General features: G+C 65.1%; 56 protein-coding genes and 1 tRNA gene (2 of these 57 running past the window's edge). 45 read left to right on the forward strand and 12 right to left on the reverse strand.

Translation table 11 applies throughout. The features are described from left to right. Together VSR71_RS11670 and VSR71_RS11675 are read left to right on the forward strand one after the other, a co-directional pair. On the forward strand, positions 1-169 hold the final stretch of the coding sequence (locus VSR71_RS11670) for a group II truncated hemoglobin (protein WP_342914009.1). It extends 260 nt beyond the left edge of the window; the window shows 169 of its 429 coding nt (coding positions 261-429); its start codon lies off the left edge, out of view; the stop codon is at positions 167-169. Positions 170-213: 44 nt separating this feature from the next. Further along, positions 214-810: a DUF924 family protein gene (locus VSR71_RS11675; protein ID WP_342914010.1), complete on the forward strand. Its 597-nt coding sequence runs from the start codon at positions 214-216 to the stop codon at positions 808-810. Positions 811-846: 36 nt separating this feature from the next. Here the strand turns inward: VSR71_RS11675 and VSR71_RS11680 are convergent, their stop codons facing one another. The 10 genes from VSR71_RS11680 to VSR71_RS11725 all read right to left on the reverse strand — a co-directional run bounded on the left by VSR71_RS11680 (position 847) and on the right by VSR71_RS11725 (position 8,331). Next, complete coding sequence (locus VSR71_RS11680; protein WP_342914011.1) at positions 847-1,431, reverse strand: TIGR00730 family Rossman fold protein; 585 nt, start codon at positions 1,429-1,431, stop codon at positions 847-849. Next, complete coding sequence (locus VSR71_RS11685) at positions 1,428-2,129, reverse strand: TetR/AcrR family transcriptional regulator (protein WP_342914012.1); 702 nt, start codon at positions 2,127-2,129, stop codon at positions 1,428-1,430. Before VSR71_RS11685 ends, VSR71_RS11680 begins: the two co-directional genes overlap by 4 nt. Positions 2,130-2,238: 109 nt before the next feature. Then, entirely contained in the window at positions 2,239-2,721 is a 483-nt protein-coding gene (locus tag VSR71_RS11690) for a diacylglycerol kinase (RefSeq protein ID WP_342914013.1), read from the reverse strand. Then, positions 2,651-3,763: a glycosyltransferase family 1 protein gene (locus VSR71_RS11695; protein WP_342914014.1), complete on the reverse strand. Its 1,113-nt coding sequence runs from the start codon at positions 3,761-3,763 to the stop codon at positions 2,651-2,653. The genes VSR71_RS11690 and VSR71_RS11695 overlap by 71 nt, the downstream gene beginning before the upstream one ends. 57 nt (positions 3,764-3,820) lie before the next feature. Continuing rightward, positions 3,821-4,804: a UDP-2,3-diacylglucosamine diphosphatase gene (locus VSR71_RS11700; RefSeq protein ID WP_342914015.1), complete on the reverse strand. Its 984-nt coding sequence runs from the start codon at positions 4,802-4,804 to the stop codon at positions 3,821-3,823. Between the two features lie 132 nt (positions 4,805-4,936). After that, the gene (locus tag VSR71_RS11705) at positions 4,937-5,917 is read right to left on the reverse strand and encodes a lipase family alpha/beta hydrolase (RefSeq protein WP_342914016.1); all 981 of its coding nucleotides are present in this window, start codon (positions 5,915-5,917) and stop codon (positions 4,937-4,939) included. Further along, complete coding sequence (locus VSR71_RS11710) at positions 5,914-6,453, reverse strand: RDD family protein (protein ID WP_342914017.1); 540 nt, start codon at positions 6,451-6,453, stop codon at positions 5,914-5,916. The genes VSR71_RS11705 and VSR71_RS11710 overlap by 4 nt, the downstream gene beginning before the upstream one ends. A 96-nt stretch (positions 6,454-6,549) precedes the next feature. Further along, positions 6,550-7,332: a DUF3106 domain-containing protein gene (locus VSR71_RS11715; RefSeq protein WP_342914018.1), complete on the reverse strand. Its 783-nt coding sequence runs from the start codon at positions 7,330-7,332 to the stop codon at positions 6,550-6,552. 1 nt (position 7,333) lies between these two features. Continuing rightward, positions 7,334-7,765, reverse strand: coding sequence for a DUF3619 family protein (locus VSR71_RS11720; protein WP_342914019.1), 432 nt, complete (start codon positions 7,763-7,765; stop codon positions 7,334-7,336). Continuing rightward, a complete protein-coding gene (locus tag VSR71_RS11725; protein ID WP_342914020.1) occupies positions 7,762-8,331 on the reverse strand; it encodes an RNA polymerase sigma factor in 570 nt (189 codons plus the stop codon). The genes VSR71_RS11720 and VSR71_RS11725 overlap by 4 nt, the downstream gene beginning before the upstream one ends. Positions 8,332-8,721: 390 nt before the next feature. On the opposite strand from VSR71_RS11725, the gene VSR71_RS11730 reads away from it, so the two are divergent. The 7 genes from VSR71_RS11730 (at position 8,722) to VSR71_RS11760 (ending at position 16,484) form a co-directional block, all read left to right on the forward strand. Then, positions 8,722-10,485 carry an acetolactate synthase 3 catalytic subunit gene (locus tag VSR71_RS11730; protein ID WP_342914021.1) on the forward strand — a complete coding sequence of 588 codons (1,764 nt, stop codon included), beginning with the start codon at positions 8,722-8,724 and terminating at the stop codon, positions 10,483-10,485. After that, complete coding sequence (ilvN, locus tag VSR71_RS11735) at positions 10,485-10,976, forward strand: acetolactate synthase small subunit (RefSeq protein ID WP_116308864.1); 492 nt, start codon at positions 10,485-10,487, stop codon at positions 10,974-10,976. Before VSR71_RS11730 ends, ilvN begins: the two co-directional genes overlap by 1 nt. Positions 10,977-11,094: 118 nt before the next feature. After that, positions 11,095-12,111 (forward strand): ketol-acid reductoisomerase, encoded by a 1,017-nt coding sequence (gene ilvC / locus VSR71_RS11740; protein ID WP_092314074.1) that lies wholly within the window; start codon positions 11,095-11,097, stop codon positions 12,109-12,111. Positions 12,112-12,377: 266 nt separating this feature from the next. Further along, on the forward strand, positions 12,378-13,028 hold the full coding sequence (locus VSR71_RS11745) for a phosphatidylserine decarboxylase (RefSeq protein ID WP_342914022.1): 651 nt from the start codon (positions 12,378-12,380) through the stop codon (positions 13,026-13,028). 42 nt (positions 13,029-13,070) lie between these two features. Next, positions 13,071-13,985 (forward strand): CDP-diacylglycerol--serine O-phosphatidyltransferase, encoded by a 915-nt coding sequence (pssA, locus tag VSR71_RS11750; protein ID WP_342914023.1) that lies wholly within the window; start codon positions 13,071-13,073, stop codon positions 13,983-13,985. Positions 13,986-14,110: 125 nt separating this feature from the next. Next, the gene (lysM, locus tag VSR71_RS11755) at positions 14,111-14,614 is read left to right on the forward strand and encodes a peptidoglycan-binding protein LysM (protein ID WP_133094155.1); all 504 of its coding nucleotides are present in this window, start codon (positions 14,111-14,113) and stop codon (positions 14,612-14,614) included. A gap of 328 nt (positions 14,615-14,942) precedes the next feature. After that, positions 14,943-16,484: a 2-isopropylmalate synthase gene (locus tag VSR71_RS11760; RefSeq protein ID WP_342914024.1), complete on the forward strand. Its 1,542-nt coding sequence runs from the start codon at positions 14,943-14,945 to the stop codon at positions 16,482-16,484. 101 nt (positions 16,485-16,585) lie between these two features. Here the strand turns inward: VSR71_RS11760 and VSR71_RS11765 are convergent, their stop codons facing one another. Then, on the reverse strand, positions 16,586-17,119 hold the full coding sequence (locus VSR71_RS11765) for a hypothetical protein (RefSeq protein ID WP_342914025.1): 534 nt from the start codon (positions 17,117-17,119) through the stop codon (positions 16,586-16,588). Positions 17,120-17,318: 199 nt separating this feature from the next. Between VSR71_RS11765 and VSR71_RS11770 the strand changes: the two genes are divergently transcribed. The 32 genes from VSR71_RS11770 (at position 17,319) to cyoD (ending at position 49,368) form a co-directional block, all read left to right on the forward strand. Then, a complete protein-coding gene (locus VSR71_RS11770; RefSeq protein WP_342914026.1) occupies positions 17,319-18,596 on the forward strand; it encodes a branched-chain amino acid ABC transporter substrate-binding protein in 1,278 nt (425 codons plus the stop codon). A gap of 162 nt (positions 18,597-18,758) precedes the next feature. Beyond that, on the forward strand, positions 18,759-19,028 hold the full coding sequence (gene rpsO / locus VSR71_RS11775; protein WP_010809136.1) for a 30S ribosomal protein S15: 270 nt from the start codon (positions 18,759-18,761) through the stop codon (positions 19,026-19,028). A 456-nt stretch (positions 19,029-19,484) separates the two neighbouring features. Then, on the forward strand, positions 19,485-21,659 hold the full coding sequence (gene pnp / locus VSR71_RS11780; protein ID WP_342914027.1) for a polyribonucleotide nucleotidyltransferase: 2,175 nt from the start codon (positions 19,485-19,487) through the stop codon (positions 21,657-21,659). Between the two features lie 145 nt (positions 21,660-21,804). Further along, the gene (locus VSR71_RS11785) at positions 21,805-22,809 is read left to right on the forward strand and encodes an NAD(P)H-quinone oxidoreductase (RefSeq protein ID WP_342914028.1); all 1,005 of its coding nucleotides are present in this window, start codon (positions 21,805-21,807) and stop codon (positions 22,807-22,809) included. Between the two features lie 143 nt (positions 22,810-22,952). Next, positions 22,953-23,690 (forward strand): triose-phosphate isomerase, encoded by a 738-nt coding sequence (gene tpiA, locus VSR71_RS11790; protein ID WP_342914029.1) that lies wholly within the window; start codon positions 22,953-22,955, stop codon positions 23,688-23,690. An 82-nt stretch (positions 23,691-23,772) separates the two neighbouring features. Next, a complete protein-coding gene (gene secG / locus VSR71_RS11795; RefSeq protein WP_133094161.1) occupies positions 23,773-24,147 on the forward strand; it encodes a preprotein translocase subunit SecG in 375 nt (124 codons plus the stop codon). Positions 24,148-24,333: 186 nt separating this feature from the next. Next, positions 24,334-24,418, forward strand: a tRNA-Leu gene (locus VSR71_RS11800). Positions 24,419-24,584: 166 nt separating this feature from the next. Further along, positions 24,585-24,944, forward strand: a complete 360-nt coding sequence (locus VSR71_RS11805) for an NADH-quinone oxidoreductase subunit A (RefSeq protein WP_010809131.1) — start codon at positions 24,585-24,587, stop codon at positions 24,942-24,944. A 6-nt stretch (positions 24,945-24,950) separates the two neighbouring features. After that, positions 24,951-25,433: a NuoB/complex I 20 kDa subunit family protein gene (locus VSR71_RS11810; protein WP_011297145.1), complete on the forward strand. Its 483-nt coding sequence runs from the start codon at positions 24,951-24,953 to the stop codon at positions 25,431-25,433. Position 25,434: 1 nt separating this feature from the next. Further along, positions 25,435-26,034 carry an NADH-quinone oxidoreductase subunit C gene (locus VSR71_RS11815; RefSeq protein ID WP_342914030.1) on the forward strand — a complete coding sequence of 200 codons (600 nt, stop codon included), beginning with the start codon at positions 25,435-25,437 and terminating at the stop codon, positions 26,032-26,034. A 9-nt stretch (positions 26,035-26,043) separates the two neighbouring features. Beyond that, the gene (locus VSR71_RS11820) at positions 26,044-27,297 is read left to right on the forward strand and encodes an NADH-quinone oxidoreductase subunit D (RefSeq protein WP_342914031.1); all 1,254 of its coding nucleotides are present in this window, start codon (positions 26,044-26,046) and stop codon (positions 27,295-27,297) included. A 184-nt stretch (positions 27,298-27,481) separates the two neighbouring features. Then, positions 27,482-27,979 (forward strand): NADH-quinone oxidoreductase subunit NuoE, encoded by a 498-nt coding sequence (gene nuoE / locus VSR71_RS11825; protein WP_029044768.1) that lies wholly within the window; start codon positions 27,482-27,484, stop codon positions 27,977-27,979. Position 27,980: 1 nt separating this feature from the next. Further along, positions 27,981-29,276, forward strand: a complete 1,296-nt coding sequence (gene nuoF, locus VSR71_RS11830; protein ID WP_092314050.1) for an NADH-quinone oxidoreductase subunit NuoF — start codon at positions 27,981-27,983, stop codon at positions 29,274-29,276. A 12-nt stretch (positions 29,277-29,288) separates the two neighbouring features. After that, entirely contained in the window at positions 29,289-31,655 is a 2,367-nt protein-coding gene (gene nuoG, locus VSR71_RS11835; RefSeq protein ID WP_342914032.1) for an NADH-quinone oxidoreductase subunit NuoG, read from the forward strand. Positions 31,656-31,676: 21 nt separating this feature from the next. After that, on the forward strand, positions 31,677-32,741 hold the full coding sequence (gene nuoH / locus VSR71_RS11840; protein ID WP_342914033.1) for an NADH-quinone oxidoreductase subunit NuoH: 1,065 nt from the start codon (positions 31,677-31,679) through the stop codon (positions 32,739-32,741). Between the two features lie 62 nt (positions 32,742-32,803). Continuing rightward, positions 32,804-33,295 (forward strand): NADH-quinone oxidoreductase subunit NuoI, encoded by a 492-nt coding sequence (gene nuoI, locus VSR71_RS11845; protein WP_022534067.1) that lies wholly within the window; start codon positions 32,804-32,806, stop codon positions 33,293-33,295. Positions 33,296-33,470: 175 nt separating this feature from the next. Further along, positions 33,471-34,115, forward strand: coding sequence for an NADH-quinone oxidoreductase subunit J (locus tag VSR71_RS11850; protein ID WP_342914034.1), 645 nt, complete (start codon positions 33,471-33,473; stop codon positions 34,113-34,115). Between the two features lie 16 nt (positions 34,116-34,131). Then, entirely contained in the window at positions 34,132-34,437 is a 306-nt protein-coding gene (gene nuoK, locus VSR71_RS11855) for an NADH-quinone oxidoreductase subunit NuoK (protein WP_029044763.1), read from the forward strand. A gap of 58 nt (positions 34,438-34,495) precedes the next feature. Next, positions 34,496-36,583 (forward strand): NADH-quinone oxidoreductase subunit L, encoded by a 2,088-nt coding sequence (gene nuoL, locus VSR71_RS11860; RefSeq protein WP_342914035.1) that lies wholly within the window; start codon positions 34,496-34,498, stop codon positions 36,581-36,583. Positions 36,584-36,610: 27 nt separating this feature from the next. Next, on the forward strand, positions 36,611-38,077 hold the full coding sequence (locus VSR71_RS11865; protein WP_342914036.1) for an NADH-quinone oxidoreductase subunit M: 1,467 nt from the start codon (positions 36,611-36,613) through the stop codon (positions 38,075-38,077). 18 nt (positions 38,078-38,095) lie between these two features. Beyond that, complete coding sequence (gene nuoN / locus VSR71_RS11870) at positions 38,096-39,571, forward strand: NADH-quinone oxidoreductase subunit NuoN (protein ID WP_342914037.1); 1,476 nt, start codon at positions 38,096-38,098, stop codon at positions 39,569-39,571. A gap of 13 nt (positions 39,572-39,584) precedes the next feature. Beyond that, entirely contained in the window at positions 39,585-39,893 is a 309-nt protein-coding gene (locus VSR71_RS11875) for a DUF2818 family protein (RefSeq protein ID WP_342914038.1), read from the forward strand. A 43-nt stretch (positions 39,894-39,936) separates the two neighbouring features. Continuing rightward, entirely contained in the window at positions 39,937-40,572 is a 636-nt protein-coding gene (locus VSR71_RS11880) for an NUDIX hydrolase (protein WP_342914039.1), read from the forward strand. A gap of 170 nt (positions 40,573-40,742) precedes the next feature. Next, the gene (locus VSR71_RS11885; RefSeq protein ID WP_342914040.1) at positions 40,743-41,198 is read left to right on the forward strand and encodes a DUF1178 family protein; all 456 of its coding nucleotides are present in this window, start codon (positions 40,743-40,745) and stop codon (positions 41,196-41,198) included. Positions 41,199-41,295: 97 nt separating this feature from the next. After that, a complete protein-coding gene (locus VSR71_RS11890) occupies positions 41,296-42,498 on the forward strand; it encodes an acyl-CoA dehydrogenase family protein (RefSeq protein WP_342914041.1) in 1,203 nt (400 codons plus the stop codon). Positions 42,499-42,511: 13 nt separating this feature from the next. Next, positions 42,512-43,630, forward strand: a complete 1,119-nt coding sequence (locus VSR71_RS11895; RefSeq protein ID WP_342914042.1) for an acyl-CoA dehydrogenase — start codon at positions 42,512-42,514, stop codon at positions 43,628-43,630. Between the two features lie 175 nt (positions 43,631-43,805). After that, positions 43,806-44,249, forward strand: coding sequence for a MaoC family dehydratase (locus VSR71_RS11900; RefSeq protein WP_342914043.1), 444 nt, complete (start codon positions 43,806-43,808; stop codon positions 44,247-44,249). 36 nt (positions 44,250-44,285) lie between these two features. After that, positions 44,286-44,762 (forward strand): MaoC family dehydratase, encoded by a 477-nt coding sequence (locus VSR71_RS11905; protein WP_342914044.1) that lies wholly within the window; start codon positions 44,286-44,288, stop codon positions 44,760-44,762. 640 nt (positions 44,763-45,402) lie between these two features. Further along, a complete protein-coding gene (gene cyoA, locus VSR71_RS11910; protein WP_342914045.1) occupies positions 45,403-46,362 on the forward strand; it encodes a ubiquinol oxidase subunit II in 960 nt (319 codons plus the stop codon). A gap of 14 nt (positions 46,363-46,376) precedes the next feature. After that, positions 46,377-48,350, forward strand: a complete 1,974-nt coding sequence (gene cyoB, locus VSR71_RS11915; RefSeq protein WP_342914046.1) for a cytochrome o ubiquinol oxidase subunit I — start codon at positions 46,377-46,379, stop codon at positions 48,348-48,350. Positions 48,351-48,355: 5 nt separating this feature from the next. After that, positions 48,356-48,997: a cytochrome o ubiquinol oxidase subunit III gene (cyoC, locus tag VSR71_RS11920; protein WP_151071395.1), complete on the forward strand. Its 642-nt coding sequence runs from the start codon at positions 48,356-48,358 to the stop codon at positions 48,995-48,997. After that, positions 48,997-49,368, forward strand: coding sequence for a cytochrome o ubiquinol oxidase subunit IV (gene cyoD, locus VSR71_RS11925; protein ID WP_342914047.1), 372 nt, complete (start codon positions 48,997-48,999; stop codon positions 49,366-49,368). Before cyoC ends, cyoD begins: the two co-directional genes overlap by 1 nt. A gap of 80 nt (positions 49,369-49,448) precedes the next feature. Here the strand turns inward: cyoD and VSR71_RS11930 are convergent, their stop codons facing one another. Next, a complete protein-coding gene (locus VSR71_RS11930) occupies positions 49,449-51,503 on the reverse strand; it encodes a gamma-glutamyltransferase family protein (protein WP_342914048.1) in 2,055 nt (684 codons plus the stop codon). Between the two features lie 527 nt (positions 51,504-52,030). Between VSR71_RS11930 and urtA the strand changes: the two genes are divergently transcribed. From urtA to urtD, 4 genes are all read left to right on the forward strand, one after another. Continuing rightward, positions 52,031-53,287 carry an urea ABC transporter substrate-binding protein gene (gene urtA / locus VSR71_RS11935; RefSeq protein ID WP_342914049.1) on the forward strand — a complete coding sequence of 419 codons (1,257 nt, stop codon included), beginning with the start codon at positions 52,031-52,033 and terminating at the stop codon, positions 53,285-53,287. A gap of 195 nt (positions 53,288-53,482) precedes the next feature. Further along, a complete protein-coding gene (urtB, locus tag VSR71_RS11940; RefSeq protein WP_428979384.1) occupies positions 53,483-55,129 on the forward strand; it encodes an urea ABC transporter permease subunit UrtB in 1,647 nt (548 codons plus the stop codon). Continuing rightward, entirely contained in the window at positions 55,129-56,337 is a 1,209-nt protein-coding gene (urtC, locus tag VSR71_RS11945; RefSeq protein WP_342914083.1) for an urea ABC transporter permease subunit UrtC, read from the forward strand. The genes urtB and urtC overlap by 1 nt, the downstream gene beginning before the upstream one ends. After that, positions 56,334-56,388, forward strand: the beginning of a protein-coding gene (gene urtD / locus VSR71_RS11950; RefSeq protein ID WP_342914051.1) for an urea ABC transporter ATP-binding protein UrtD. The gene runs 794 nt beyond the window's last position; 55 of the gene's 849 nt are visible here — the first part of the coding sequence; it begins with the start codon at positions 56,334-56,336; the stop codon falls past the right edge of the window. The genes urtC and urtD overlap by 4 nt, the downstream gene beginning before the upstream one ends.

The following is a 56,388-nucleotide window of genomic DNA, read 5'->3' on the forward strand; positions in this document are numbered from 1 at the left end:
CCTGCGCGCGCGCCACATGCCGTTCGAGATCGGCATCAGCGAGCGCGACCAGTGGATGCGCTGCATGGCACTGGCGATGCAGGACATCGGCCTGCCAGAGGACCTGCAGCTGCGCCTGATGCAGGCGTTCTTCCAGACTGCCGACTGGATGCGCAACGTGGCGCGCTGAGGCGCCTCAATCCCCCTTTCTACTGTCAAAAAATCAATCCGCCCATGTCCGTGCAACTGCCTGAAGCTGCCTGCCGCGTGCTTGATTTCTGGTTCGACCAGCCTGGTTCAGCGGCCTGGAATACCGAGCGCCGGGCATGGTTCACCAAGTCGGATGACTTCGACGCCCGGATCCGCGCGCATTTCCTGTCTGACTGGCAGATCGCCAGCGAGGGCGCGCCGGACGACTGGTCGGTCACGCCCGAGGGCGCCTGCGCACGCGTGGTGCTGCTGGACCAGTTCCCGCGCAACATGTTCCGCAACGACCCGCGCAGCTTCGGTACCGATGCGCAGGCGCTGGCGCTGGCAAAACGCATCGTCGCTACCGGCATGGATCGCGCGCTGCCAACGGACTACCACCGCATGTTCTGCTACATGCCGTTCGAGCATTCGGAAGCGCTGGAAGACCAGCACGAGGCGGTGCGGCTGATGACGCAGCTGCGCGAGTCCAGTGGCGGGAAGGTGGATGTGGCGGAGTGGGCCGACAAGCACCGCGAGATCATCGCGCGCTTTGGCCGCTTCCCGCACCGCAACGCGGTGCTGGGCAGGCCGAGCACGGCGGAGGAACTGGCGTTCCTGCAGCGGCCGGGCTCGTCGTTCTAGGCGCGGCGGAATCCGCGCCGGGCGTCAGGTCAGGTATCAGGTCTTGTCGCGGGCCTGCTGCCACTTGTCGACGCGCACGCGCGGCGCGGCGGCCAGCTGGTCCAGCAGCGCGCCGGGCAGGTCGGCCACGTGCAGCAGGTCGGCATGCACCTGCTTCAGGAAGCCTTCCTGTACGGCATGGCCGAGGAAACCCAGCATGCCGTCATAGAAGCCGCCGACGTTGAGCAGTCCCACCGGCTTGTCGTGGTAGCCCAGCTGCAGCCAGGTGAAGGTCTCGAACAGCTCTTCGAAGGTGCCCACGCCGCCGGGCATGGCGATAAAGGCATCGGCACGGTCGGCCATCATCTGCTTGCGCTCGTGCATGTTGCGCACCACGTGCAGCTCGGTCAGGCCGCGGTGGCCCACTTCCTTCTGCATCAGCGCTTCCGGGATGATGCCGATGACGGTGCCGCCGTGTTCCAGCACCGCGTCGGCCACGGTGCCCATCAGGCCGACCTTGCCGCCGCCGTAGACCAGCGCCAGGCCGCGCTCGGCCAGCGTGCGGCCGAGCAGGCGCGCGCATTCGGCATATTCGGGGCGGTTGCCGGGGCTGGAGCCGCAATAGACGCAGACGGATTTCACTTCTTTTCCTTTGCCGCCTCGGCGGCTGCCTTGGACGCCGCGTAGTCGCGGGCCAGCTGATCGAAGGCCTCGCGCGCGCGGCCGCGCAGGTAGGGCGCGAGGATCGAGAAGATGTGGTAGCTCGAGCCGTGCAGGTAGCCGCGGATCTGCTCGGGATCGTTGTACTGGCGCGGATGCTGCACGAACTGGAACGACAGCCAGTAGGTGGCGATCACCACCATGTTGGTGCAGATCGCCTCGACCTGCTCGGGCGTGGCTTCCATCTCGCCGTCTTCCAGAAACTGCCGGCAGATCTCGTGCGCGAAGCGCTGCTTCTGCTCGACGATGCGCTTGAAGTTGGTCTCCAGCATCCGGTTGCGCGCCAGCAGGTCGTTGATGTCGCGATACAGGAAGCGGTAGTTCCACAGGAACTCGGACATGTACTGCAGGTAGCCCCAGCTTTCGTTCAGGGTCGCCTTGTGGTCGTCCGGCATCTTCAGGCGGCGCTCCATCTCCTGCTCGAAGCGCACGAAGATGGAGTTGATGATGTCGTCCTTGTTGCGGAAGTGGTAGTAGAGATTGCCGGGGCTGATCTCCATCGCTTCCGCGATCGTCGTCGTGGTGACGTTCGGTTCGCCGACTTCATTGAACAGGCGCAGCGAGACGTCGAGGATGCGGTCCCTGGTGCGGCGGGGGCCGGTTTGCGGTTTCGGTTCCATGGGCGTCCGGGCGATGGGTCGATCGGTGAATCGTGGCAGGGTAGCGATTATAAGCAATCGGCCCGGGCCACGGCCCGGCGGGCCCCCGGCTCGTACCTCGCCCGGAAAATCAGCCCGCCAGCGCCCGCACCCAGTGCACCACGTGGGGACCGGCAATGGCCAGCCAGGTGCCGCCGCACAGCACCAGTGCCAGCATCACCGCGGCGCTGCCGAAATCCTTGGCGCGCTTGGACAGGCTGTGGCGTTCCAGCGAGATCCGGTCGATGGCCGCCTCGACGCTGGAGTTGAGCAGCTCCACGATCAGTACCACCAGCAGCGTGCCGAGCAGCAGGATGCGTTCGACCACCCCCACGGGCAGCAGGAAGGCGCATGGCGCCAGGATCGCCACCAGCGTCAGCTCCTGGCGGAACGCGCTTTCCTCCAGCACCGCGTAGCGCAGGCCGGACAGCGAGTTGATGGCGGCGTGCCAGGCGCGTGCCAGGCCGCGGTTGCCTTTGTGGGGGTTCTGCTCGATCGTGTAGTCAGCGCTCTGGACTGCCGGCGGCCTCTGCAGGGGCGGATCGGACGGCAGTTCCGGATGGGGTTTCGGCATGGCTTTGCGATGCGGGTTGGGCCGCCGCGCCGCCGGGCTTGCCGGCAGCGAACGGCCGCAAGTGGGCCAGGAACTGCTCGGAGGCGGCGCGCCATGAAAACCGCTCGGCATGGGCTCGGGCCGTGGCGCGGTCGATGCGCAGCGCTTCCAGGCAGGCTTCGCGCAGGTCTTCGTGCATCACGCCCGCGGGGCTGTCGCCCAGCACGTCGATCGGGCCGGTGACCGGGTAGGCCGCCACCGGCAGGCCGCTGGCCAGCGCTTCCAGCAGCACCAGCCCGAAGGTGTCGGTGCGGCTGGGGAACACGAAGACATCAGCCGAAGCATACACCCGGGCCAGCTCTGGCTGGCTCAGCACGCCCAGGTAGTTGGCGCCCGGATAGCGCGCGCGCAGCGCGGAAAGCGCGGGGCCGTCGCCGACCACCCACTTGGAGCCGGGCAGGTCGAGCGCCAGGAAGGCCTCGACGTTCTTTTCCACCGCGACGCGGCCCACATACAGGAAGATCGGGTGCGCCGTGTTGAGCACGTTGGCGCGCTGCGGCGTGAAGATGTCGAGATCGACGCCGCGCGTCCACAGCACGCCGTGGCCGATGCCGTGCTGATGCAGGTCGTCGAGCACCACGGGCGTCGGCGCCATCACCGACTGCGCCGGGCCGTGGAACCAGCGCAGGAAGCGGTAGGTCCAGGCCAGCGGGATGCCGAAGCGCGCCTGCACGTATTCCGGGAAGCGCGTGTGGTAGGCCGTGGTGAAGGGCAGGCGCCGGCGCAGCGCGTGGCTTCGCGCGGCCAGGCCGAGCGGGCCTTCGGTGGCGATATGCAGCGCATCGGGGCCGAACGCCTCGATGCGCCGCCGCACCCGCGCCGACGGCAACAGCGACAGCCGGATCTCGGGGTAGGTGGGGCACGGCACCGTGCGGAATTCCAGCGGCGTGATCATGTCGACCGTGTGGCCCAGTGCCTCCAGTTCGCGGCGCGTGGACTTGAGCGTGCGCACCACGCCGTTGACCTGCGGTTCCCAGGCATCGGTGACGATCAGGATCTTCATGCAGCCTCCTAGGGGGCGTTGGAAGGGCAATGCGGATTCAGGGTTGCAGGGTCAGCATCAGCCCGCCACCGCGGCACGGCGCCGGCGGCGGGTGGCGGGTTCGGGCGGATCCAGCAGCGTGGTCCAGTAGACAATCTTCAGCTCGCCTTCCATGGTCTCGACCAGCGCCGACAGGCTTTCCACCCAGTCGCCGTCGTTGCAGTAGAGCTGGCCGTTGACCTCGCGGATCTCGGCCTTGTGGATGTGGCCGCAGACCACGCCATCGCAGCCGCGCCGGCGCGCTTCGTCGACCATCGCGGCTTCGAAGGCGCTGATGTAGTTGACCGCGTTCTTGACCTGGTGCTTCAGGAACTGCGACAGCGACCAGTACGGGAAGCCCAGCCGCGCACGCAGCCGGTTGAAGTGCCGGTTCAGCGCCAGGATCATCGTGTACAGCGAGTCGCCCAGGTACGCCAGCCAGCGCGCATGCTGCACCACGCCGTCGAACAGGTCGCCATGCACCACCCACAGCCGGCGCCCGGTGGCGGTGACGTGGACCGCCTCTTCGCGCACGGTGATGTCGCCGAAGGCCATGCCGTCGAACTGGCGCGCGGCTTCGTCGTGGTTGCCGGGCACGTAGATCACCTCGGTGCCCTTGCGCGCCTTGCGCAGCAGTTTCTGCACCACGTCGTTGTGGCTTTGCGGCCAGTACCAGCCGCGGCGCAGCTGCCAGCCGTCGATGATGTCGCCAACGAGGTAGAGCTGGTCGGATTCGTTGTGCTTGAGAAAGTCGAGCAGGTATTTGGCCTGGCAGCCGGGTGTGCCCAGGTGGATGTCGGACAGCCAGATGGCGCGGTAGCGGTGGACCTGATGCGGCTCGTGCGGATGGGTGTCCGGCTGCTCGCGCAGCGGCGCAAGTGCGGCGGCGTCAAGGCCCGGCGGCAGGAATGCGCTCAGCGGGGCCGCGGTATCCCAGCCGCCGCCGGAGCTGCGGCGCAGCCGTTGCTTCAGTTGCGCGGCCTTCGACAGGTATCCGCGGGCGGATCGGAGTGCTTGCACCATGGCAGTCCCGGTAGCGGCGATGGCTGCATTCAGCCAGCGCGCGATGACGGCGCCGTGACGGAAACATGACTGACTTGTGAAGCGTGGGAAACCGTGGCGCAAGCGGGACAGCGGCGCTGCTCTCGATGTCGCCTAGCGTCCGCGTGCCGACAGCTCCCGCAGCGCATCCAGCACCGCCTGGACCGCCGCCGGATGCCGCAGCAGCGACACATGGCCGATGCCCGACAGCGCGATATGTCCGGCGCCGTCGAGCCAGCCGGTGCAGGGCGGCCCGGCGATCGAGTCGTGCCAGCTGAACACCGAGATCATGCGGGCGCGCAGGCGCGGGCTTTCCTCGCGGGCAAGGGCGCGCAGCCAGGGGCTGCCGCAGCGCATCTGTGTGGCGTTATGCCCGCCGCCAAAGCGCGCCAGCGCGCTGCCGTGGTGTGGGGTGCCGAGGGTCACGATGCCGGCGCAGATGTCCTCGTCGCCAGCCAGCCGCAGCGCCGCGCGTGCCACCAGCCCGCCCATGCTGTGGCACACCAGCAGTGGCGCACGGCCGTAAGCCGCGGTCACGCGCCGCATCGCGCCCAGCAGCGCGTGCGCGTAGTCGTCGATATCGCCGAAGACCGGCAGCAGGTCGATCCCTTCGCAGCGGTAGCCCGCTGCCGCCAGCGTTGGCTGCATGTCGAGCCAGATTGCCTGCCCGCAGGCGTAGCCGTGGACCAGCAGCACCGGCGGTGCGTCGCGGCCGAGCAGGGCGGCGGCGGGCGGGGCAAAGGGCGCGCGGGCGCGGAACGGCTGCAGCCAGTCGAACATGCGCAGCACGGAGCGGATCTCGTTCAGGTAGCAGCGCAGCGCTTCAGGCAGGCGCAACGGGCGGCGGGTCGCGGCAAGTTCCGGCGGCGGCGCTGGCGGGCGATGGCCCGACGCCACCCACAGTCCTCGCACGGTAAAGGCGAAGGCGATGGCGATGCCGCCCGCGAAGGCGCCTAGAATGACCGCGACGCCGGCAGCGATCGCGCCCGGCCAGGGCCATCCCGCCAGCCGCACCAGGGCGGCGCCGATGCCAAGCGCCGCGGCCGCCTGCGCGCTCACCGCCAGGCGGCGGATGCCGGCGGCGCCGAGCGTCATGCCTTGGGCGTGCGCAGGTCCGCGAGCCGCGTGCCGGCGAGGCGGTCGTGCAGGAACTGCCGGCGCGGGTCGAGCCAGGCCAGCAGGATCCAGACCAGCAGGCCGGCGCACAGCACGCCGACGAACGGGCCCTTGACCAGCCCCAGCCAGTGCCCGAGCGCCGCCGACGGCGGCAGCCATAGCCAGGCCAGCACGTAGCGCAGCGCCGCCTGCGGCCAGCGCGGCGGTGCGCCGGCGGCGTTCTCGACGCGGATGCGCCAGGTCTGCATGGCCAGGGTCTGGCCATTGCGCTGCCAGAACCAGGTGAAATACAGGCCCATCACCACGAAGCTCCACAGCTGGATCGTCAGCGGACCGTCCACGCCGGCATGCCGCAGCAGCGGACGCAGCAGCAGGTAGCAGGCCGTGGAAGCGCTCAGCACGCCGAACAGCAATACGCCTTCGTACAGCATGCAGGCAAGACGGCGGCGCAGCGGCGGTGCCACGCGTACGGGAGCCGCGGCGGGCTTGGGGTCGAGGGTGGTGGCAGCGGGCATGTCAGGCGAAGAATGGCGGCGCAAGCGGGCGCGGCGCGGGCCGCGCAAGACAGCCATTATGCCAAAGGGCATGCCGGCCACCCGTCGGGCGGACGATTACTGGCGCGCCGTGCCTTCGGAGGTCGCTGCGGCCTCGGTAGCGGGTTCCGGGGCGGAGGCTGCTGTGCTGGCGGCCGCCGCCGTCGCGGCGCTGGCGGGGTTGGCTGCGGTGGCCGGCAGCGCGGCCGGTGCGGATGCCATAGCCGGCGATGCGGCCACGGCGGAAGCTGCCTGCACTTCGCTGGCCGGCCTGCCGGGCGCGCCGGCGGCTTTGGGATCGTGCCGGACCGCGTGGCCGGTGCCGCCCGGCAGGCGCCTGGTGCTCGGCAGCGCGCTGACGGCTCCGGGCCGGCTGGGCACGCGCTCCGCGGCGGCCAGCTTCTTCTTCTGCTCTTCCGGCAGTTGCTGGTACTTGTCCCAGGCCTCGGCCTTCTTCTCGGCCGGCAGCGCGCGGGTGATCTGGTAGTTCTCGCGCGCCAGCCGCCGTTGATGCGGCGTCATCCCGACCCATTCAGCCATGCGCGCCTGCAACCGGGCCTGTTCCTCGGGCGAGAACTTCGGGTAGCGCTCGGCGATGCGCAGCCACTTGCGGCGGTTCAGTTCGGGCAGGGTGTCCCACAGCGGCTGCAGCGGCGCCAGGATGCGCTGGTTGACCGGGCTCAGCTCGGACCACGCCGGTCGCGCGCTGGCTGCCGCGTGTGCCGGCGCGGCAGCGGAAGCGGCTTGTGCGTGCGCCGCGACTGGCAGCAGGCACCAGCCGGCGGCGGCGCCGGACATGGCCAGCAGCAGCGCGGCCAGCCGGCGGCGCAGGGCGTCGGGGCGGGACAGTGCGGGCGCCATGCTATTGCCCGCGTTTCAGGAAGACGTGGAAGCCCTCGTCGGCGTAGGCCGTGGGCGGCAGGTCGTCGAGCAGCATGGCCGCATCGACATCGGCCAGTTCTTCGACGCGCTTCTGCTGCTGCCAGTGATAGATGCCCGTCAGGCCGATGGCCAGCGCCACCAGCGTCCAGATCAGGCCCAGGCGGCGCAGCCAGGCACCGGCGCGGTGCAGGGGCGAGTCGTCCTCGTCGAACATCGGGACATGCGGTCCCGGCATGGCGAATTGCGGCACCGGCACGGCCACTTCGGCCTTCTTGCGCGCGAGCGCAATCCGGCGCGCGGCGGCGAGCCGTTCGGCAATGTCGGCCGGCAATGCCTCGGCACTGGCATCGAGTGCCGTGCGAATCTCATGGACGAACCGGCGTTCGCGGATATTTCTCTCGTTTATGCTCATAGTCGGACCCCCCGTGCGCGCAGGGCTTGCGCCAGAGTATGCGTGGCACGGGAACAGTGCGTCTTGACGCTGCCTTCGGAACAGCCCATGGCGGCTGCGGTTTCGGCAACGTCCATATCTTCCCAGTAACGCATCAGGAATGCCTCGCGTTGACGCGCCGGCAGGCGCTGGATCTCCTGCTCGATGATGTGCATCACCTGCGCGCGCTCGACCTTGTCGGCACTGCTTTCCGCCGATTCGGAGCCGGCCTGCGCCTCCAGCGTCTCCAGCAGGTCGTTGTCGTCGCCGCCGTCGCGGTCGTCGCGCAGGCTGGAAAACAGCGTGACCCAGGTGTTGCGCACCTTCTGGCGGCGGAACCAGTCGTGGATGGTGTTCTGCAGGATGCGCTGGAACAGCGGCGGCAACTCGGCAGCGCCCTTGTCGCCATATTTCTCGGCCAGCTTGATCATCGCGTCCTGCACGATATCCAGTGCCGCCTCGTCGTCGCGGACCGCGAACACGGCCTGCTTGAAGGCACGGCGTTCGACGCTGGCGAGAAAATCGGTCAGTTCCTTGTCGGTGGCCATTCAGGCGGATTGCGGCTTGATGTGCAGCTTGTTGCGGCGTCGATTGCTCAGCCTTGCCAATGTGCTGCGTACGGCCCGTAGCACGCGCAAGGTGCTGCGATGCTAGCAAAAAAACCTGCGCATGTACCATTTTGTATGGAGGGGAATACATTGCGCAGCGGGGAGACCGTCATCCGCCCCTGCGTAAAACCCTGATAAACCGGCGCAAAACAACCATAGACCGCGCTGGTGCATTGCAGTATCATCGAAGGTTCACACGACATCAGTGGTTGTCTCATCCGGCCGCTTATGAGGCGGTCTTCCATGCAGACGCGCACCGCTTGAACCCGAACCACAAGTTCGGCAGAGAGCATCCAAACAATTTTTTGCCGAAAATTGCAAAGGACTGAAATGAACATGCCCAGCGCGGAATTCTCCCACGCAGACAGCAATTCATCTGCCGCACCCGAAATGATCGGGGCGGAAATTCTCGTTCACGCACTTGCCGAAGAAGGCGTCGAGTACGTCTGGGGCTACCCCGGCGGCGCAGTGCTGTATATCTACGACGAGCTCCACAAGCAAACCAAGTTCGAGCACATCCTGGTGCGCCACGAGCAGGCCGCGGTCCATGCCGCGGACGGCTATGCGCGCGCAACCGGCAAGGTGGGCGTCGCCCTGGTGACCTCCGGTCCCGGCGTGACCAATGCCGTCACCGGCATTGCCACCGCGTACCTCGACTCGATCCCGATGGTCGTGATCACCGGCAACGTGCCGACCCACGCCATTGGCCAGGACGCCTTCCAGGAGTGCGACACCGTCGGCATTACCCGCCCGATCGTGAAGCACAACTTCCTGGTGAAGGACGTGCGCGACCTCGCCGCGACCATCAAGAAGGCGTTCTTCATTGCCTCGACCGGCCGTCCGGGCCCGGTGGTGGTGGACATCCCCAAGGATGTCTCGCGCAATGCCTGCAAGTACGAGTACCCCAAGTCGATCGACATGCGCTCGTACAACCCGGTGAACAAGGGTCACTCGGGCCAGATCCGCAAGGCGGTGGCGCTGCTGCAGAACGCCGAGCGCCCGTACATCTACAGCGGCGGCGGCGTGGTGCTGGCCAATGCCAGCGATGAACTGCGCCAGCTGGCGGCGATGACCGGCCACCCGGTGACCAACACGCTGATGGGCCTGGGCGCGTTCCCCGGCACCCACAAGCAGTTCGTCGGCATGCTCGGCATGCACGGCACGTATGAAGCCAACATGGCCATGCAGAACTGCGACGTGCTGATCGCCATCGGTGCCCGCTTCGACGACCGCGTGATCGGCAACCCGTCGCATTTCACCTCGCAGGCGCGCAAGATCATCCATATCGATATCGATCCGTCGTCGATCTCGAAACGCGTCAAGGTCGATATCCCCATCGTCGGCAACGTCAAGGACGTGCTGCAGGAACTGATCGCCCAGCTCAAGGCCAGCGACGTCAAGCCCAAGCGCGAAGCCCTGGCCAAGTGGTGGGAGCAGATCGAGCAATGGCGCTCGGTCGATTGCCTGAAGTACGACCGCAGCTCCGAGATCATCAAGCCGCAGTACGTGGTGGAAAAGATCTGGGAACTGACCCACGGCGACGCCTTTATCTGCTCCGACGTCGGCCAGCACCAGATGTGGGCCGCGCAGTTCTACAAGTTCGACGAGCCGCGCCGCTGGATCAATTCCGGTGGCCTGGGCACGATGGGCGTGGGCCTGCCGTATGCGATGGGCATCAAGAAGGCATTCCCGGAGAAGGAAGTCGTCACCATCACCGGTGAAGGCTCGATCCAGATGTGCATCCAGGAACTGTCGACCTGCCTGCAGTACGACACCCCGGTGAAGATCTGCTCGCTCAACAACGGCTACCTCGGCATGGTGCGCCAGTGGCAGGAGATCGAGTACGACAACCGCTACTCGCATTCCTACATGGACGCGCTGCCCGACTTCGTCAAGCTGGCCGAGGCCTACGGGCATATCGGCATGCGCGTCGAGAAGACGTCCGACGTCGAGCCGGCGCTGCGCGAGGCGTTCCGCCTGAAGGACCGTACCGTGTTCCTGGACTTCCAGACCGATCCCACCGAAAACGTCTGGCCGATGGTCCAGGCGGGCAAGGGCATTTCCGAAATGCTGCTCGGCGCGGAGGACCTGTAATGCGACACATCATTTCGGTCCTGCTGGAAAACGAAGCCGGTGCGCTGTCGCGCGTGGTGGGCCTGTTCTCGGCCCGCGGCTACAACATCGAGACGCTGACCGTGGCGCCGACGGAGGATTCCTCGCTGTCGCGCATGACGATCGTCACGACCGGCTCGGATGACATCATTGAACAGATCACCAAGCACCTGAACCGCCTGGTGGAAGTGGTCAAGGTGGTCGACCTGACCGAAGGCGCGCACATCGAACGCGAGCTGATGCTCGTCAAGGTGCGCGCGGTCGGCAAGGAGCGCGAGGAAATGAAGCGCACCGCCGACATCTTCCGCGGCCGCATCATCGATGTCACCGAGAAGACCTACACCATCGAGCTGACCGGCAACGGGGTCAAGCTCGATGCGTTCCTGGACGCGATCGACCGTACCGCCATCCTGGAGACCGTCCGTACCGGCGGCTCGGGCATCGGCCGCGGCGAGCGCATCCTGAAGGTCTGAGCCAGCGCCGCTCGCACAGGTTCAAGCAGTATCCCCCGGGCGGCGCGATCCGTGCGCACACGATGCGCACGAGGATGCCGCCCCCCTCATATAAAAGACAGAGATTGAAGGATTTATCATGAAAGTGTTTTACGACAAGGACGCCGACCTCTCGCTGATCAAGGGCAAGAACGTCACCATCATCGGCTATGGCTCGCAGGGCCACGCCCACGCGCTGAACCTGAAGGATTCGGGCGTCAACGTGACGGTCGGCCTGCGCAAGAGCGGCGCGTCGTGGAACAAGGCTGCCAACGCCGGCCTGCAAGTCAAGGAAGTGGCCGAGGCAGTCAAGGGCGCCGACGTGGTCATGATCCTGCTGCCGGACGAGCAGATCGCCGACGTGTACAAGAACGAAGTGCATGCCAACATCAAGGAAGGCGCAGCACTGGCCTTCGCCCACGGCTTCAACGTGCACTACGGTGCCGTGATCCCGCGCGCCGACCTGGACGTGATCATGATCGCGCCGAAGGCCCCGGGCCACACCGTGCGCGCCACCTACACGCAAGGTGGCGGCGTGCCGCACCTGATCGCCGTGCACCAGAACAAGTCCGGCGCCGCCCGTGACATCGCCCTGTCGTACGCAACCGCCAACGGCGGCGGCCGTGCCGGCATCATCGAGACCAACTTCCGCGAAGAAACCGAAACCGACTTGTTCGGCGAGCAGGCCGTGCTGTGCGGCGGCACCGTCGAGCTGATCAAGGCTGGCTTCGAGACCCTGGTGGAAGCCGGCTACGCGCCGGAAATGGCCTACTTCGAGTGCCTGCACGAGCTGAAGCTGATCGTCGACCTGATCTACGAAGGCGGCATCGCCAACATGAACTACTCGATCTCCAACAACGCGGAATATGGTGAGTACGTCACCGGCCCGCGCGTGGTGACCGAAGAGACCAAGAAGGCGATGAAGCAGTGCCTGAAGGACATCCAGACCGGCGAATACGCCAAGAGCTTCCTGCTGGAAAACAAGGCCGGCGCCCCGACGCTGATCTCGCGCCGCCGCCTGAACGCCGAGCACGAGATCGAAGTGGTGGGCGAGAAGCTGCGCGCGATGATGCCGTGGATCGCCAAGAACAAGATGGTCGACCAGTCGAAGAACTAAGCTCCGGTCTTCAGCACTGGGCTGCCTGATGGCCCGCGCCGCACGGCGGCGGGCCAAAGCCGTTCAGCGTTCCGTGCCTTGCCCTTCTATCATCGGAAGGGGATTGCCGGGACCTGAACGGCTTTTTGTTATCCTTGTCGAACTTTTCGGGCAAGGCGTGCGCCTGATGCCGCTCCGCGACATGGGCCGGCAAGCGCCGCCCCGGCGGATATCTCCGCCGCCGCACCGCCTGGCCCTGATTTTGACTCCACCGAATCTCGTACTGCATGAACTATCCTCATCCGCTGATCGCCCGTGAAGGCTGGCCGTTCCTGGCCGGCGCCTTTGTCATTTCGCTGCTGGTGCACGCCAGCGCGGGCTTCTGGTGGGCGCTGCCGCTGTGGATCATCACGGTGTTCGTGCTGCAGTTCTTCCGTGATCCGCCGCGCCCGATTCCGTCGGCCCCCAACGCGGTGCTGGCGCCGGCCGACGGCCGCATTGTCGTGGTCGAAAAGACCATGGACCCGTACGCCAACCGGGAGGCGCTGAAGATCAGCGTCTTCATGAACGTCTTCAACGTGCATTCGAACCGCGTGTCGGTCGACGGCGCGGTCGAGAAGGTCGAATATTTCCCGGGCAAGTTCGTCAATGCCGACCTCGACAAGGCTTCGGTCGAGAACGAGCGCAATGCCGTGGTGATCCGTCGTGCCAACGACGGGCAGGTGGTCACGCTGGTGCAGGTGGCCGGCCTGGTGGCGCGCCGTATCCTCTGTTACACCAAGGTGGGCGACAAGCTCGCGCGCGGCCAGCGCTACGGCTTTATCCGCTTCGGCTCGCGCGTGGACGTGTACCTGCCGCTCGACGCGCGTCCGCGCGTGACCATTGGCGAGAAGGTGTCGGCCTCGTCGACGATCCTCGCCGAACTCGACGTGAAGTGAGCGAAGGCCTGACCAGGACGACAGTGAGACAGGAGGACTGCGATGGTTGCCTTCCATCGACGTAACAAGCGGGCCAGCAGCGGCAACGTGACGCACCTGCGCCCGTTCCGCCATAACCAGCTGCGCGGTGCCGAGGACTATGACGACGATGCCGCGGACGACCACGACATCGCCTACGAGCGCCAGCGGCCGCGCCGCCGTGGCATCTACCTGCTGCCCAATGCGTTCACCACCGCGGCGTTGTTCGCCGGCTTCTTCGCCATCGTGCAGGCGATGAACATGCGCTTCGACGTGGCCGCCATCGCGATCTTCGCGGCGATGGTGCTCGATGGCATGGACGGGCGCATAGCGCGCATCACCAATACGCAGAGTGCGTTCGGCGAGCAGTATGACTCGCTGTCGGACATGACCTCGTTCGGCGTTGCGCCGGCGCTGGTGATGTACGAATGGATCCTGCATGACCTCGGCAAGTGGGGCTGGATCGCAGCCTTTGTCTACTGCACCTGCGCGGCGCTGCGGCTGGCGCGCTTCAACGCCAATATCGGCGTGGTCGACAAGCGCTTCTTCCAGGGCTTGCCAAGCCCGGCCGCCGCGGCATTGGTCGCAGGCTTTGTCTGGCTGGTGATCGACAACAAGCTGCCGGTCAAGGAACTGTGGATGCCGTGGGTTGCGTTCGGCATCACGCTGTACGCGGGGCTGTCGATGGTGTCCAACGCGCCGTTCTACAGCGGCAAGGCGCTGGATGTCCGCTACCGCGTGCCGTTCGGCATGATGGTGCTGGTCCTGGTGCTGTTCGTGGTGGTGTCGACCGACCCGCCGGTGGCGCTGTTCGGGCTGTTCGTCGCCTACGCGATCTCGGGCTACGTGCTGTGGGGCTGGCGTGCCCTGCACGGGCAGCCGGGTGGGGTCCGCAAGGCGCGCGAAAGCGGCAACGGCGGAAACGGCGGCAACGGCTGATTGTTGCAGGCAGGGAAGGGCGCTACGGCGCCCTTCGTGCTTTCCCGGTTTCACAATTGTTTTCACGCCGCGGCCACCGGCCGTGGCACTCTGCAGTGTTTTCCACTTACCGTCAGGAGGATGTCATGGGCATGTTCGACTTCATCAAGGAAGCGGGGGAAAAGCTGTTCGGCACTGGCGAGGCCAAGGCGGCGCAGCAAGCCGCAGCGGCGGATGCATCGGCCGAGAAGGTCGATGCCGCCAACCGTGCCGCCGGCGATGCGATCGAGGCGTACATCAGGAAGATGGGGCTCGATGCCACCGGGCTGATGGTGCAGGTGGATGGCTCGCAGGGACTGGTGACGGTGTTCGGCGTGGCGCCGGACCAGGCCACGCGCGAGAAGATCATCCTGTGCGCGGGCAACGTCGAAGGCGTGGACAAGGTCGAGGACAAGATGTCGGTCAATGTCGAATCGGCCGAGTCGCAATGGCATACCGTGGTCAAGGGCGACACGCTGTGGGCGATCGCGCAGGCCGCCTACGGCAACGGCGCCGAGTACAACAAGATCTTCGAGGCCAACAAGCCGATGCTGTCGCATCCGGACAAGATCTACCCGGGCCAGAAGCTGCGCATCCCGCCCAAGGGTTGAAGCGCGCACAGATCCGCGGGCGCGTGCGGCAAAACCCTGTATTGCACGTGCGCGCCAAACCGGCTATAGTCGCTCCCATGATTTCGCGCCAAGTCCTACTCGCCAGCACCACCCTAGGTGGCCTACTAGGCCATCAGGTCGGGACGCGCGCGCGCTGAGGACAACGCTACCCTTAGCGCGGAATCCGTAAGGAACACCAACGCCCCGGCCTGCTCGTGCACGCCGGGGCGTTTTGCATTCCACAGCCGTGGAGCGCGGAACAGGCGGTAAGCCCCGGACACAGCATGCCGGGGACAGCACAGCAGAAGCTACTCAGGAGCTCCACAAAATGTCTGACAAACTCATCATTTTCGACACCACCTTGCGTGACGGCGAGCAGTCGCCCGGCGCTTCCATGACCCGCGAGGAAAAGATCCGCATCGCGCGCCAGCTGGAACGCCTGAAGGTCGATGTGATCGAGGCCGGCTTTGCGGCCAGCTCCAACGGCGACTTCGAAGCCATCCGCTCGATCGCCCAGGTGGTCAAGGACTCGACCATCTGCTCGCTGGCCCGCGCCAACGACAAGGACATCGCCCGCGCGGCCGAAGCGCTCAAGCCCGCCAACTCGTTCCGCATCCACACCTTCATCGCCACGTCCGCGCTGCACATGGAGAAGAAGCTGCGCATGACGCCGGACCAGGTGTACGAGCAGGCCCGCCTGGCTGTGCGCTTTGCGCGCCAGTTCACCGACGATATCGAGTTCTCGCCGGAAGACGGCAGCCGCTCGGACATGGACTTCCTGTGCCGCGTCCTCGAAGGCGTGATCGCCGAGGGCGCGACCACCATCAACCTGCCGGATACCGTGGGCTATGCCGTGCCGGAAGGCTACGCGGCGCTGATCCGCTCGGTGCGCGAGCGCATCCCGAATTCGGACAAGGCGATCTGGTCGGTGCACTGCCATAACGACCTTGGCATGGCAGTGGCCAACTCGCTGGCCGCGGTCAAGCTGGGCGGCGCGCGCCAGGTCGAGTGCACCATCAACGGCCTGGGCGAACGCGCCGGCAACACCAGCCTGGAAGAGGTGGTGATGGCGGTGAAGACCCGGCGCGACTACTTCGACATGGACGTCGGCGTGGATACCACGCAGATCGTGCCGGCATCCAAGCTGGTATCGCAGATCACCGGCTTCGTGGTGCAGCCGAACAAGGCTGTCGTCGGCGCCAACGCGTTTGCGCATGCCTCGGGCATCCACCAGGATGGCGTGCTCAAGGCGCGCGACACGTACGAGATCATGCGCGCGGAGGACGTGGGCTGGACCGCCAACAAGATCGTGCTGGGCAAGCTGTCGGGCCGCAATGCCTTCAAGCAGCGCCTGCAGGAACTCGGCATCGAACTCGACAGCGAGAGCGAAGTCAACGCCGCCTTCACCCGCTTCAAGGAACTGGCCGACCAGAAAGCCGAGATCTTCGACGAAGACATCATGGCGATCGTCTCGAACGAGGCCCAGCACGACGCGAACGAGCACTTCCGCTTCATTTCGCTGTCGCAGCGATCCGAGACCGGCGAGCGCCCGCATGCACGCGTGGTGTTCAGCATGGACGGCAAGGAGCAGAGCGGTGAAGGCGAGGGCAACGGCCCGGTCGATGCCACGCTGCATGCGATCGAGTCGCGCGTGTCCAGCGGTGCCGAGATGGTGCTGTATTCGGTGAACGCGATCACCGGCGGTACCGAGGCGCAGGGCGAAGTGACCGTGCGCCTGTCCAAGGCCGGCCGCATCGTCAACGGCGTGGGTACCGACCCGGATATCGTCGCCGCATCGGCGAAGGCCTACCTGGCCGCGCTGAACAAGCTGCACGACAAGGCCGTGCAGAAGATCAATCCGCAGATCTGACCAAGGCTTCTGCGTTAGACGGCGGACGGCTTACCCGGCCTGAGCGTACGGACCAAGCCCGCCATTCCCGACCCGGGGATGGCGGGCTTTTTCATGTGCGCCTACCATCGGCGGAATCTATCATCGGGGTCGTAGAGCGGGTCGGGCGTGATCTGGGTCCGGCGCAGCACGCCAGCATCGTCGAAATAGAAGTGGAATAGCGATGGCCATACGTCTTCATGGCGGAAGCGGTAGGACCAGACCTCATTGCGCATCCGCGGAAAATACTCGACCGGCAGCCGCGTCACGCCGAAGTGCTCGGCGACGTCCTCCCGGGTCCAGGTGCCGACCTGCGCCTTGTACAGCTCCAGCGTCGACAGCATGTTGCGGAAGCTGGTGAGGTTGCCGTTGCGGTCGAATTCGGCGCCATAGGCGTACTGGCCCAGCGGCTGCTTGGAGTAGATCCAGCGCGAGGTGCCGTCTGGCAGGTTGAAGATATCGGTGGGCGGCCCGAACATCGCCTGGACCGCCGCCTTGGGCTGGCCGACCAGCTTGGTGCCTTCCTGCACCGGCATCAGCGTGGAACAGGCGCAGAGCAGGGCGGCAGCAAGCGCCAGAAAGAGGCGGCGGGCGCCGCCGGCGATTGCAGGGTTCATGACGGCCTCGGTCAATGCTGGGTGATATCGAAAGTGTAGTTCTCCACCTGCCCTTGTGTGGCCTTGGCGCTCCTTTCTGCCCTAACGTCGCCCAATGCAACCGCATTCGCCGCGAATCGCGGCGGATGCAGTTGAGGCGGCCGTGATTTGCGCCCCACTGGCGTGCTGCCGTACCATCCACCGCTTTCCGGGAGAGACTATGCAGGGTGTGGCGCGGTTGCGAGGTTGGCTGGGCGGCTTGTTGTTGTTGGCAGGGGCAGTGGCGGCGGTTGCGCCGGCTGGCGCGTCCGCGCAGGAGCCGATCCGGCTGGGGATGATCGACGGCCTTTCCGGTCCGTTCGCCAACGCGGGCGAGGCGGTGGCCCGCAACCTGCGCCTGGCGGTCGAGCGCGTCAATGCCCGCGGTGGCGTCAGGACCGCCGAGGGCGCACGGCCCTTCGAGCTGGTGACATTCGACAGCAAGGGCAACGTCGACGAGAGCCTGATCCAGTTCCGTGCGCTGACTGACCGTCGCATTCCCTTCGTCCTGCAGGGCAACAGCTCGGCCGTGGCCGGGGCACTGGTTTCTGCCATCAACCGCCACAATGCGCGCCAGCCCGATGCGCGCGTGCTGTTCCTGAACTATTCCGCGGTCGATCCGAGCCTGACCAACGAGAACTGCAGCTTCTGGCATTTCCGTTTCGACGCCAGTACCGACATGCGCATGCAGGCGCTGACCGAGGTGATCCGCCAGGACCAGTCCGTGCGCAAGGTTTATCTGATCGACCAGGACTACAGCTTCGGCCACCAGGTGGCGCGCTCGGCGCGCGAGATGCTGGCCGCGCGTCGCCCGGACATCCAGATCGTCGGCGACGAATTCCATCCGATCGGCAAGATCAAGGATTTTGCTCCCTATATCGCCAAGATCAAGGCGAGCGGCGCGGACGCGGTCGTCACCGGCAACTGGGGCAACGACCTGACCCTGATGGTCAAGGCAGCGCGCGAGGGCGGGCTGCAGGCCAAGTTCTATACCTTCTACGGCAACGGCCTGGGCGCCCCCGCGGCCATGGGCGATGCCGGCGTCGGCCGCGTGCTGGCCGTGGCCGAGTGGCACCCGAATGTGGGCGGTGCTGCCTCGGATGCGTTTTACCAGCAGTTCCGCGCGCGTTACCCGGAGCCGAAGGACGATTACGTGCATCTGCGCATGCAGATGATGGTGGAAATGCTGGCCCGCGCCATCGAGAAGGCGGGTTCCACTGACGCGGTGAAGGTGGCGCGGGCGCTTGAGAACATGCGCTACGTCAACGACTTCCATGAGGCGACGATCCGCGCCGAGGACCACCAGGTACTGCAGCCGCTCTATGTTTCGGTGATGGAAAAGCAGGGCGGGGTGGTGCGTTTCGACAACGAGGGCTCCGGCTATGGCTTCCGCACGGTGCGCAAGCTGAAGGCGGCGCAAACCACGTTGCCGACCACGTGCCGGATGGAGCGCCCCTGAGCGCCTGGAATGCCGCAACCGCCCACGGTTCTCCCGGCGCGCCTTTTCGGCTATAATCCGCGGCTGTCGTCGACTGGCCCCTGGCCGGATGGCGGCAAATCCGTGACACGACGCATGCGGCGCATCCCGCGCTGTGGCGTTCGCAAGTGAAAGGAAATCATCATGGCAGTCGCCGATATCAACAAGTCCGAAGTCATCAAGCAGTTCGCCCGTGGCGCCAACGACACCGGCAGCCCCGAAGTGCAAGTGGCCCTGCTGACCACCCGCATCAACGAACTGACCCCGCACTTCAAGGCCAACATGAAGGATCACCACAGCCGCCGCGGTCTGCTGCGCATGGTGAGCCGCCGCCGCCGCCTGCTGGACTACCTCAAGTCCAACGACGCCGACCGCTACCGCGCCCTGATCGAAAAGCTGGGCCTGCGCAAGTAAGCTTGCGCAAGAGGTTGCGTACGATGGCAGCGCGATTCCTGGGTTTGCACGGTTTCGCGTGAGGCCTGGATGCCTGCTTCAGCATTGCTGGGGCAGGCATTTTGCATTTCTGGCCGGGCGGTTCCGCGCCGGCCGGAAGTGCTGCACGTTGTTGGAGTGATTTTCGCTTCACTGCTTCCGGCGAGGATCTGGATTCGCCGGGCCCCGTTGCGGCAAGGCGCGCAACGGAGTAAGTTGTTCTTTTTTCTGGTTTTAGTATCCGGACCGGCCAAGGAAACAGGGCTTTGTGTCATTCCAGCGCGGCATCGGCAACAGTGCCGCGCTGGAATGGCATAGCACTTCCCTGCGACTGCAGTCGTCTCCGGCAGTTAGCCTGCGGCTGAGAACGCAGGCGTGGCACGCTGCGCAACGATCGCGAGCAGTGATCGCGGCGTGCACGCAAGACAAGGAATGCACATGTCCATGTTCAACAAAGTCGTCAAGGAATTCCAGTGGGGCCAGCACAAGGTCCGCATGGAAACCGGCGAAATCGCCCGCCAGGCCGGCGGCGCCGTGCTGGTCGATGTGGAAGACACCGTGGTGCTGGCGACCGTGGTCGCCGCCAAGAACCCGAAGCCGGGCCAGGACTTCTTCCCGCTGACCGTCGACTACATCGAGAAGACCTACGCGGCCGGCAAGATCCCCGGCGGCTTCTTCAAGCGTGAAGGCCGTCCGTCGGAAAACGAGACCCTGACCTCGCGCCTGATCGATCGTCCGCTGCGTCCGCTGTTCCCGGAAGGCTTCTACAACGAAGTACAGGTGGTGGTGCACGTGGTCTCGCTGAACCCGGAAGTGCCGGCTGACATCCCCGCGCTGATCGGCGCGTCGGCCGCGCTGGCCGTGTCGGGCATCCCGTTCAGCGGCCCGGTGGGCGCCGCGCGCGTTGGCTACAAGGACGGCCAGTACCTGCTGAACCCGACCCGCTCGCAGATCGCCACCTCGGACCTGGACCTGGTGGTCGCCGGCACCGAGCGCGCCGTGCTGATGGTCGAATCGGAAGCCAACCAGCTGTCGGAAGACGTGATGCTGGGCGCCGTGGTCTATGGCCACGAGCAGATGCAGACCGCCATCAATGCCATCCATGACCTGGTGCGCGAAGGCGGCAAGCCCGAGTGGGACTGGACCGCGGCCGCCAAGAACGAGCCGCTGATCGCCAAGGTCACCGAAGTCGCGCTGCCGCTGCTGCAGGAAGCCTACCAGCTGCGCCAGAAGTCGGCCCGCAGCCAGAAGCTGAAGGAAGTGTCGGCCAACGTGGCCGCCGCGCTGGCAGAAGCCGGCGTGGAAGCCGACAAGGTGGAAGTCGGCAATATCATGTTCGACCTGGAAGCCAAGATCGTCCGCGGCCAGATCCTGAACGGCGAGCCGCGCATCGACGGCCGCGACACCCGCACCGTGCGCCCGATCGAGATCCGTTCGTCGGTGCTGCCGCGCGCGCACGGCTCGGCGCTGTTCACCCGCGGCGAGACGCAGGCGCTGGTGGTGGCCACGCTGGGCACCAAGAGCGACGAGCAGATCATCGACGCGCTGGCCGGCGAATACCGCGACCGCTTCATGCTCCACTACAACATGCCCCCGTTCGCCACCGGTGAGACCGGCCGCGTGGGCAGCCCGAAGCGCCGCGAAATCGGCCATGGCCGCCTGGCCAAGCGCGCACTGATCCCGGTGCTGCCGAAGGACGATGAATTCGCCTACACCATCCGCCTGGTTTCGGAGATCACCGAGTCCAACGGCTCGTCGTCGATGGCTTCGGTCTGCGGCGGCTGCCTGGCACTGATGGACGCCGGCGTTCCGGTCAAGGCACACGTGGCCGGCGTGGCCATGGGCCTGATCCTGGAAGGCAACAAGTTCGCCGTGCTGACCGACATCCTGGGCGATGAAGATCACCTGGGCGACATGGACTTCAAGGTGGCGGGTACCGACAACGGCATCACCGCGCTGCAGATGGACATCAAGGTCCAGGGCATCACCAAGGAGATCATGCAGGTTGCACTGGCGCAGGCCAAGGAAGGCCGCCTGCACATCCTGTCGAGCATGCAGGAAGCCATGGGCCACGCCCGCACCGAGCTGTCGGAGCACGCCCCGCGCATGATCACCATGAAGATCCATCCGGACAAGATCCGCGAAGTGATCGGCAAGGGCGGTTCGACCATCCAGGCGCTGACCAAGGAAACCGGCACCACCATCGACATCCAGGAAGACGGCACCATCACCATCGCCTCGACCTCGACCGAAGGCATGGCCGAAGCCAAGCGCCGCATCGAGGGCATCACCGCGGAAGCCGAAGTGGGCAAGATCTACAACGGCACCGTGCTGAAGCTGCTGGACTTCGGCGCCATCGTCAACATCCTGCCGGGCAAGGATGGCCTGCTGCACATCTCGGAAATCGTCAACGAGCGTGTGAAGGACATCAAGGACTGGCTGAAGGAAGGCCAGCAGGTCCGCGTCAAGCTGATCCAGGCCGACGAGAAGGGCCGCCTGCGCCTGTCGCTGAAGGCCGCGCTGGCCGAAGAGGGCGGCAGCATCAGCCCGATCAACGCTGGCGAAGGCGCTGCCCCGGCAGCACCGGCCGGCGGCTCGGAGCAGCAGCAGTAAGCGGGGCAGTGACTGTCCCAATGGTGCCGCCACCTGGCGGTGCCGCGGAAAAACGGCCGGGCGATGCCCGGCCGTTTTTTTGTTTACACTGCGGCAACCCATCGAGCCAAGGCTCACACCGAGCAAAGACAAGGAGCAAAGAAGCATGCAAGCCATCGAGATCCGCGAATACGGTGCCCCCGAAGTCCTCCAGCTGACCGAGCGGCCCGATCCGGTGCCCGCCGCGGGCGAGGTGCTGATCCGCGTGGCGGCCGCCGGCGTGAACCGCCCGGACGTATTCCAGCGCACCGGCAACTATCCGGTGCCGCCGGGTGCGTCGGACCTGCCTGGCCTGGAAGTGGCGGGCGTGGTGGTCGGTGGCGACCTGTCGCATGCCGACAACCGCTTCGGCCTCAAGGTGGGCGACCGCGTCTGCGCGCTGGTGCAGGGCGGCGGCTACGCGCAGCTGTGCACCGCGCCGCTGGCGCAGATGTTGCCGGCGCCTGACGGCCTCAGCGATATCGAAGCCGCCGCGCTGCCGGAAACCTTCTTCACGGTGTGGAGCAATGTGTTCGACCGCGGCTACCTGGGCCAGGGTCCGCGTGGCAAGGACGAAACGCTGCTGATCCAGGGCGGTTCCAGTGGCATCGGCACCACCGCGATCCAGATCGCCAAGGCGCTGGGCTTCAAGGTGTTCGTCACCGCCGGCACCGATGAAAAATGCAAGGCCTGCGAGGACCTGGGCGCCGATCGCGCGATCAACTACAAGACCCAGGATTTCGTTGCCGAGGTCGCGGCGCTGACCGGCGGCAAGGGCGTCGACGTGATCCTCGACATGGTCGCCGGCCCGTACCTGGCACGCGAGCTGAAGTGCATCGCCGACGATGGCCGTATCGTCATCATTGCGCTGCTCGGTGGTGCGAAGGCCGAGATCCCGCTCGGCGATATCCTGCGCCGCCGCATCACCGTGACCGGCTCGACGCTGCGACCGCGCCCGGCATCGTTCAAGGGCAAGATCGCCGCGGCGCTGCACGAGCAGGTCTGGCCGCTGCTGGCCGCAGGCAAGATCAAGCCGGTGATCCACCAGGTGTTCCCGGCCGCGCAGGCCGCCGACGCGCACCGCCTGATGGAGTCGAGCGAGCATATCGGCAAGATCGTGCTGACCTGGTGATGCCGCGTGCCGCGTGCCGGCGCTGAAGATGCCGGCACAGAAGTGGCGCAACAAAATGCCGCCGCCGGCCGTTGTCTGGCGGCGGTAGCGCCCCGCCCCTGGCACACGCTACAATAGCGGGTTTGATTTTGGAGGGGCACTACGTGAGACAAAAGCTCGTCATCGGCAATTGGAAGATGCATGGCAGCCTGGCTGCGAACGCGGCGCTGCTGGAGGGAATCAAGGCCGGCGTGGCGCGTGCGTCGCTGGCGGTGTGCGCACCGTTCCCCTATCTTGCACAATGCCAGGCGGTGCTGAACGGCTCGCAAGTGGCCTGGGGTGCACAGGATGTCTCGGCGGAGGCGCGTGGCGCTTTTACCGGCGAGGTTGCTGCCTCGATGCTGGGTGAGTTCGGCTGCGCTTATGCGCTGGTCGGCCACTCGGAGCGCCGCACTTACCATGGCGAAACCGACCAGGTCGTTGCTGCCAAGGCGCTGCGCGCGCTGGAATTCGGTATCGTCCCCGTGGTCTGTGTCGGCGAGACGCTGGCCGAGCGCGAGGCCGAGCAGACCGAGGCCGTCGTCGGCCGCCAGTTGCAGGCAGTGCTGGACGCGCTGTCGGTGGAGCAATTGAGCCGCGTGGTGCTGGCTTATGAGCCGGTCTGGGCGATCGGTACCGGCAAGACCGCGACCAGCGCGCAGGCGCAGGCCGTACACGCTTTCCTGCGCGGCAAGGTGGCGGCGCGCGACGCCGGCGTGGCAGAGCGCATGGCCATCCTGTACGGCGGCAGCGTCAAGCCGGACAATGCGGCCGAACTGTTTTCCATGGCCGATATCGACGGGGGGCTGATCGGCGGCGCCTCGCTGAAGTCGGAAGATTTTCTCGCGATCGGCAACGCCTGAATGCCGGCCGTTCCGATCGTTCCGTTCGTTTCGTTCGTATCGATCAGGAAGTAACCAGGCAAGTAACGCTTATTTAAATCAAATGGCAATCTTCAAGACTTTGTTGGTGGTGTTGCAGGTGCTGTCGGCCCTGGGCGTGATTGGCCTGGTGCTGATCCAGCATGGCAAGGGCGCCGATGTGGGCGCGGCATTCGGCTCGGGCGCCTCGGGCAGCCTGTTCGGTGCCACCGGCTCGGCAAACTTCCTGTCGCGCACCACCGCCGTGCTGGCCACGCTGTTCTTCGTGTGCACGCTGGCGCTGACGCTGCTGGGCAACTACAAGCCCGCCGCGTCGCTGGGCGTGATGGGCGCTGCCCCGGCCTCGGCACCGGCCACCGCAGGCGCATCGGCACCGGCCGCTGCTCCGGCCGCCGCTGCTGACGCCTCGGCGCCCGCAGGTCCCGCAGTACCGAAATAATCCGATTGCCTTGCGGCGGATTCCTGAGTTTTTTTGCAGTTGTGCGTTGAACAAAGCAAGAAATTTAGGTTAGAATGCGAGGCTTGAAACGATTCCCCAGCGATGGGGCTTAAGCGAAGGCGGAACGCCCAGCGAGAGTCCTGAAGGGCCTGAAAACCCGGCGCCAGGCAATATGTTTCTCCCCCAGCCGACGTGGTGAAATTGGTAGACACGCTATCTTGAGGGGGTAGTGGCGAAAGCTGTGCGAGTTCGAGTCTCGCCGTCGGCACCAAACAACTTGATCGGAGTCCCTGGCCGGGCAATGCACCCGCGCATGGGGCTTCGGCAGTCCGCAAGGCGGCGCGCCATGATTCTCGTGGCTTAGCGCCTGGGGTGGGCAACAGGACGCCGCTTCAGCTGGTGCTGTTGACAACATTCCAGATAAGGCTGGCCGTACCTTGAATCTCGAAGCCTACTTCCCCGTTCTCATCTTCATCATCTTCGGTGTCGTGCTCGGCGTGGCACTGATGTCGATTGGTCGGATCCTCGGTCCAAACAAGCCCGATCCCGCGAAGCTGTCGCCGTACGAGTGCGGCTTCGAAGCGTTCGAGGATGCGCGCATGAAGTTCGACGTGCGCTACTACCTCATCGCCATCCTTTTTATCCTGTTCGATCTCGAAACCGCCTTCCTGTTTCCCTGGGGTGTTGCCCTGAGGGATATCGGCTGGCCGGGTTTCATCGCCATGGGCGTGTTTCTGCTGGAATTCATCGTGGGCTTCGTCTACATCTGGAAAAAGGGCGCGCTCGATTGGGAGTGATGTGAAATGGCAATCGAAGGCGTTCTCAACGAAGGCTTTGTCACGACTACCGCTGACAAGCTGATCAATTGGACCCGCACCGGGTCGCTGTGGCCGATGACCTTCGGCCTGGCCTGCTGTGCCGTGGAAATGATGCATGCCGGCGCCGCGCGCTATGATCTGGACCGCTTCGGCGTGGTGTTCCGCCCGTCGCCGCGCCAGTCGGACGTGATGATCGTGGCCGGCACGCTGTGCAACAAGATGGCCCCCGCGCTGCGCAAGGTCTACGACCAGATGGCGGAACCGCGCTGGGTGATCTCGATGGGCTCGTGCGCCAACGGCGGCGGCTACTACCACTATTCGTACTCGGTGGTGCGTGGCTGCGACCGGATCGTGCCGGTGGATATCTACGTGCCGGGCTGCCCGCCGACGGCCGAGGCGCTGATCTACGGCGTGATCCAGCTGCAGAACAAGATCAAGCGTACCAACACCATCGCGCGCAAGGGCTGAAATGGCGAAGCTCGACATCCTGAAGGCCGCGCTCGAGAAGGCTCTCGGCAAGCGCGTGCAGAATCTGATCGAGGCGACCGGCGAACTGACGCTGATCGTCAAGGCCGACGACTACCTGGAAGCCGCCCGCATCCTGCGCGACGATCCTTCGCTGCGCTTCGAGCAGCTGATCGACCTGTGCGGCGTGGATTATTCCGACTTCGGCGACGGCGCCTGGGACGGCCCGCGCTTTGCCGCCGTCTCGCACCTGCTGTCGATCACCCACAACTGGCGCGTGCGCCTGCGCGTGTTCGCTCCGGATGACGATTTCCCGGTGGTGGCCAGCCTGATCGACGTGTGGAACTCGGTGAACTGGTTCGAGCGCGAAGCCTTCGATTTCTACGGCATCGTGTTTGACGGCCACCCGGACCTGCGCCGCATCCTGACCGACTACGGTTTCGTCGGCCATCCGTTCCGCAAGGATTTCCCGGTCTCCGGCTATGTCGAGATGCGCTACGACCCCGAACAGAAGCGGGTCATCTACCAGCCGGTCACGATCGAGCCGCGCGAAATCACGCCGCGCGTGATCCGCGAGGACAAGTACGGCGGTTTGGAGCACTGAGAACGCGCCATGGCAGACATCAAGAATTACACCCTGAACTTCGGCCCGCAGCACCCGGCCGCGCACGGCGTGCTGCGCCTGGTGCTCGAGCTGGACGGCGAAGTCATCCAGCGTGCCGACCCGCATATCGGCCTGCTGCACCGTGCCACCGAGAAGCTGGCCGAACAGAAGTCCTGGATCCAGAGCGTGCCCTACATGGACCGCCTCGACTACGTGTCGATGATGGTCAACGAGCACGCCTATGTGATGGCGATCGAGCGCCTGCTGGACGTCGACGTGCCGGTCCGCGCGCAATACATCCGCGTGATGTTCGACGAGATCACCCGCATCATGAACCACCTGATGTGGATCGGTGCGCACGCTCTCGACGTGGGCGCGATGGCGGTGTTCCTGTACGCCTTCCGCGAGCGCGAAGACCTGTTCGACATGTACGAGGCGGTGTCGGGCGCGCGCATGCACGCGGCCTACTATCGTCCGGGCGGCGTCTACCGCGACCTGCCTGACACGATGCCGCAATATCGTGCCTCGAAGATCCACAACGAGCGCGCCATCAAGGCGATGAACGAAGCGCGTTCGGGCTCGCTGCTGGACTTCATCGAGGACTTCACCAACCGCTTCCCGAAGTACGTCGACGAGTACGAGACGCTGCTGACCGACAACCGGATCTGGAAGCAGCGCCTGGTGGACATCGGCGTGGTCAGCCCGGAACGTGCGATGCAGATGGGCTTTACCGGCCCGATGCTGCGCGGCTCGGGCATCGAGTGGGACCTGCGCAAGAAGCAGCCGTACGAGGTGTACGACAAGGTGGACTTCGACGTGCCGGTGGGCGTGGGCGGCGACTGCTACGCGCGCTATCTGGTGCGCGTGGAAGAGATGCGCCAGTCCAACCGCATCATCAGGCAGTGCATCGAGTGGCTGCGCCGCAACCCGGGCCCGGTGATCACCGATAACCACAAGGTGGCGCCGCCCTCGCGCGTGGACATGAAGTCCAACATGGAAGAACTGATCCACCACTTCAAGCTGTTCACCGAAGGCATGCATGTGCCTGAAGGCGAAGCGTACGCAGCGGTGGAACACCCGAAGGGCGAGTTCGGCATCTACGCGATCTCGGACGGCGCGAACAAGCCGTACCGTCTGAAGATCCGTGCGCCTGGCTTCCCGCACCTGGCCGCGCTCGACGAAATGGCCAAGGGGCACATGATTGCTGACGCGGTAACGATCATCGGCACGCAAGACATCGTCTTCGGCGAGATCGACCGCTAATCACGGACCGCCGGCCCGGACGACGATCCGGGCGCTTTCCGAGGTGCTCCGCCGAGCGGAGCGGCCCGGAAGACCCGCGGCGGACCGGCAAGGCCTAAGGCCCGCCGGCGGAACGGCAGCGACGGCTGCAAACCTGCGGATGGACGCCCAGTGGCGCTGACTCCGCCGTTTTACTGCAATGACCATGCTATCAGCAGAAGCTCTCAAGGAAATCGATCGCGCGATCGCGAAGTATCCGGCCGACCAGAAGCAGTCGGCCGTGATGGCGGCGCTTGCCGTGGCACAGGGCGAGGTGGGCTGGGTTTCCCCCGAAGTCATGCAGTTCGTCGCCAACTACCTCGAGATGCCGCCCGTGTGGGTGGAAGAGGTGGCGACCTTCTACAACATGTACGACACCAAGCCGGTGGGCAAATTCAAGCTCGCCGTCTGCACCAACCTGCCGTGCGCCCTGTCGGGCGGCGAGCGGGCTGGCGAGTACCTGAAGCGCAAGCTCGGGATCGACTACAACGAGACCACCGCTGACGGCTGCTTCACCCTGAAAGAGGGCGAGTGCATGGGCGCTTGCGGCGACGCGCCGGTGATGATCGTCAACAACACCCGCATGTGCAGCTTCATGAGCGACGACAAGCTCGACGCGCTTGTCGACGAGCTCAAGAGCGAAGCCGCCAAGGGGGGCAAGTAATATGACCAGTCTGCACGACCGCCATATCCAGCCGCTGATCCTGGCCGGCCTGGACGGCAAGAATTGGCACCTGGAAGACTACGTCAAGCGTGGCGGCTACCAGCAACTGAAGCGCATCCTGACCGAGAAGATCCCTCCCGAGCAGGTGATCGCCGACGTCAAGGCCTCGGGCCTGCGTGGCCGTGGCGGCGCGGGTTTCCCGACCGGCCTGAAGTGGAGCTTCATGCCGCGCACGTTCCCGGGTCAGAAATACCTGGTCTGCAACACCGATGAAGGCGAGCCTGGCACGTTCAAGGACCGCGACATCATCCGCTACAACCCGCATTCGCTGATCGAGGGCATGGCCATCGGCGCGTATGCGATGGGCATCACCGTGGGCTACAACTATATCCACGGCGAGATCTGGAACGAGTACAAGATCTTCGAGGAAGCCCTCGAAGAAGCGCGTGCCGCCGGCTTCCTGGGCGACAACATCCTGGGCTCGGGCTTCAGCTTCCAGCTGCACGCCCACCACGGCTATGGCGCCTACATCTGCGGCGAGGAAACCGCGCTGCTGGAATCGCTGGAAGGCAAGAAGGGCCAGCCGCGCTTCAAGCCGCCGTTCCCGGCCAGCTTCGGCCTGTACGGCAAGCCGACCACCATCAACAACACCGAGACCTTCGCCGCGGTGCCGTTCCTGCTGGCCGTCGGTCCCGAGAACTACCTGAAGCTGGGCAAGCCGAACAACGGCGGCACCAAGATCTTCTCGGTCTCGGGCGACGTCGAGCGTCCCGGCAACTACGAAATCCCGCTGGGCACGCCCTTCGCCAAGCTGCTGGAGCTTGCCGGCGGTATGCGCGGCGGCAAGCGCATCAAGGCGGTGATTCCGGGTGGTTCGTCCGCGCCGGTGGTGCCGGGCGACCTGATGATGGCGTCCGACATGGACTACGATTCGATCGCCAAGGCCGGCTCGATGCTGGGCTCGGGCGCGGTGATCGTGATGGACGAGACGCGCTGCATGGTCCGCTCGCTGCTGCGCCTGTCGTACTTCTATTTTGAGGAATCGTGCGGCCAGTGCACGCCGTGCCGCGAAGGCACCGGCTGGCTGTATCGCATGGTCAATCGCATCGAACACGGAGAAGGGCGCCAGGAAGACCTGGACCTGCTCAACAACGTCGCGGAAAACATCATGGGCCGCACCATCTGCGCGCTCGGCGATGCCGCGGCGATGCCGGTCCGCGGCATGCTCAAGCACTACTGGAAAGAGTTCGAATATCACGTCGAACACAAGCAGTGCATGGTTCCGGCCTACATCTAAGCGTGGCAGAACATGGTTGAACTAGAGATCGACGGCAAGAAGGTTGAGGTTGCTGAGGGCAGCCTGGTGATGGAAGCGGCCCGCAAGCTGGGCACCTACATCCCGCACTTCTGCTACCACCGCAAACTGTCCATCGCGGCCAACTGCCGCATGTGCCTGGTCGAGGTCGAGAAGGCCCCGAAGGCGCTGCCTGCGTGCGCCACGCCGGTGACCCCCGGCATGAAGGTCTTCACCAATTCGGAGAAGGCAGTCAAGGCGCAGAAGTCCGTGATGGAATTCCTGCTGATCAACCACCCGCTGGATTGCCCGATCTGCGATCAGGGCGGGGAGTGCCAGCTGCAGGATCTGGCCGTGGGCTACGGTGCCTCGGAGTCGCGCTACAAGGAAGAGAAGCGCGTGGTGTTCCACAAGAATGTGGGCCCGCTGATCTCCATGGAGGAGATGACCCGCTGCATCCACTGCACCCGCTGCGTGCGCTTCGGCCAGGAAGTGGCCGGCGTGATGGAGCTGGGCATGCTGGGCCGCGGCGAGCACTCGGAAATCACCACCTTCGTCGGCAAGACCGTTGACTCGGAACTGTCGGGCAACATGATCGACCTTTGCCCGGTCGGCGCGCTGACCAGCAAGCCGTTCCGCTACTCGGCTCGTACCTGGGAACTGGCCCGCCGCAAGTCGGTGTCGCCGCACGACGGCCTGGGCGCGAACCTGGTGGTGCAGACCAAGAACCAGCGCGTGATGCGCGTGCTGCCGCTGGAAAACGAAGACATCAACGAGTGCTGGATCTCCGACAAGGACCGCTTCTCGTATGAAGGCCTGAACAGTGCCGACCGCCTGACCCGCCCGCTGCTGAAGCAAGGCGGCGAATGGATGGAAACCGACTGGCAGACCGCGCTGGAATACGTGGCGAACGGTCTGGCCGGCATCAAGCGCGAGCATGGCGCCGACCAGATCGCCGCACTGGCCAGCCCGCACAGCACGCTGGAAGAACTGTTCCTGCTGGGCAAGCTGGTACGTGGCCTGGGCAGCGACAACGTCGACTTCCGCCTGCGCCAGTCCGACTTCTCGGCCGCGCTGAAGGGCGCGCCGTGGCTCGGCCTGCCGGTGGCCGACGTCACCGCGCTGCAACGCGTGCTGGTGATCGGCTCGTCGCTGCGCAAGGATCATCCGCTGCTGGCCTCGCGCCTGCGCCAGGCGACCAAGAAGGGCGCCCGCGTGGCCGTGCTGGGCGCCGGCGGTGAAGACCTGCTGATGCCGGCGACCCGCCTCGACGTGGCGCCGTCCGGCTGGACCGCGGCACTGGCCGGCGTGGCCCGTGCCGTGGCCGCCGCCAAGGGCGTTGCCGCCCCGGCCGGCACCGATGGCTTCGATGGTGGCGATGCCGCCGCCAAGGTGGCGGAAGCGCTGCTGCAGGGCGAGCGCCGTGCCGTGTTCCTCGGCAACGAGGCCGTGCGTCATCCGCAGTTCTCGGCGCTGCACGCGCTGGCACAGTGGATCGCCACCGCAACGGGTGCGACGCTGGGCTTCCTGACCGAAGCGGCCAACACCGTCGGCGGCTACATCGCCGGCGCGCTGCCGAAGCAGGGCGGCGCCAACACGCAGGCGATGCTGGACGCGCCGCGCAAGGCCTACATCCTGCTGAACACCGAGCCGGAATTCGACACCGCCGATCCGGGCAAGGCCCTGGCCGCGCTGTCGCAGGCCAACACGGTGGTGGTGCTGTCGCCGTTCCGTTCGGAAGCGGCCATGCAGTACGCCGATGTGATCCTGCCGGTCGCGCCGTTCACGGAAACCTCCGGCACCTTCGTCAATTGCGAAGGCAAGGCACAGAGCTTCAACGGCGTGGTTCGCGCACTGGGCGAGTCGCGCCCGGGCTGGAAGGTGCTGCGCGTGCTGGGCAATCTGCTGGACGTGGCCGGCTTCGACTACGAAACCGCCGAGTCGGTCCGTGCCGAAGCGCTGTCGGCTCCGGTCGAGGCCCAGCTGGACAACGCCACCGATGCGCCGATCCGCGTTGCCGCCGCTGCCGCCAACGGCATCGAACGCATCGCCGACGTACCTATCTACCACGCCGACCCGATCGTGCGCCGCGCCGACTCGCTGCAGCTGACCGCTGCCGCGCGCCGCGCCATGCAGATCGCACTGCCGGCTGAGCTGTTTGCCCGCCTGGGCATCCAGTCGGGCGACCCGGTCCGCGTCACGCAAGGGCAGGGCAGCGTGGTGCTGCCGGCCGTGCTCGAAGCCACGCTGCCGGCCAACACCGTGCGCGTGCCGGCGGCAACGCCGGCGGCCGTGGGCCTGGGCGGCATGTTCGGCACGGTCACCGTAGAGAAGGCCATCGACCTGGCACCGGCCACCACCGGCGCCGTGGCCACGGCGTAAGAACAAGAGCGAGAAGAAGACATGATTGACTGGATTACCTCGCAAGGGCAGGGCGTACTGGGCGCGTACTGGACGCCGCTGTGGATCCTGATCCGCGCCGTGCTGATCGTGGTGCCCCTGCTGCTGTGCGTGGCTTACCTGATCCTGTGGGAGCGCAAGCTGATCGGCTGGATGCACGTCCGCCTGGGCCCGAACCGCGTCGGCCCGCTCGGCCTGCTGCAGCCGATTGCCGACGTGCTGAAGCTGCTGCTCAAGGAAGTCATGATGCCGACGCAGGTCAGCCGCGGCATGTACCTGATCGCGCCGCTGATGGTGCTGATGCCTGCCGTGGCGGTCTGGGCCGTGATTCCGTTCCAGGCCGAAGTGGTGATGGCGGATGTCAACGCCGGCCTGCTGTACGTGATGGCGATCAGCTCGGTCGGCGTCTACGGCGTGATCCTGGCCGGCTGGGCCTCGAACTCCAAGTACGCCTTCATCGGCGCCATGCGTGCCGCGGCACAGATGGTGTCGTACGAAATCGCCATGGGCTTCGCGCTGGTGACGGTGCTGATGGTTGCCGGCAGCCTGAACCTGTCGGCCATCGTCAACGGCCAGAACACCGGCTACTTCGCCGACATGGGCATCAACATCCTGTCGTGGAACTGGCTGCCGCTGCTGCCGATGTTCGGCGTCTATTTCATCTCGGGCGTGGCCGAAACCAACCGCCACCCGTTCGACGTGGTGGAAGGCGAGTCGGAAATCGTGGCCGGCCACATGATCGAATATTCGGGCATGGGCTTCGCGCTGTTCTTCCTGGCCGAGTACATCAACATGATCATCATCTCGACGATGACCTCGCTGATGTTCCTGGGCGGCTGGGCGCCTCCGTTCTCGAGCGTGATCACCAACGCGGTCCCCGGTTTCTTCTGGCTGCTGGTCAAGGTATTCCTGCTGCTGTCGGTCTTTATCTGGATCCGTGCCTCGTTCCCGCGCTACCGCTATGACCAGATCATGCGCCTGGGCTGGAAAGTGTTCATTCCGCTGACCGTGGCATGGCTGATCATCGTGGCGATCTGGATCAAGTCGCCGTGGAACATCTGGCACTGAACAGCCAAACGACGGAGCGCGCCGCAGCGCGCACCGCGTTGAAATACTAGGAAGCAATCGTCATGCTGCTCGCCATCAAGGACTTCTTCAACAGCCTGCTCCTGAAGGAACTCTTCAAGGGCATGGCGCTGACCGGCCGCTATCTCTTCGCGCGCAAGGTCACCGTCCAGTTCCCGGAAGAGAAAACGCCGATCTCGCCGCGCTTCCGTGGCCTGCACGCGCTGCGCCGTTATCCGAACGGCGAAGAGCGCTGCATTGCCTGCAAGCTGTGTGAAGCGGTGTGCCCGGCGCTGGCCATCACCATCGAGTCGGACGTGCGCAACGACGGCACGCGCCGTACCACCCGTTACGACATCGACCTGACCAAGTGCATCTTCTGCGGTTTCTGCGAAGAGGCCTGCCCGGTCGACGCCATCGTGGAAACGCAGATCCTGGAGTACCACGGCGAGAAGCGCGGCGACCTGTATTTCACCAAGGACATGCTGCTGGCAGTGGGCGACCGCTACGAGCCGCAGATCGCGGCGGCCAAGGCTGCCGACGCCAAGTATCGCTGACCGGCGCATGCGCCAAACGGCAGGGCGGCCACCAGTAACAGACCTGGCTGCTTCTGCCACCGAATTTGAATACGGTCCCTTCAATGCGAGGGGCCAAAGCAAGGATGCCGCAGGAGCGGGCCACCCGAAGGGGAAGGCTTGTGCCGGACGGCCCTGAGAGGATCCGATAGGAACCATGGAACTCACGACCACCATCTTCTATGTCTTTGCGCTGGTGCTGGTGCTCTCCGCACTGAAAGTCATCACTGCGAAGAACCCGGTGCATTCCGCACTGTTCCTCGTGCTGTCGTTCTTCACGGCAGCCGCGATCTGGATGCTGCTCAAGGCGGAATTCCTCGCCATCCTGCTGGTGCTGGTCTATGTCGGCGCGGTAATGGTGCTGTTCCTGTTCGTGGTGATGATGATCGATATCGATATCGAGCACCTGCGCCGCGATTTCTGGACCTACGTGCCGATGGCTTCGGTGGTGGGCGCGCTGATCATCGCCGAGATGGCGATCGTGCTGGTGCGCAACTTCATCGGCACCACCACGCCGCTGGCCGCCAGCGGCGCGCAGGAGCCGGGTTACTCGAACTCCGCCGCGCTCGGCAAGCTGATCTACACCGACTACATCTACGCCTTCGAAGTGGCCGGCATCATCCTGCTGGTGGCCATCATCGCCGCCGTGGCGCTGACCCTGCGCCGCCGCAAGGACACCAAGGCCCAGGACGTGTCGGCGCAGCTGCGTACCCGCCGCGACGAGCGCGTGCGCCTGGTGCCGATGCAGGCCGAAGTCCAGAACCCGCAGACGGAAGCCGCGGCTGCCGCCAATAAGAACTAAAGCCCGGAGAAACGCTGTGCTCTCTCTCGCCCACTTCCTCGTGCTCGGTGCGATCCTGTTTGCGATCAGCATCGTCGGCATCTTCCTGAACCGCAAGAACGTGATCGTGCTGCTGATGGCGATCGAACTGATGCTGCTTGCGGTGAACATCAACTTCGTCGCCTTCTCGCATTACCTGGGCGACCTGGCTGGTCAGGTTTTCGTTTTCTTCATCCTTACGGTGGCCGCCGCCGAGTCGGCAATCGGTCTGGCAATCCTGGTCGTGCTGTTCCGCAACCTGGATACGATCAACGTGGACGACATGGACACCCTGAAGTACTGATCCGTGCCGCACTACGCAGATAACCCAGACTCACCGACCGCACACCAATAAGCGTCCTATGGCAACCACGCTCAACCCCAACCTGCTGCTCGCGATTGCGCTGGCGCCGCTAGTCGGCTCCGCGATCGCCGGCCTGTTCGGTACCAAGTTCTTCGACCTGTTTTCCTCGGAGTCGCGCGGCGGCCGGATCGTGGCGCATTCCGCGACGATCCTGGGCGTTGGCATTTCCTTCGTGCTGTCGGTGATGGTGCTGATCGACGTGATGAACGGCGCCAGCTTCAACGCCACCGTGTACGAGTGGATGGCCATCGGCAGCCTGAAGATGGAAGTCGGTTTTCTGGTCGATTCGCTGACGGCAATGATGATGGTGGTCGTCACCTTCGTCTCGCTGATGGTGCACATCTACACCGTCGGCTATATGGAGGGCGATCCCGGCTACAACCGGTTCTTCGGCTACATCTCGCTCTTCACCTTCTCCATGCTGATGCTGGTGATGAGCAACAACTTCCTGCAGCTGTTCTTCGGCTGGGAAGCGGTGGGCCTGGTGTCGTACCTGCTGATCGGCTTCTGGTACACCCGCCCGACGGCGATCTTCGCGAACCTGAAGGCATTCCTGGTCAACCGCGTCGGTGACTTCGGCTTTATCCTGGGCATCGGCCTGCTGCTGGCCTACAGCGGCAGCATGAACTACACCGAAGTATTCGCCGCGCGCGACCAGCTGGCTACCGTGGTTTTCCCGGGCACCGACTGGATGATGATCACCGTGGCCTGCATCTGCCTGTTCATCGGCGCGATGGGCAAGTCGGCGCAGTTCCCGCTGCACGTCTGGCTGCCTGACTCGATGGAAGGCCCGACGCCGATTTCCGCACTGATCCACGCGGCAACGATGGTGACGGCCGGCATCTTCATGGTCGCCCGCATGTCACCGCTGTTCGAGCTGTCGGATACGGCGCTGTCCTTCGTGCTGGTGATCGGTGCCATCACGGCGCTGTTCATGGGCTTCCTGGGCATCATCCAGAACGACATCAAGCGCGTGGTCGCGTACTCGACGCTGTCGCAGCTGGGCTACATGACCGTGGCGCTGGGCGCTTCGGCCTACTCGGTGGCCGTGTTCCACCTGATGACCCACGCCTTCTTCAAGGCGCTGCTGTTCCTGGGCGCGGGCTCGGTCATCATCGGCATGCACCACGACCAGGACATCCGCAACATGGGCGGCCTGCGCAAGTACATGCCGATCACCTGGATTACCTCGCTGGTGGGTTCGCTGGCGCTGATCGGCACGCCGTTCTTCGCGGGCTTCTATTCCAAGGACTCGATCATCGAGGCCGTGGCCGAGTCGCATATCGCCGGTTCGGGCTTTGCCTACTACGCCGTGCTGGCCGGCGTGTTTGTGACGGCGTTCTACTCGTTCCGGATGTACTTCCTGGTTTTCCACGGCAAGGAGCGCTGGGGCCAGAACCATGCGCACCAGCACCATGAGGGCGACCACGAGGACGAGGAAGTCTCGCACAACCACCACCATGGCCTGTCCGCCGGCGAGAAGCCGCACGAGTCGCCGTGGGTGGTGACGCTGCCGCTGGTGCTGCTGGCGATCCCGTCGGTGATCATCGGCGCCATCGCGATCGAGCCGATGCTGTTCGGCAACTTCTTCAAGATGGGCATCGCCTTCAAGGACGTGATCTTCGTCGGCGAGAACCACCACGCCATGGCCGAGCTGAAGGAAGCGTTCCACGGCTGGGTGCCGATGGCGCTGCACTCGCTGACCACGCCCGTGCTGTGGCTGGCCATCGCCGGTGTCGTGCTGTCGTGGTTCTTCTACATGAAGCGCCCGGATATCCCCGAGGCCATCGCGAATCGCTTCTCGGGCCTGTACAAGCTGCTGGACAACAAGTACTACATGGACGCCATCAACCAGGCCGTGTTCGCCCGCGGCGCGCGCCTGCTCGGTACCGGCCTGTGGAAGGGCGGCGACCAGAGCCTGATCGACGGCCTGTTCGTCAACGGCGCGGCGCGTGTGGTGGCTTCGTTTGCTTCGGCCAGCCGCTACCTGCAGTCGGGCTATATCTACCACTACGCATTTGCGATGATCGTCGGCATGCTGGTGCTGCTGACGCTGACGGTCACCGGTGTGATCGGCACCAAGTGATAGGCACCAAGTAAGGAAAACATAGAAATGGTTCTGTCTTTCTCAATCTGGCTGCCTGTCTTTTTCGGCCTGCTGATCCTGGCCTTCGGCTCGGACCGCAGCCCGGGCTTCGTGCGGTGGATGTCGCTGTTCGGCTCGATCGCCAGCTTTGTCGTCACGCTGCCGCTGGTATTCCACTTCGACCGTACCACCGCGGCGATGCAGTTCGTCGAGAAGGCGAGCTGGATCGAGCGCTTCAACATCCAGTACCTGCTGGGCGTCGACGGCATCTCGATGTGGTTCGTGGTGCTGACCGCGTTCATCACGGTGATCGTGGTGATCTCGGCCTGGGAAGTGATCACCGAGCGCGTGGCCGAGTACATGGCCTCGTTCCTGATCCTGTCTGGCCTGATGGTCGGCGTGTTCTGCGCGCTCGACGGCATGCTGTTCTACGTGTTCTTCGAAGCCACGCTGATCCCGATGTACATCATCATCGGCGTCTGGGGCGGCGCGAACCGCGTCTACGCGGCCTTCAAGTTCTTCCTGTATACGCTGCTGGGCTCGCTGCTGACGCTGGTTGCGCTGCTGTACCTGTACAACAAGACCGGCACCTTCCAGATCCTGGAATGGCACCAGGCCAAGTTGTCGATGAACGAGCAGATTGCGCTGTTCATCGCCTTCTTCGCCGCCTTCTCGGTCAAGGTGCCGATGTGGCCGGTGCACACCTGGCTGCCCGATGCCCACGTGGAAGCGCCGACCGGCGGTTCGGTGGTGCTGGCCGCCATCATGCTGAAGCTGGGCGCCTACGGTTTCCTGCGGTTCTCGCTGCCGATCGCGCCTGACGCGAGCCACTACCTGGCCCCGTTCATCATCACGATCTCGCTGATCGCCGTGATCTACATCGGCCTGGTCGCGCTGGTGCAGGCCGACATGAAGAAGCTGGTGGCGTACTCGTCGATCGCCCACATGGGCTTCGTCACGCTGGGCTTCTTCATCTTCAGCGACATCGGCGTCGAGGGCGGCATTGTGCAGATGATCTCGCACGGCTTTATCTCGGGCGCGATGTTCCTGTGCATCGGCGTGCTGTACGACCGCGTGCACTCGCGCCAGATCGCCGACTACGGTGGCGTGGTGAACACCATGCCGAAGTTCGCGGCACTGGTGGTGTTCTTCGCGATGGCCAACTGCGGCCTGCCTGCCACCTCGGGATTCGTCGGCGAATTCATGGTGATCCTGGGCGCGGTCAAGTTCGACTTCTGGATCGGCCTGCTGGCTGCCACCGCCCTGATCTTCGGCGCCGCCTACTCGCTGTGGATGGTCAAGCGCGTGATCTTCGGCGACGTCGTGCACCAGCACGTGCGGGAGCTGGTCGACCTGAACAAGCGTGAGTTCGTCATGCTCGGCCTGCTGGCCATCATGACGCTGTACATGGGCCTGCACCCGAAGCCCTTTACCGACGTGATGCACCCGTCCGTGGTCAACCTGCTGCAGCACGCGGCGCAGTCCAAGCTGTAATCGGGGAGAGATATCAACATGCAACCGTCCTCGACACTCGCCCCCGTGGCGCCGATTATTTTCCTGGCGATCGCCATTGGCGCGGTCAACTGGATCGACCTTGCGCGTGGCAAGGGCAAGCAAAGCGTGGCCTATCCGCTGTCGCTGCTGGCCACGCTGGTGCTGACCGTCTGGTTCGGCCTCAACGCCGCCGCCGGCGAAACGCACTACGCGTTTGCCAACCTGGTCGTGATCGACCCGATGGCAAACGTGCTGTCCGCGTTCTGCTCCGCGGGCCTGTTTGTGACGCTGGTCTACACGCGCCGCTACCTTGCGGAACGCGACATGTTTGCCGGCGAGTTCTACCAGCTCGCGCTGTTCACGCTGGGCGGCCAGATCGTGATGATCACCGGCAACAACTTCCTGACCCTGTACCTCGGCCTGGAACTGCTGTCGCTGGCTTCGTACGCGCTGGTGGCGCTGCGCCGCGAGTCGCGCGTGACCTCTGAATCGGCCATGAAGTACTTCGTGCTGGGCGCGCTGGCTTCGGGCTTCCTGCTGTACGGCATCTCGATGATGTATGGCGCCACCGGTTCGCTGAACCTGGGCGAAGTGTTCCGCGTGGTCGAGTCGGGCCGCGTCAATACCACCATGCTGGCCTTTGGTGTGGTGTTTATCGTCGCCGGCCTGTCGTTCAAGCTGGGTGCCGCGCCGTTCCACATGTGGATTCCGGATATCTACCAGGGCTCGCCGACTGCCGTGACGCTGCTGATTGCAGGCGGCCCCAAGGTTGCCGCCTTCGCGCTGTTCATCCGCGTCCTGGTGGAGGGCCTGCTGCCGCTGGCCAACGACTGGCAGATGATGCTGGTCGTGCTGTCGATCGTGTCTCTTGCGATCGGCAACCTGACCGCCATCGTCCAGTCCAACCTGAAGCGGATGCTGGCGTATTCGACCATTTCGCACATGGGCTTCGTGCTGCTGGGCCTGCTGTCCGGCGTGGTGGCCAACAAGACTGATGGCGCCGCCGATGCATACAGCGCGTCGATGTTCTACTCGGTGACCTACCTGCTGACCACGCTGGGCACCTTCGGCATCATCCTGCTGCGCACCAAAAAGGGTTTCGAGGCGGAGACGCTGGAAGACCTGAAGGGCATGTCGCGCCGCAACCCGTGGTTCGCCTTCCTGATGCTGGTGATGATGTTCTCGCTGGCCGGCATCCCGCCGACCGTGGGCTTCTACGCCAAGCTGGCGGTGCTGGATGCGGTGGTCAAGGCCGGCATGAGCTGGCTGGCCGTGGTCGCGGTGATGTTCTCGCTGATCGGCGCGTTCTACTACCTGCGCATCGTCAAGCTGATGTACTTCGATGAGCCGGCTGGCGAAGAGCAGCTGGAAGCGACTGCCGGCCTGCGCTCGATGCTGACGCTGAACGGTGCGGCCGTGATCGTGCTGGGCTTTTTCCCGGCAGCGCTGATGAACCTGTGCTACCAGGCCATCCGCTCGACCCTGGGCTCCTGATCCACCAACATCCATGAGCGCATCCGCAAGCGGCTGGTTTGTCATCCTGCTGGCACTCGTCAGTGCGAACCTGCCGTTTGTGAACCAGCGCCTGTTCACGGCGATCCCGCTCCGGTGGGCGCGCAAGCCGCTGTGGCTGCGCTTGCTGGAGCTGATCGTCTGGTACGCGGTGGCCGGTGCCGCCGGTTTCGCGGTCGAGGCCAGCCTCGGCAATGCCTTCCCGCAGGGCTGGCAGTTCTACGCCATCACCGCCTGCATGATGCTGGTGTTCGCCTTCCCGGGCTTCACCTGGCAATACCTCGTCAAACACCGCACGGCCTGATGCCGGTCTTGTCGGCGCCGGGCCTGCCTGATCCGGAGCGTCCATGACCGACAAGATTCAACGCGGCACGCAGTTTCTCGCCGATCCCGCCGACCACACCGCGAACGACGACGCACTGAAGGAAGTCTGCGTCGCCTCGGCCACGGTCCATCGGGGCAAATTCCTCACGCTGAAGCAAGACATCGTCCGCCTGCCCGATGGCAAGCAGACCGGGCGCGAGTACATCGTGCACCCGGGCGCGGTGATGATGATCCCGTTGTTCGACGACGGGACCGTGCTGATGGAGCGGCAGTTCCGCTATCCGGTCGGTGAAGTCATGCTGGAATTCCCGGCCGGCAAGCTCGATCCGCAGGAAGGCGCGCAACGCTGCGGCGAACGCGAGTTGCAGGAAGAGACCGGCTATACGGCCCGGCGCTGGGACTACCTGACGCGCATCCACCCGGTCATCTCTTATTCGACCGAATTCATCGACATCTTCCTGGCGCGCGACCTGACTCACGGCGAGGCGCAGCTGGACGACGGTGAATTCCTGGAGACGTTCATCACGCCCGTGGGGCAGGTGATCGACTGGGTGCGCAGCGGCCGCATCAGCGATGTGAAGACCATCATCGGCGCGTTCTGGCTGGAGAAAGTCATTTCCGGCGCGTGGCAGCCGGGCGAACAGGCGCTGCCGCGCTGAGTCCCGCCGGCAGCGGGGCGCGACCTGCGCTAAGCTGGTTGTGGGGCGACAAACGCATGTGCCGAAAACTGCATGTTCGTTCTACGAACGGTCGTTCTAAAAAATTTAGCACGACCGTTCACAAAATTTCGATTCGCGGATAATATAGCTTTTGACGGGCTGGAAAGATCATGAAGGTGCTCGACCTGCGCTGCGCGCATGACCATCGTTTCGAGGGCTGGTTTGCCTCGGAGGAAGAAGCGCAGTCGCAAATCGCGCGCGACCTCGTTCAATGCCCGGTCTGTGGCGACCACGCCGTAACGCGGCTGCCCAGCGCGCCGCGCCTGAACCTGTCAGGCGCGACCGCGCCGAGGGCCGCCGCCAGGCCGGCGCAGCAAGCGGCAACCGCCGCGGCACCAGCGACACTGCAAGCGCTGTACATGAAGGCAGTGAAGCAGGTGCTGGCGCAGACCGAGGACGTTGGCGACCGCTTTGCCGAGGAGGCAAGGCGCATGCACTACGACGAAGCGCCGGAGCGCGGCATCCGCGGCTCGGCTTCGCCGGAGGAAGTGCAGGCGCTGGCCGAGGAGGGCATCGAGACTTTCCCGCTTGTCGTGCCGGATGCGCTGAAGCAGACGGCTCACTGAATTGCGTCCTGTGCCCGTTGCTGTCGGCGCATGACGCGCAAGGCAGAACAAACCGCCGGCAGCCTGAGACGACGCCGGCACCATCATGGAGACGGGCATGGATCTCAACTACTCGGCGTCCGACAACGCCTTCCGCGAGGAAGTGCGTAGCTGGCTCGAAGCCAACTTGCCGGCGGACATCCGCAGCAAGGTTCTCAACCACCGCCGCCCGAACCGCGACGATCTGGTGCGCTGGCACAAGATCCTCGCCGGCAAGGGCTGGTCGGCGCCGCACTGGCCCGTCCAGTTCGGCGGCACTGGCTGGAACGCCACCCAGCGCCATATCTGGGACGAAGAGAACGCCCGCGTCGGCGCGCCCGGCGTGCTGCCGTTCGGCGTGGCCATGGTGGCGCCCGTGATCATGAAGTACGGCAACGAGCAGCAGAAGTCGTACTACCTGCCGCGCATCCTGGACTGCACCGACTGGTGGTGCCAGGGCTACTCCGAGCCGGGCTCGGGTTCGGACCTGGCTTCGGTCAAGACCCGCGCAGAGCTGACCTCGGACGGCAAGCACTACATCGTCAACGGCCAGAAGACCTGGACCACGCTCGGCCAGCACGCCGACATGATCTTCTGCCTGGTCCGCACCGACCCGGAAGCCAAGAAGCAGGAGGGCATCTCGTTCCTGCTGATCGACATGAAGACCCCGGGCATCACCGTGCGCCCGATCATCATGCTCGACGAAGAGCATGAGGTGAACGAGGTCTTCTTCGACAACGTCAAGGTGCCGGTCGAGAACCGCGTCGGCGACGAGAACAAGGGCTGGACCTATGCCAAGTACCTGCTCGGCCATGAGCGCACCGGCATCGCGCGCGTGGGCAATTCCAAGCGCGAACTGGGCTTCCTGAAACGTGTGGCGCGCCAGCAGCAGAAGAATGGCAAGCCGCTGCTGGAAGATCCGGTGTTCGGCGCCAAGGTGGCCGCGCTGGAAATCGAACTGATGGCGCTGGAAATCACCGTGCTGCGCGTGGTGTCGAGCGAAGCCGCCGGCAAGGGTCCCGGCCCGGAAGCGTCGATGCTCAAGATCAAGGGCACCGAGATCCAGCAGATGCTGACCGAGCTGATGGTCGAGGCCGTCGGCCCGTACGCCCAGCCGTTCGACACCGCCTACCTGGAGTGCGAGACCGAGCATGCGGTGACCGGCTACGACGACGCCGCGCCGCTGTCCGCGTACTACTTCAACTATCGCAAGACCTCCATCTACGGCGGGTCCAACGAAATTCAGAAGAACATCATCAGCCAGATGATTCTGGGGCTGTGAGGAGACACGTAACATGAACTTCAATCTCAGCGACGAACAGAAGCAACTGGCCGACGCCGTCCGCCGTTTTGTCGAGAAGGACTACGGCTTCGAGGATCGCAAGAAGAACTACGAAAGCGCCGCCGGCTACGGCGAATCCGCATGGGGCTCGCTGGTCGAGCTCGGCCTGACGGCGCTGCCGGTGCCGGAAGCGCAGGGCGGTTTCTCGGGCAAGGCGCTCGACATGATGGTGGTGCAGCAGGAGCTGGGCCGCGGCCTGGTTGTGGAGCCGTACCTGGCGACCGTGGTGGGTGCCTATGCACTGGGCCTGGCCGGCGGGCAGGACGCGCTGCTGGAGCAGGTCGCCGGCGGCGAACTGAAGCTCGCAGTGGCCTTCAACGAGCCGCAGGCGCGCTATGAACTGAATAACGTGCGCGTCACCGCCCGCGACGGCAAGCTCAACGGCCGCAAGACCGTGGTGCTTCATGGCGCGCAGGCCGACAAGCTGATCGTGTCGGCGCGCAGCAGCGGCGGCGATGCCGACCAGGATGGCATCTCGCTGTTTTTGGTCGATGCCAGGGGCGCCGGTGTCAGCATCAAGGACTATCGCACCATCGACAACCTGCGCGCGGCCGACATCACCTTCCAGGACGCGCCGGCGCAGCTGCTGGGCGAGGCCGGCAAGGGCTTCGCGGTCGTCGAGCAGGTTGCCGACTATGCCGCGGTGCTGCTGTGCGCCGAGGCCGTGGGCGTGATGGACACGCTCAACGCCGCCACGCTGGAATACGCCAAGACGCGCCAGCAGTTCGGCCAGCCGATCGCACGCTTCCAGGCGCTGCAGCACCGCATGGTCGAGATGTTCATCCATGCCGAGCAATCGCGCTCGATCACCCTGCTGGCCGCTGCCCGTTTTGAAGAGGCAACGCCCGAAGAGCGCCGTCGCTACGTCTCCGCCGCCAAGGCGCGCGTGGGGCAGGCAGCGCGCACGGTCGGCCAGGAGGCGGTGCAGATCCACGGCGGCATGGGCGTGACCAACGAACTGCCGGCGGCGCATATGTTCAAGCGCCTGACGCTGATCAACACTACCTTTGGCGACGTGGATCACCACCTGGGCCGGTTTGCCGCCCAGCCGGGATTCCAGGAAGCAGCCTGATCCTGACGCCTGCCATGCCAGTCAAAACCGCGCCGTAGTCCCAGGCGCGGTTTTTTTCTTTGCGCGCTGTTAGGGACGGGTTCGGCAAATACGGACGCTGTGCCCTGGCATGCATGCGATCATCGTCGGGACAAGGCCATCGCCATCCCGGCTATCCATCAGGGGGAGACAAGCAATGCTGTATTTCGAGGATTTTGAGGTCGGCAGCCGCCGCGAACTGGGCTCCTACGTCGTCACCGAGGAAGAACTCCTGGCCTTCGCCCGCCAGTATGACCCGCAGCCGTTCCATATCGACAAGGAGGCCGCCGCAAAGAGCATCTACGGCGGGCTGATCTCGAGCGGCTGGATGACGTGCTCGATCATGATGCGCCTGCTGGTGCTGAGCACCACCGGCAAGTCGGCCAGCATGGGCTCGCCCGGCGTCGACGAGATCCGCTGGATCAAGCCGGTCTTTGCCGGAGACACGCTGACCGTTGTGCTCAACGTGCTGGACACGCGGCCCTCGCAATCGAAGCCAGACCGCGGCATCGTGCATACCCAGTGGGAAGCCACCAACCAGCGCGGCGAACTGGTCTGCACAGTCAAGGGCATGGGCATGTACGGCCGCCGCCCCGCATAACGACACATCCACCCACTCATCGAGGAGACAACCGAAATGCGTACCATCGCAACGCTGGAAGAACTGGAAGGCCTGCAAGGGCAGGAAGTCGCGGTCAGCGACTGGATGGAGGTGACCCAGCAGCAGGTCAACCAGTTCGCCGAGGCCACCGGCGACCACCAGTGGATCCACGTCGACGTGGAGCGCGCCAGGAAGGAATCGCCTTATGGTGGCCCGATCGCCCACGGCTTCCTGACGCTGTCGCTGCTGCCGAAGTTCATGCACAACGCGCTGCACATGCCGTCGAAGATCGGCGTCAACTACGGCCTGAACCGCGTGCGTTTCACGGCGCCCGTGCCGGTGGGCAGCAAATTGCGGGCACGAATCAAGCTGCTCAAGGTCGAACGGCTCGATCCGCTGCCGAATTCGCCGGAACTGGCGGGCGCCCAGTCCACCTGGGAGGTGACGATCGAGCGCGAGGGCAGCGAGCGTCCGGTATGCGTCGCGGAGTCGATTTCTCGCCGCTACGGATGACCGGAAAACGGCCGTGTGGCGTTGCGCTGCGACAAAGATTCTGACGCACTGCGACAATATGACACACAGAGATGTCGCACCCCAGAGCCGCGCCGATGCGCGGCTTTGTGCATATTTATAGTGGAAATTGTGATCTTGACGGCAATCAAGTGCTGCGATGCGACGACAGCACATGATTGTCCGTTTAACTGAACTGTGTGTTCTGTGGCGTTGGGTTTACCCTCAATGTTGCGTTGCGGTACATTCGCGCCCACGATGTTTTACGTGTTGCGCTCCCCGGCCGAAAACCGCGCTTGCCACCAGGTCGCTGAAGGCAAGTCCGTCGGGAAGTGCAAAAACCTCGTATTCCAACGCTACCCGGCCGCTGTACTGAGCCGGGACCGTTCGCGGTTTCGGCCATCAGGTGCCGCAGCGCCGGCAAGGTCCCACAGGGCCTGCAGCGCGCGCAGTCAGTTGTCCTTCCGTGTTCATGGCGTTGCAAGGCCGCATGGTCCTCCGGCGTTAGATCCGCCGCCCGACCGCAACGCCAGCTAAGGACACGTCCTTCCGGTTTTCCCATAGCCCCACGCCTCTTGCGCGAGCATCAGGCGGTTTAGCCGCGCTTTTGCCCAAAGCGCGGTGTAACCAAACCAGTCGTGACATGAAGAAACCCATACTGCCGCGTTGGACGCGGTTCCTGCCCTGCCTCGGCCTGCTCCTGCTGGCCGGCTGCAACATGACGCTGCTCGACCCGAAAGGGCAGGTCGGCGTCGACATCAAGAACATCATCCTGATCGCCACCTGGCTCATGCTGCTGGTGGTGGTGCCGGTGATCGTGCTCACGCTGGTGTTCGCCTGGAAGTACCGCGCGTCCAATACCAAGGCGCGCTATGAGCCGGACTGGTCGCACTCGACCGCGATCGAAGTGGTGGTGTGGCTGATCCCGTGCCTGATCATCATCGCGCTGGGCATCATCACCTGGAAGTCTTCGCACGACTTGGACCCGTACAAGCCGCTGGAATCGAACAAGAAGCCGGTCACCGTCGAGGTGGTCGCGCTGAACTGGAAGTGGCTGTTCATCTATCCGGAACTGAAGATCGCGACCGTCAATCAGATCGCGTTCCCGGTCGACACCCCGGTGAACTTCAAGATCACCTCGGATTCGATCATGAATTCGTTCTTCATCCCGCAACTGGGCAGCCAGGTGTACGCCATGGCAGGGATGGAGACCAAGCTGCACCTGATCGCCAACCATGCCGGCTCGTATGACGGCGTGTCCGCCAACTACAGCGGCGGCGGCTTCTCGGGCATGAAGTTCAAGGCGGTCGCCATGTCGAACTACGAGTTCGACGACTGGGTCGCCAAGGTTCGCGCCTCTTCGACCGAGCTGGGCGTTGAAGGCTACAAGACGCTGGCACAGCCCAGCGAGAAGGAGCCGGTCACGTACTACGGCAAGGTGGAAGACCAGCTCTTCCACAACATCCTGCACAAGTACATGGACCACAGCGGCACGGCAGTCGCCGCGGACGGGTTCAAGGGCGGCCCGATCTGCACGTCGCGCAACACCCTCGGCGAAGAGCAGCTGTCGATGACCACGCCGGCCAAGCCGGCGGGCGCGTAATCCTGGGAGCAATGATGTTTGGCAAGTTGAGTTTGTCGGCGATTCCGTTTCATGAGCCGATCATCATGGTCGTGCTGGCCGGCGTCGCCCTGGGCGGTGCCGCGCTGCTGGGCGCGATCACCTATTTCAAGAAGTGGGGCTACCTCTGGAACGAGTGGTTCACTTCCGTCGATCACAAGAAGATCGGCGTGATGTACTGCCTGGTCGCGCTGGTCATGCTGCTGCGCGGCTTCTCCGACGCGATCATGATGCGTGCCCAGCTGGCGCTGGCCACCAATGGCGCGACCGGCGTGCTGCCGCCTGAGCACTACGACCAGATCTTCACCGCCCATGGCGTGATCATGATCTTCTTCGTGGCCATGCCGCTGATGACCGGCCTGATGAACCTGGTCGTGCCGCTGCAGATCGGCGCGCGCGACGTGGCCTTCCCGTTCCTGAACACGCTGTCGTTCTGGCTGTTCGTGGCGGGCGCCATGCTGGTCAACATCTCGCTGGGCGTCGGCGAGTTCGCCAAAACCGGCTGGCTGGCCTATCCGCCGCTGTCGGGCCTGGACTACAGCCCTGGCGTAGGGGTGGACTATTACCTCTGGAGCTTGCAGATCTCGGGCCTGGGCACGCTGCTGACCGGCGTGAACTTCCTGGTGACGATCCTGCGCATGCGCGCCCCGGGCATGACCCTGATGCGCATGCCGGTGTTCACCTGGACCGCGCTGTGCACCAACGTGCTGATCGTGGCCGCCTTCCCGGTGCTGACCGTGACCCTGGCGCTGCTGGGCCTGGACCGCTACGTCGGTACGCACTTCTTCACGAACGACGGTGGCGGCAACGCCATGATGTACGTGAACCTGATCTGGATCTGGGGCCACCCCGAGGTGTACATCCTGATCCTGCCGGCGTTCGGCATCTTCTCTGAAGTCATCGCCACGTTCTCGGGCAAGAAGCTGTTCGGCTACAAGGGCATGGTGTACGCGACCGCCGCGATCATGGTGCTGTCGTTCATCGTGTGGCTGCACCACTTCTTCACGATGGGCTCGGGCGCCAACGTCAACGCGTTCTTCGGCATCACGACCATGATCATCTCCATCCCGACCGGGGTGAAGATCTTCAACTGGCTGTTCACCATGTACCGTGGCCGGGTCCAGATGACCTCGCCGGTGCTGTGGACGCTGGGCTTCATGATCACCTTCGTGATCGGCGGCATGACCGGCGTGCTGATGGCCGTGCCGGCTGCCGACTTCGTGCTGCACAACAGCCTGTTCCTGATCGCCCACTTCCACAACGTGATCATCGGCGGCGTGCTGTTCGGCTACCTGGCCGGCATCACCTACTGGTGGCCGAAGGCGTTCGGCTTCACGCTGAACGAGCGCCTGGGCAAGTGCGCCTTCTGGTGCTGGCTGGTCGGCTTCTACTTCGCCTTCATGCCGCTGTACGTGCTGGGCCTGATGGGCATGACCCGCCGCCTGAACCACACCGACAACCCGGCCTGGACGCCGTGGCTGTACCTGGCCGTGGTGGGCGTGGTGTTCGTGGCGCTGGGCATCTTCTTCCAGGTGCTGCAGATCGTCGTGTCGATCCGCGACCGCAAGAAGCTGGCCGACGTGACCGGCGACCCGTGGGGCGGCCGTACCCTGGAGTGGGCCACCTCGTCGCCGCCGCCGTTCTACAACTTCGCGCACACCCCGGTGGTGCGTGACCTGGACGCGTTCGCCGACATGAAGGCCCGTGGCGAGACCCTGCCGACCGAAGGCTACGAGAAGATCCACATGCCCAAGAACACGGGCGCGGGCTTCATCATCGGCGCCTTCAGCCTGGTGTTCGGCTTTGCCCTGACCTGGCATATCTGGTGGATGGCCATCGTTGGCCTGGTGGGCATGGTGTGGGCGTTCATCCACCGCAGCAACGACGACCATATCGACTACTACGTGCCGGCCACCGAGGTCGAGCAGATCGAAACGCGCCATCTGCAGCGCATTGCTTCGCAGGCCTAAGAACCATGTCGACTCAAGTCCTAGACCGCATCCCCGCGCAGGGCGCCTCGGCCCACGCTGACGCGCATGGCCATGACCATGCGCACCACGATACCAGTGCCAATACGGTGTATGGCTTCTGGATCTACCTGATGAGCGACTGCATCATCTTCGCCGGGTTGTTTGCCACCTTTGCCGTGCTGCGCGGCGAGCTGGCGGGCGGGCCGTCGGCGAAGGAGCTGTTCGAGCTCAACTACGTGCTGGTGGAGACCTTCATCCTGCTGTTCTCCTCGATCACGTACGGCATGGCGATGATCTCGCTGCAGAACCGCAGCCTGAAGCACGTGCAGACCTGGCTCGGCGTGACCTTCCTGCTGGGCGCGGCGTTCATGGCGATGGAAATCAACGAGTTCCACCACCTGATCGCCGAAGGCGCCGGCCCCGGCCGCAGCGCGTTCCTGTCGTCGTTCTTCACGCTGGTCGGCACCCACGGCCTGCACGTCGCCAGCGGCATGCTGTGGATGATCGTGCTGATGTGGCAGCTGGGCAAGAAGGGCATCACCCCGACGCTGAGCAAGCGCCTGATGTGCCTGTCGCTGTTCTGGCACTTCCTGGACGTGGTCTGGATCGGCGTGTTTACCGTGGTCTACCTGATGGGACATCTGTGATGGCACAACACAACGCACCGGCGGCGCACGGCGCCCATGACTCGCATGCCGCGCACGACTCGCACGGCAGCACGCACGCCAGCTTCAAGGGATACGCGATCGGCTTCATCCTCGCGGTGATCCTGACCGTGATCCCGTTCAAGCTGGTGATGGACGGCAGCATGGACAAGGGCACGATCCTGTGGATCATCCTCGGCATGGCCGCGGTCCAGATCCTGGTCCACCTGAAGTACTTCCTGCACCTGGACACGTCGTCCGAGCAGCGCAGCAATGTGATCGCACTGCTGTTCACGGCGCTGATCCTGGTGATCGTGGTGGCGGGTTCGCTGTGGATCATGTACAACCTGAACGCCAACATGATGCCGATGTAAGGACTGTGCTGTTCTGGCAGCCTGGCATCGAAAAACGGGGCCCCGCGAGGGGCCCCTTTTTTTTTACTGCGGCCAAAGCGTCAAGGCTTGAACGTATCGCCCAGCACCACGCCTTCGCGGCGCGGGTCGGCGCCGCCCACCAGTACCGCCGATCCGCCGATGGTGGTGCGGATGATCGCGCTCAGGCCGCTCGACTGCGCGGCGGTGTTGACCGTGTGACCAAGGTTGCGCAGGCCCTTGACCAGCGGGTCGTTATCGCCCGCCAGTCCGCCGGACGGCACGCTGAGGTCGACATTGGGGTGCTCGCCGCCAACGATCATGGCCGAGCCCGCGCCGTTGGAGCCGCCGAAGTCGATCATCGACACCGCCTGCTGCGCATCCATGTTCCAGTCCAGCGCCGCCACCAGTGTCTTCGCCACGTACTGGATGATGGTCGCGCCGCCGGGCGAACCGGTGGTCATGTAGAAGTCCCCGCGCGACCCGTCGGCATTGCGCTTGAACACCAGCGTCGGCGACATCGAGCTGCGCGGCCGCTTGCCCGGCTGCACGCGGTTGGCGACCAGCACGCCGCCCACGGAAGGCGCGGCGTTAAAGTCGGTCAGCTCGTTGTTGAGCAGGAAGCCGTTGGTCATGTGGTACGACCCCAGCCCCGACTCGATGGTAGTGGTCATCGCCACCACGTTGCCGTACTTGTCGTGCAGCGACAGGTGGGTGGTGCCGCGCTCCTGCACGAACGACGGCGACAGCGGTACATCGCCGAGGTTGCCCGCCGCCACCGGCGTGGTCAGCACGCCGGTGGTGCTGATCAGCGCGGCGCGCTGGCTCAGGTAGGGCTTGTTCAGCATGGTGTCCCAGCTGCCGCCCGGCAGGCCGATGAAGTCGGTGTCGGCCACGTACTTGTTGCGGTCTGCATAGGCCAGGTGGCCCGCTTCGCCGAGCAGGTGCGCGCCCAGCACGCTGGGCCGGCCGCCGTTCTGGTCGACCAGCGTGGGGCCGTGGCTGGCCATGTCGAAATTCTCGACGATGCCCAGGATCTGCGCCACCGCGATGCCGCCGGAGGAGGGCGGCGGCATGCCGCAGATCTCGTACTGGCGGTAGGTGGTGCAGACCGCCGTGCGCTTCTTGGCCTGGTAGTTGGCCAGGTCGTCCAGCGTGGTCACGCCGGGCGTGGTGTTGCCGTCGTAGGTGGTCTGGATCTTGGCGACGATGGCCTGGGCGATCGGGCCGTTCTTGTAGAAGGCGTCGGCCCCGCCGGCGGCCACGGCAGTGAACACGCCCGCAAGTGCCGGATTTCTGAGGATGGTATTGACCGCGCGCGGCGTGCCGTCAGGATTCAGGAAGTAGGCGGCCATTTCCGGGTCGCGCTGGATATTGGCCACCGTGGTGGTGCCGGAAATCGCCGCCGCCATCCGGGGCGGGACTGCGAAGCCATCGGTGGCGAGCTTGATGGCCGGCGTGAACAGGTCCTTCCAGGCCAGTTTGCCATGCTCGCCGTGTGCCAGTTCCAGCACGCGCAGCGTGCCGGGCGTGCCGATCGACCGGCCGCTGCGCACCGCGTTGGGCGCCGGCGCGGTCTGGTCGGTAGCGGATTTCCACTGGATGTAGTTTTCGTCGGCACCAGCCGGGGCGGTCTCGCGGCCGTCGTAGGCGGTCACCGCTCTGGTCGTGGCGTCGTAATACATGATGAAGGCGCCCCCGCCGATGCCGGAGGACTGCGGCTCGACCAGGTTCAGCACCATTTGTGCGGCGACCGCGGCATCGACCGCGGTACCGCCGTCCTTGAGCACATCGCACGCGACCTTGGTCGAGAGCGGGTTGTTGGTCACCGCCATATAGGTCTTGCTGTAGACCGTCGACTTGGGCGCGTAGCCGGTGGCCTGCTCGGGCGCGTTCGGGTCGCCGGGCAGCACCACCGCCTGGCCGCCGGTGCTGCCGTCTAGCTCGCATCCGGAGGGCGTGGCCGGCGGCGGCGTGGTGACGACCGGTGGCGGGTCGTCGCCGCCACCGCAGGCGCCCAGCGCCAAGGCGAATACGGCCAGCGCCAGGATGCTCTTGCGGCGCGATGAGGATGGGATGGCGCGGAGCGACGATGGCGGGACGGCGAGTGACGCCGTCTGATCTTCGGATAACGGCATGGCTTCTCTCTCAGTGGTGTGGACCCGCCTTCTTGTGTCGGCCGGCGCCTGGCGCGATCGGCCACCGCGTCTTTGCGGGTCGGACGGCGGCTATTTCTTACCGTAGGTTGGCCGCGCCCTTGTCTTAATGGATGGTTGTACCGATTTACAGTCATCCAATTCCGGTTTAAACGTCTGCTTACTTCTGCGCGGCGTGTCGCCATTGGCAAGCCGCGTACGCTTCAGCGTCGCTCCCCTTGCGCAGTGCGCCGCCGACCGGCTGCGCACGACATGGCCGATTCTGGCGCATGGCAGTGACCCGCTCGCGGGCGCCATGCACCGTCACTGTTCCCATTTCTCCCGTTGCACTGTCTCAGTGCCGACCTGCGCTGCACGCTCGTGGTGCGCGATAGTCCGCGCGACCCGCTCAAGCCGTGCGCGCTGCGCGTGGCGGCCGGGTTGCCGCACAAAACCGATGGCACGCTAGTTGCAGATGCATCACCCCCGGGGAGCGTAGTCCCTACTAACACCACAAACGGGAGCTGCAAATGCAACGACGTGACATGCTGAAGCTGTCGGCCATCGCCGCCGCGGCAATGATCGGTACCAGCCCGCTGGCCATGGCGCAGTCCAAGGAACCGATCAAGGTCGGGATCCTGCACTCGCTGTCCGGCACGATGGCCATTTCGGAAACGTCGCTGAAAGACGTGGCCCTGATGACCATCGACGAGATCAACAAGAGCGGCGGCGTGCTCGGCCGCAAGCTCGAGCCGGTGGTGGTGGACCCGGCCTCCAACTGGCCGCTGTTCGCCGAGAAGGCGCGCCAGCTGGTCAGCAAGGATAAGGTCGCAGTGACCTTCGGCTGCTGGACTTCAGTGTCGCGCAAGTCGGTGCTGCCGGTCTATGAAGAGCTCAACTCGCTGCTGTTCTACCCGGTGCAGTACGAGGGCGAGGAAATGTCCAAGAACGTCTTCTACACCGGCGCCGCGCCCAACCAGCAGGCGATCCCGGCGGTGGAATACCTGATGAGCAAGGAAGGCGGCGGCGCCAAGCGCTTCTTCCTGCTGGGCACCGACTACGTCTACCCGCGCACCACCAACAAGATCCTGCGCGCCTTCCTGAAGAGCAAGGGCGTTGCCGACAAGGACATCGAAGAGGTCTACACCCCGTTCGGCCACAGCGATTACCAGACCATCGTCGCCAACATCAAGAAGTTCTCGCAGGGCGGCAAGACCGCGGTGATCTCGACCATCAACGGCGATTCCAACGTGCCCTTCTACAAGGAACTGGGCAACGCCGGCCTGAAGGCCAAGGACGTGCCGGTGGTGGCGTTCTCGGTGGGCGAGGAAGAACTGCGCGGCATCGACACCAAGCCGCTGGTCGGCCACCTGGCGGCGTGGAACTACTTCATGTCGGTCAAGAACGCGCAGAACGACGCCTTCAGGAAGCAGTGGGCGGCCTGGGTCAAGGCCAACAACCTGCCGGGCGGCGACAAGCGCGTGACCAACGACCCGATGGAAGCCACCTATGTCGGCATCCATATGTGGGCCCAGGCCGTGAAGAAGGCCGGCACCACCGATACCGACAAGGTGCGCGCGGCGATGTACGGCCAGACCTTCAAGGCGCCGGACGGCTTCACGCTGACCATGGGCGAGAACCACCACCTGTACAAGCCGGTGATGATCGGCGAAGTGAAGGGCGATGGCCAGTTCTCGGTGGTGTGGAAGACGCCGAAGGCAGTGCGCGCGCAGCCGTGGAGCCCGTTCATCGCGGGTAATGAAGGCAAGCCGGACAAGGTGATGTAAGGGGCAGTCTCTACCTGCCGGTTTTCTCCCCTCTCCCGCTTGCGGGAGAGGGGCCGGGGGTGAGGGCGGGCGCTGGCAAATCCGGCAGCTCTCACTTCGTCATAGATGCCGACCCTCACCCCCAACCCCTCTCCCACTGTGTGGGAGAGGGGAGCAAACCGCGCGTTCGCCAACCCTTTCGCTATCGCCAGCCCTATGCGTTTTCCGATATCCCGAACCGCCATGCCCTGGCTGCGCGCCCTGCTGGCAGCGCTGCTGCTGGCCACTGCGCCGTGGGCCGCCGCGCTGACGCAGGCCGACCTGAAGCCACTGGCCGAAGACGACTTCGACGCCAAGACCGCGGCGCTGTCCGCGTTGACCAAGGCATCGCCCACTGAAGCCGCACCGATCCTGAAGGCCCTGCAGGACGACACCCTGCAATATGCGCCGTCGGTCGGCATGGTGCGCCAGGATGGCGACAAGGTGGTCGATGCCATCACCGGCAAGCCGGTCACGGTCAAGCCGGACGAACTCGAATCCCTGACCCTGAACAACAGCCTGCGCGCGCTGGTCGACAGCGCCGCCAGCAGCCTGCTGCTGCAATCGCCCGACATCGCGGTGCGCGCGCAGGCCATCAACACCTTGCGCGACCAGCCTGAAAGCGCCTCGCTTGCCGCCGTGGAAGCCGCGCGCAAGGCCGAGGCCGATGCTGGCCTGCGCGCCAGCCTGGACGTGATCTGGGCCAACCTGGTGCTGGCGGAGTCCGCGGATGCCGCCGCCGCGCACGATGCGCGACTCGAGGCGATCCGCATCCTCGGCAAGGACAGCAACCCGCAGAGCCGCCAGAAGCTGGCGCCGCTGGTCGAGCGCGACAGCGCCGGTAACTACCGCGAAGCCGATGCCGACGTGCGCCTGGCCGCGCAGCAGGCGCTGGACCAGCTGCGCAGCGACCAGCGCCGCGCCGAGGTGATCGGCAACCTGTTCGCCGGCCTGAGCCTGGGCAGCGTGCTGCTGCTGGCGGCGCTCGGCCTGGCCATCACCTATGGCCTGATCGGCGTCATCAACATGGCGCACGGCGAGTTCCTGATGATCGGCGCCTATGCCACCTACGTGGTGCAGTCGCTGTTCCGCACCTATGCGCCCGATGCGTTCGCGTGGTACCTGCCGGCGGCGCTGCCGGCGTCGTTCCTGGCGGCGGCGGTGGTGGGCTTCGCGCTGGAACGGCTGGTGCTGCGCCACCTGTACGGCCGCCCCCTCGAAACGCTGCTGGCCACCTTCGGTATCAGCCTGCTGCTGATGCAGGCGGTGCGCACGCTGTTCGGCGCGCAGAACGTCGAAGTGGCCAACCCCGGATGGATGAGCGGCGGCTTCGAATGGATGCCGGGACTGGTGGTCCCTTACAACCGCGTGGTCATCATCCTGTTCGCGCTGGCGGTGGTGGCGGTGGCGTGGGCGGTGCTCAACCGCACGCGGCTGGGGCTGTTCGTGCGCGCCACCACGCAGAACCGCACCATGGCGGCGTGCGTCGGCGTGCGCACCTGGAAGGTCGACAGCTACGCCTTTGCCTTCGGTGCCGGCATTGCCGGGCTGGGCGGCTGCGCGCTGTCGCAGATCGGCAATGTCGGTCCCGACCTGGGCCAGGCCTACATCATCGACTCGTTCATGGTGGTGGTGCTGGGCGGGGTGGGGCAGCTCGCCGGCACCATCGTGGGAGCGTTCGGGCTGGGCATCATCAACAAGTTCATCGAGCCGTTCTATGGCGCGGTGCTGGCCAAGATCTTTGTCCTGGTGCTGATCGTGCTCTTTATCCAGAAGCGGCCGCAGGGACTTTTCGCGCTCAAGGGGCGCAGCGCGGAGGCATGATGCAGCGATTCCAACCTGATTCTTCCGCGACGCCTTTCCGGCTTGCCGTGCCGGAACGCCAGTCGCTGTTCTCGCCGCGCGGCTGGATGGCGCTGGTGGCGCTGACAGTGATCGTCGGCATCGGCGTGCCGGTGTGCGCGCTGCTGGTGCCGGAAGGCCATCCGCTGCACCTGTCGGCGTACGCGCTGACGCTGGTCGGCAAGATCATGTGCTTTGCGCTGGCGGCGATCGCACTCGACCTGGTGTGGGGCTACTGCGGCATCCTGAGCCTCGGCCATGGCCTGTTCTTCGCGCTGGGCGGCTATGCCATGGGCATGTACCTGATGCGTTCGATCGGGCGCGAAGGCGTGTACAAGAGCGACCTGCCGGACTTCATGGTGTTCCTCGACTGGAAGGAGTTGCCGTGGTTCTGGCACGGCACCGACCACCTTGGCTATGCGCTGCTGCTGGTGGTGCTGGTGCCGGGCGTGCTGGCGTGGCTGTTCGGCTTCTTTGCCTTCCGCTCCCGCATCAAGGGCGTGTACCTGTCCATCATCACGCAGGCAATGACCTATGCGGCGATGCTGCTGTTCTTCCGCAACGAGACCGGCTTCGGCGGCAACAACGGCTTCACCGATTTCAAGCGCATCACGGGCTTCGCCATCGCCGCGCCACAGACGCGCACGGCGCTGTTCGTGCTGACCTTCCTGGCGCTGCTGGGCGGATTCGTTGCCTGCCGCTACATCGTCACGTCCAAGCTGGGCCGCGTGGTGACCGCGGTGCGCGATGCCGAAATGCGTGTCATGTTCTCCGGCTACAACCCGCTCGGCTACAAGCTGTTCGTGTGGACCTTCTCGGCCGTGCTGTGCGGCATCGCCGGGGCGCTGTACGTGCCGCAGGTCGGCATCATCAACCCGGGCGAGATGTCGCCCGGCAATTCGATCGAAATGGCGGTGTGGGTCGCCGTGGGCGGGCGCGGCACGCTGATCGGGCCGGTCATCGGCGCGTTCCTCGTCAACGGCGCCAAGACGCTCTTCACCGCTCACTTCGCCGAGTACTGGCTGTTCCTGCTGGGCGCGATGTTCGTGCTGGTGACGTTGTACCTGCCCGATGGCGTGACCGGCCTGTGGAAGCGCCTGCGCGAACGCCGCGCGCCGGCAGCGGCACCGACCGCACCGGAACCCGTTTCCACGCCCGCGGTGGCGGGCCGCACCGGAGGTGAAGCATGAACGCCGCACTCGAACACGGCCAGGCCGAAAGCGGCGACGCCACCGGGCTGG

Origin of the sequence: Cupriavidus oxalaticus, assembly GCF_038900635.1 — a bacterium.
Lineage (GTDB): Bacteria > Pseudomonadota > Gammaproteobacteria > Burkholderiales > Burkholderiaceae > Cupriavidus > Cupriavidus oxalaticus_B.

Coding starts and splice junctions, on each gene's coding strand:
- cyoA (WP_342914045.1), top strand. CDS start 45,403: ATGAAGAAACCCATACTGCCGCGTTGGACGCGGTTCCTGCCCTGCCTC.
- VSR71_RS11815 (WP_342914030.1), top strand. CDS start 25,435: ATGGCGAAGCTCGACATCCTGAAGGCCGCGCTCGAGAAGGCTCTCGGC.
- VSR71_RS11730 (WP_342914021.1), top strand. CDS start 8,722: ATGAACATGCCCAGCGCGGAATTCTCCCACGCAGACAGCAATTCATCT.
- nuoE (WP_029044768.1), top strand. CDS start 27,482: ATGCTATCAGCAGAAGCTCTCAAGGAAATCGATCGCGCGATCGCGAAG.
- VSR71_RS11760 (WP_342914024.1), top strand. CDS start 14,943: ATGTCTGACAAACTCATCATTTTCGACACCACCTTGCGTGACGGCGAG.
- VSR71_RS11885 (WP_342914040.1), top strand. CDS start 40,743: ATGAAGGTGCTCGACCTGCGCTGCGCGCATGACCATCGTTTCGAGGGC.
- VSR71_RS11695 (WP_342914014.1), bottom strand. CDS start 3,763: ATGAAGATCCTGATCGTCACCGATGCCTGGGAACCGCAGGTCAACGGC.
- VSR71_RS11725 (WP_342914020.1), bottom strand. CDS start 8,331: ATGGCCACCGACAAGGAACTGACCGATTTTCTCGCCAGCGTCGAACGC.
- urtA (WP_342914049.1), top strand. CDS start 52,031: ATGCAACGACGTGACATGCTGAAGCTGTCGGCCATCGCCGCCGCGGCA.
- VSR71_RS11930 (WP_342914048.1), bottom strand. CDS start 51,503: ATGCCGTTATCCGAAGATCAGACGGCGTCACTCGCCGTCCCGCCATCG.
- VSR71_RS11710 (WP_342914017.1), bottom strand. CDS start 6,453: ATGCCCGCTGCCACCACCCTCGACCCCAAGCCCGCCGCGGCTCCCGTA.
- urtC (WP_342914083.1), top strand. CDS start 55,129: ATGCAGCGATTCCAACCTGATTCTTCCGCGACGCCTTTCCGGCTTGCC.
- ilvN (WP_116308864.1), top strand. CDS start 10,485: ATGCGACACATCATTTCGGTCCTGCTGGAAAACGAAGCCGGTGCGCTG.
- lysM (WP_133094155.1), top strand. CDS start 14,111: ATGGGCATGTTCGACTTCATCAAGGAAGCGGGGGAAAAGCTGTTCGGC.
- VSR71_RS11810 (WP_011297145.1), top strand. CDS start 24,951: ATGGCAATCGAAGGCGTTCTCAACGAAGGCTTTGTCACGACTACCGCT.
- VSR71_RS11905 (WP_342914044.1), top strand. CDS start 44,286: ATGCGTACCATCGCAACGCTGGAAGAACTGGAAGGCCTGCAAGGGCAG.
- VSR71_RS11880 (WP_342914039.1), top strand. CDS start 39,937: ATGACCGACAAGATTCAACGCGGCACGCAGTTTCTCGCCGATCCCGCC.
- pnp (WP_342914027.1), top strand. CDS start 19,485: ATGTCCATGTTCAACAAAGTCGTCAAGGAATTCCAGTGGGGCCAGCAC.
- VSR71_RS11865 (WP_342914036.1), top strand. CDS start 36,611: ATGGTTCTGTCTTTCTCAATCTGGCTGCCTGTCTTTTTCGGCCTGCTG.
- VSR71_RS11690 (WP_342914013.1), bottom strand. CDS start 2,721: ATGCCGAAACCCCATCCGGAACTGCCGTCCGATCCGCCCCTGCAGAGG.
- nuoI (WP_022534067.1), top strand. CDS start 32,804: ATGCTGCTCGCCATCAAGGACTTCTTCAACAGCCTGCTCCTGAAGGAA.
- VSR71_RS11875 (WP_342914038.1), top strand. CDS start 39,585: ATGAGCGCATCCGCAAGCGGCTGGTTTGTCATCCTGCTGGCACTCGTC.
- VSR71_RS11745 (WP_342914022.1), top strand. CDS start 12,378: ATGAACTATCCTCATCCGCTGATCGCCCGTGAAGGCTGGCCGTTCCTG.
- VSR71_RS11895 (WP_342914042.1), top strand. CDS start 42,512: ATGAACTTCAATCTCAGCGACGAACAGAAGCAACTGGCCGACGCCGTC.
- cyoC (WP_151071395.1), top strand. CDS start 48,356: ATGTCGACTCAAGTCCTAGACCGCATCCCCGCGCAGGGCGCCTCGGCC.
- pssA (WP_342914023.1), top strand. CDS start 13,071: ATGGTTGCCTTCCATCGACGTAACAAGCGGGCCAGCAGCGGCAACGTG.
- VSR71_RS11675 (WP_342914010.1), top strand. CDS start 214: ATGTCCGTGCAACTGCCTGAAGCTGCCTGCCGCGTGCTTGATTTCTGG.
- VSR71_RS11850 (WP_342914034.1), top strand. CDS start 33,471: ATGGAACTCACGACCACCATCTTCTATGTCTTTGCGCTGGTGCTGGTG.
- VSR71_RS11900 (WP_342914043.1), top strand. CDS start 43,806: ATGCTGTATTTCGAGGATTTTGAGGTCGGCAGCCGCCGCGAACTGGGC.
- nuoH (WP_342914033.1), top strand. CDS start 31,677: ATGATTGACTGGATTACCTCGCAAGGGCAGGGCGTACTGGGCGCGTAC.
- cyoD (WP_342914047.1), top strand. CDS start 48,997: ATGGCACAACACAACGCACCGGCGGCGCACGGCGCCCATGACTCGCAT.
- VSR71_RS11770 (WP_342914026.1), top strand. CDS start 17,319: ATGCAGGGTGTGGCGCGGTTGCGAGGTTGGCTGGGCGGCTTGTTGTTG.
- cyoB (WP_342914046.1), top strand. CDS start 46,377: ATGTTTGGCAAGTTGAGTTTGTCGGCGATTCCGTTTCATGAGCCGATC.
- VSR71_RS11715 (WP_342914018.1), bottom strand. CDS start 7,332: ATGGCGCCCGCACTGTCCCGCCCCGACGCCCTGCGCCGCCGGCTGGCC.
- nuoL (WP_342914035.1), top strand. CDS start 34,496: ATGGCAACCACGCTCAACCCCAACCTGCTGCTCGCGATTGCGCTGGCG.
- VSR71_RS11765 (WP_342914025.1), bottom strand. CDS start 17,119: ATGAACCCTGCAATCGCCGGCGGCGCCCGCCGCCTCTTTCTGGCGCTT.
- VSR71_RS11685 (WP_342914012.1), bottom strand. CDS start 2,129: ATGGAACCGAAACCGCAAACCGGCCCCCGCCGCACCAGGGACCGCATC.
- VSR71_RS11820 (WP_342914031.1), top strand. CDS start 26,044: ATGGCAGACATCAAGAATTACACCCTGAACTTCGGCCCGCAGCACCCG.
- secG (WP_133094161.1), top strand. CDS start 23,773: ATGGCAATCTTCAAGACTTTGTTGGTGGTGTTGCAGGTGCTGTCGGCC.
- urtB (WP_428979384.1), top strand. CDS start 53,483: ATGCGTTTTCCGATATCCCGAACCGCCATGCCCTGGCTGCGCGCCCTG.
- VSR71_RS11700 (WP_342914015.1), bottom strand. CDS start 4,804: ATGGTGCAAGCACTCCGATCCGCCCGCGGATACCTGTCGAAGGCCGCG.
- nuoN (WP_342914037.1), top strand. CDS start 38,096: ATGCAACCGTCCTCGACACTCGCCCCCGTGGCGCCGATTATTTTCCTG.
- VSR71_RS11890 (WP_342914041.1), top strand. CDS start 41,296: ATGGATCTCAACTACTCGGCGTCCGACAACGCCTTCCGCGAGGAAGTG.
- nuoG (WP_342914032.1), top strand. CDS start 29,289: ATGGTTGAACTAGAGATCGACGGCAAGAAGGTTGAGGTTGCTGAGGGC.
- VSR71_RS11705 (WP_342914016.1), bottom strand. CDS start 5,917: ATGACGCTCGGCGCCGCCGGCATCCGCCGCCTGGCGGTGAGCGCGCAG.
- VSR71_RS11720 (WP_342914019.1), bottom strand. CDS start 7,765: ATGAGCATAAACGAGAGAAATATCCGCGAACGCCGGTTCGTCCATGAG.
- ilvC (WP_092314074.1), top strand. CDS start 11,095: ATGAAAGTGTTTTACGACAAGGACGCCGACCTCTCGCTGATCAAGGGC.
- rpsO (WP_010809136.1), top strand. CDS start 18,759: ATGGCAGTCGCCGATATCAACAAGTCCGAAGTCATCAAGCAGTTCGCC.
- nuoF (WP_092314050.1), top strand. CDS start 27,981: ATGACCAGTCTGCACGACCGCCATATCCAGCCGCTGATCCTGGCCGGC.
- VSR71_RS11785 (WP_342914028.1), top strand. CDS start 21,805: ATGCAAGCCATCGAGATCCGCGAATACGGTGCCCCCGAAGTCCTCCAG.